General features: G+C 71.7%; 50 protein-coding genes, 1 pseudogene and 1 riboswitch (1 of these 52 cut by a window edge). Of the genes and pseudogenes, 27 read left to right on the plus strand and 24 right to left on the minus strand.

What is annotated here, in order from left to right:
* The first annotated feature begins 359 nt into the window (after positions 1-359).
* Positions 360-917, plus strand: coding sequence for a hypothetical protein (locus B7C62_03620; protein ARF71447.1), 558 nt, complete (start codon positions 360-362; stop codon positions 915-917).
* Between the two features lie 93 nt (positions 918-1,010).
* On the plus strand, positions 1,011-2,561 hold the full coding sequence (locus B7C62_03625; protein ID ARF71448.1) for a peptidase: 1,551 nt from the start codon (positions 1,011-1,013) through the stop codon (positions 2,559-2,561).
* A 56-nt stretch (positions 2,562-2,617) separates the two neighbouring features.
* Here B7C62_03625 and B7C62_03630 read toward each other — a convergent pair whose 3' ends face one another.
* Positions 2,618-3,400: a translation initiation factor IF-2 gene (locus tag B7C62_03630; protein ARF71449.1), complete on the minus strand. Its 783-nt coding sequence runs from the start codon at positions 3,398-3,400 to the stop codon at positions 2,618-2,620.
* A 73-nt stretch (positions 3,401-3,473) separates the two neighbouring features.
* Positions 3,474-6,191, minus strand: a complete 2,718-nt coding sequence (locus tag B7C62_03635) for a DEAD/DEAH box helicase (GenBank protein ARF76970.1) — start codon at positions 6,189-6,191, stop codon at positions 3,474-3,476.
* A 592-nt stretch (positions 6,192-6,783) separates the two neighbouring features.
* Between B7C62_03635 and B7C62_03640 the strand changes: the two are divergent.
* Positions 6,784-7,034: pseudogene (locus B7C62_03640) on the plus strand (IS5/IS1182 family transposase).
* A gap of 15 nt (positions 7,035-7,049) precedes the next feature.
* Here the strand turns inward: B7C62_03640 and B7C62_03645 are convergent.
* The gene (locus tag B7C62_03645) at positions 7,050-7,532 is read right to left on the minus strand and encodes a hypothetical protein (GenBank protein ARF71450.1); all 483 of its coding nucleotides are present in this window, start codon (positions 7,530-7,532) and stop codon (positions 7,050-7,052) included.
* Between the two features lie 323 nt (positions 7,533-7,855).
* On the opposite strand from B7C62_03645, the gene B7C62_03650 reads away from it, so the two are divergent.
* Positions 7,856-8,479 carry an amino acid transporter gene (locus B7C62_03650; protein ARF71451.1) on the plus strand — a complete coding sequence of 208 codons (624 nt, stop codon included), beginning with the start codon at positions 7,856-7,858 and terminating at the stop codon, positions 8,477-8,479.
* Here the strand turns inward: B7C62_03650 and B7C62_03655 are convergent.
* The 3 genes from B7C62_03655 to B7C62_03665 are packed head-to-tail and all read right to left on the minus strand — an operon-like array spanning position 8,466 to position 11,584.
* Positions 8,466-8,924 (minus strand): DUF296 domain-containing protein, encoded by a 459-nt coding sequence (locus B7C62_03655; GenBank protein ID ARF71452.1) that lies wholly within the window; start codon positions 8,922-8,924, stop codon positions 8,466-8,468. The two genes, B7C62_03650 and B7C62_03655, sit on opposite strands and share 14 nt — an antisense overlap.
* 27 nt (positions 8,925-8,951) lie before the next feature.
* The gene (locus B7C62_03660; protein ID ARF71453.1) at positions 8,952-9,953 is read right to left on the minus strand and encodes an L-asparaginase; all 1,002 of its coding nucleotides are present in this window, start codon (positions 9,951-9,953) and stop codon (positions 8,952-8,954) included.
* 59 nt (positions 9,954-10,012) lie between these two features.
* On the minus strand, positions 10,013-11,584 hold the full coding sequence (locus tag B7C62_03665; protein ARF71454.1) for a hypothetical protein: 1,572 nt from the start codon (positions 11,582-11,584) through the stop codon (positions 10,013-10,015).
* 489 nt (positions 11,585-12,073) lie between these two features.
* Here B7C62_03665 and B7C62_03670 point away from each other — a divergent pair, with 489 nt between their 5' ends.
* The 11 genes from B7C62_03670 to B7C62_03720 all read left to right on the plus strand — a co-directional run bounded on the left by B7C62_03670 (position 12,074) and on the right by B7C62_03720 (position 22,311).
* Positions 12,074-12,493, plus strand: coding sequence for a hypothetical protein (locus B7C62_03670; GenBank protein ARF76971.1), 420 nt, complete (start codon positions 12,074-12,076; stop codon positions 12,491-12,493).
* Positions 12,490-13,176: a dTMP kinase gene (locus B7C62_03675; protein ID ARF71455.1), complete on the plus strand. Its 687-nt coding sequence runs from the start codon at positions 12,490-12,492 to the stop codon at positions 13,174-13,176. The genes B7C62_03670 and B7C62_03675 overlap by 4 nt, the downstream gene beginning before the upstream one ends.
* Entirely contained in the window at positions 13,169-14,038 is an 870-nt protein-coding gene (locus tag B7C62_03680) for a phosphoenolpyruvate phosphomutase (protein ARF71456.1), read from the plus strand. The genes B7C62_03675 and B7C62_03680 overlap by 8 nt, the downstream gene beginning before the upstream one ends.
* Before the next feature lie 23 nt (positions 14,039-14,061).
* The gene (locus B7C62_03685; protein ID ARF76973.1) at positions 14,062-14,499 is read left to right on the plus strand and encodes an NUDIX hydrolase; all 438 of its coding nucleotides are present in this window, start codon (positions 14,062-14,064) and stop codon (positions 14,497-14,499) included.
* Between the two features lie 5 nt (positions 14,500-14,504).
* Positions 14,505-15,170 carry a methyltransferase gene (locus tag B7C62_03690; protein ID ARF76972.1) on the plus strand — a complete coding sequence of 222 codons (666 nt, stop codon included), beginning with the start codon at positions 14,505-14,507 and terminating at the stop codon, positions 15,168-15,170.
* Entirely contained in the window at positions 15,167-16,090 is a 924-nt protein-coding gene (locus B7C62_03695; GenBank protein ID ARF71457.1) for a hypothetical protein, read from the plus strand. Before B7C62_03690 ends, B7C62_03695 begins: the two co-directional genes overlap by 4 nt.
* Complete coding sequence (locus tag B7C62_03700; GenBank protein ARF71458.1) at positions 16,087-16,953, plus strand: hypothetical protein; 867 nt, start codon at positions 16,087-16,089, stop codon at positions 16,951-16,953. Before B7C62_03695 ends, B7C62_03700 begins: the two co-directional genes overlap by 4 nt.
* Positions 16,954-16,983: 30 nt before the next feature.
* Positions 16,984-18,867, plus strand: a complete 1,884-nt coding sequence (locus B7C62_03705) for a radical SAM/SPASM domain-containing protein (GenBank protein ARF71459.1) — start codon at positions 16,984-16,986, stop codon at positions 18,865-18,867.
* Complete coding sequence (locus tag B7C62_03710) at positions 18,864-19,583, plus strand: hypothetical protein (protein ID ARF71460.1); 720 nt, start codon at positions 18,864-18,866, stop codon at positions 19,581-19,583. The genes B7C62_03705 and B7C62_03710 overlap by 4 nt, the downstream gene beginning before the upstream one ends.
* Before the next feature lie 309 nt (positions 19,584-19,892).
* Positions 19,893-20,783 (plus strand): hypothetical protein, encoded by an 891-nt coding sequence (locus B7C62_03715; GenBank protein ARF71461.1) that lies wholly within the window; start codon positions 19,893-19,895, stop codon positions 20,781-20,783.
* A 436-nt stretch (positions 20,784-21,219) separates the two neighbouring features.
* Entirely contained in the window at positions 21,220-22,311 is a 1,092-nt protein-coding gene (locus B7C62_03720) for a hypothetical protein (protein ARF71462.1), read from the plus strand.
* 590 nt (positions 22,312-22,901) lie between these two features.
* On the opposite strand, the gene B7C62_03725 is transcribed toward B7C62_03720, so the two are convergent.
* A complete protein-coding gene (locus B7C62_03725) occupies positions 22,902-24,272 on the minus strand; it encodes a hypothetical protein (protein ID ARF71463.1) in 1,371 nt (456 codons plus the stop codon).
* A 231-nt stretch (positions 24,273-24,503) separates the two neighbouring features.
* Here B7C62_03725 and B7C62_03730 point away from each other — a divergent pair, with 231 nt between their 5' ends.
* Both B7C62_03730 and B7C62_03735 read left to right on the plus strand, forming a co-directional pair.
* Positions 24,504-25,133: a hypothetical protein gene (locus tag B7C62_03730; GenBank protein ID ARF71464.1), complete on the plus strand. Its 630-nt coding sequence runs from the start codon at positions 24,504-24,506 to the stop codon at positions 25,131-25,133.
* Positions 25,134-25,494: 361 nt separating this feature from the next.
* Positions 25,495-27,402, plus strand: a complete 1,908-nt coding sequence (locus tag B7C62_03735) for a CbxX/CfqX (protein ARF76974.1) — start codon at positions 25,495-25,497, stop codon at positions 27,400-27,402.
* 21 nt (positions 27,403-27,423) lie between these two features.
* Here B7C62_03735 and B7C62_03740 read toward each other — a convergent pair whose 3' ends face one another.
* The 8 genes from B7C62_03740 to B7C62_03775 form a co-directional block, all read right to left on the minus strand.
* Complete coding sequence (locus tag B7C62_03740; protein ID ARF71465.1) at positions 27,424-27,882, minus strand: hypothetical protein; 459 nt, start codon at positions 27,880-27,882, stop codon at positions 27,424-27,426.
* Positions 27,883-27,948: 66 nt separating this feature from the next.
* On the minus strand, positions 27,949-28,797 hold the full coding sequence (locus B7C62_03745; protein ID ARF71466.1) for an ATP phosphoribosyltransferase: 849 nt from the start codon (positions 28,795-28,797) through the stop codon (positions 27,949-27,951).
* A gap of 68 nt (positions 28,798-28,865) precedes the next feature.
* Complete coding sequence (locus B7C62_03750) at positions 28,866-29,138, minus strand: phosphoribosyl-ATP diphosphatase (GenBank protein ID ARF71467.1); 273 nt, start codon at positions 29,136-29,138, stop codon at positions 28,866-28,868.
* Between the two features lie 35 nt (positions 29,139-29,173).
* Positions 29,174-29,659, minus strand: coding sequence for a 6,7-dimethyl-8-ribityllumazine synthase (locus B7C62_03755; GenBank protein ARF71468.1), 486 nt, complete (start codon positions 29,657-29,659; stop codon positions 29,174-29,176).
* Positions 29,660-29,691: 32 nt separating this feature from the next.
* Positions 29,692-30,996 carry a bifunctional 3,4-dihydroxy-2-butanone-4-phosphate synthase/GTP cyclohydrolase II gene (locus tag B7C62_03760; protein ARF71469.1) on the minus strand — a complete coding sequence of 435 codons (1,305 nt, stop codon included), beginning with the start codon at positions 30,994-30,996 and terminating at the stop codon, positions 29,692-29,694.
* Complete coding sequence (locus tag B7C62_03765) at positions 30,993-31,637, minus strand: hypothetical protein (protein ARF71470.1); 645 nt, start codon at positions 31,635-31,637, stop codon at positions 30,993-30,995. The genes B7C62_03760 and B7C62_03765 overlap by 4 nt, the downstream gene beginning before the upstream one ends.
* Entirely contained in the window at positions 31,634-32,299 is a 666-nt protein-coding gene (locus B7C62_03770; GenBank protein ARF71471.1) for a riboflavin synthase, read from the minus strand. The genes B7C62_03765 and B7C62_03770 overlap by 4 nt, the downstream gene beginning before the upstream one ends.
* Positions 32,300-33,400, minus strand: a complete 1,101-nt coding sequence (locus B7C62_03775) for a riboflavin biosynthesis protein RibD (GenBank protein ARF71472.1) — start codon at positions 33,398-33,400, stop codon at positions 32,300-32,302.
* Between the two features lie 161 nt (positions 33,401-33,561).
* Positions 33,562-33,692: riboswitch (FMN riboswitch) on the minus strand.
* A gap of 313 nt (positions 33,693-34,005) precedes the next feature.
* On the opposite strand from B7C62_03775, the gene B7C62_03780 reads away from it, so the two are divergent.
* On the plus strand, positions 34,006-36,363 hold the full coding sequence (locus B7C62_03780; protein ARF71473.1) for a chitinase: 2,358 nt from the start codon (positions 34,006-34,008) through the stop codon (positions 36,361-36,363).
* Between the two features lie 141 nt (positions 36,364-36,504).
* Here the strand turns inward: B7C62_03780 and B7C62_03785 are convergent, their stop codons facing one another.
* Positions 36,505-37,686 (minus strand): ROK family transcriptional regulator, encoded by a 1,182-nt coding sequence (locus tag B7C62_03785; protein ARF71474.1) that lies wholly within the window; start codon positions 37,684-37,686, stop codon positions 36,505-36,507.
* Positions 37,687-37,845: 159 nt separating this feature from the next.
* On the opposite strand from B7C62_03785, the gene B7C62_03790 reads away from it, so the two are divergent.
* Both B7C62_03790 and B7C62_03795 read left to right on the plus strand, forming a co-directional pair.
* Positions 37,846-39,078, plus strand: coding sequence for an MFS transporter (locus B7C62_03790; GenBank protein ID ARF71475.1), 1,233 nt, complete (start codon positions 37,846-37,848; stop codon positions 39,076-39,078).
* Positions 39,079-39,203: 125 nt separating this feature from the next.
* Complete coding sequence (locus B7C62_03795) at positions 39,204-40,595, plus strand: nitrate reductase (GenBank protein ID ARF71476.1); 1,392 nt, start codon at positions 39,204-39,206, stop codon at positions 40,593-40,595.
* Positions 40,596-40,617: 22 nt separating this feature from the next.
* Here B7C62_03795 and B7C62_03800 read toward each other — a convergent pair whose 3' ends face one another.
* The gene (locus B7C62_03800) at positions 40,618-41,838 is read right to left on the minus strand and encodes an endoglucanase (protein ARF76975.1); all 1,221 of its coding nucleotides are present in this window, start codon (positions 41,836-41,838) and stop codon (positions 40,618-40,620) included.
* 96 nt (positions 41,839-41,934) lie between these two features.
* Here B7C62_03800 and B7C62_03805 point away from each other — a divergent pair, with 96 nt between their 5' ends.
* Positions 41,935-42,639, plus strand: coding sequence for a hypothetical protein (locus B7C62_03805; GenBank protein ARF71477.1), 705 nt, complete (start codon positions 41,935-41,937; stop codon positions 42,637-42,639).
* A gap of 44 nt (positions 42,640-42,683) precedes the next feature.
* On the opposite strand, the gene B7C62_03810 is transcribed toward B7C62_03805, so the two are convergent.
* Positions 42,684-43,385, minus strand: coding sequence for a DNA-binding response regulator (locus B7C62_03810; GenBank protein ARF71478.1), 702 nt, complete (start codon positions 43,383-43,385; stop codon positions 42,684-42,686).
* A gap of 245 nt (positions 43,386-43,630) precedes the next feature.
* Here B7C62_03810 and B7C62_03815 point away from each other — a divergent pair, with 245 nt between their 5' ends.
* From B7C62_03815 to B7C62_03825, 3 genes are all read left to right on the plus strand, one after another.
* Positions 43,631-44,647, plus strand: a complete 1,017-nt coding sequence (locus B7C62_03815; protein ID ARF71479.1) for a multidrug ABC transporter ATP-binding protein — start codon at positions 43,631-43,633, stop codon at positions 44,645-44,647.
* Positions 44,605-45,402: an ABC transporter permease gene (locus B7C62_03820; protein ID ARF76976.1), complete on the plus strand. Its 798-nt coding sequence runs from the start codon at positions 44,605-44,607 to the stop codon at positions 45,400-45,402. Before B7C62_03815 ends, B7C62_03820 begins: the two co-directional genes overlap by 43 nt.
* Before the next feature lie 162 nt (positions 45,403-45,564).
* Positions 45,565-47,346, plus strand: a complete 1,782-nt coding sequence (locus B7C62_03825) for a histidine kinase (GenBank protein ID ARF71480.1) — start codon at positions 45,565-45,567, stop codon at positions 47,344-47,346.
* 73 nt (positions 47,347-47,419) lie between these two features.
* Here the strand turns inward: B7C62_03825 and B7C62_03830 are convergent, their stop codons facing one another.
* Together B7C62_03830 and B7C62_03835 are read right to left on the minus strand one after the other, a co-directional pair.
* Positions 47,420-49,114 (minus strand): amine oxidase, encoded by a 1,695-nt coding sequence (locus tag B7C62_03830; protein ARF71481.1) that lies wholly within the window; start codon positions 49,112-49,114, stop codon positions 47,420-47,422.
* 48 nt (positions 49,115-49,162) lie between these two features.
* Positions 49,163-49,960: a carbon-nitrogen hydrolase gene (locus tag B7C62_03835; protein ID ARF71482.1), complete on the minus strand. Its 798-nt coding sequence runs from the start codon at positions 49,958-49,960 to the stop codon at positions 49,163-49,165.
* 559 nt (positions 49,961-50,519) lie between these two features.
* Here B7C62_03835 and B7C62_03840 point away from each other — a divergent pair.
* Both B7C62_03840 and B7C62_03845 read left to right on the plus strand, forming a co-directional pair.
* On the plus strand, positions 50,520-51,623 hold the full coding sequence (locus B7C62_03840) for a hypothetical protein (GenBank protein ID ARF71483.1): 1,104 nt from the start codon (positions 50,520-50,522) through the stop codon (positions 51,621-51,623).
* 276 nt (positions 51,624-51,899) lie between these two features.
* Positions 51,900-52,328 (plus strand): hypothetical protein, encoded by a 429-nt coding sequence (locus B7C62_03845; GenBank protein ARF71484.1) that lies wholly within the window; start codon positions 51,900-51,902, stop codon positions 52,326-52,328.
* 69 nt (positions 52,329-52,397) lie between these two features.
* On the opposite strand, the gene B7C62_03850 is transcribed toward B7C62_03845, so the two are convergent.
* The 3 genes from B7C62_03850 to B7C62_03860 all read right to left on the minus strand — a co-directional run bounded on the left by B7C62_03850 (position 52,398) and on the right by B7C62_03860 (position 56,128).
* Positions 52,398-52,856: an AsnC family transcriptional regulator gene (locus B7C62_03850; protein ARF71485.1), complete on the minus strand. Its 459-nt coding sequence runs from the start codon at positions 52,854-52,856 to the stop codon at positions 52,398-52,400.
* A 125-nt stretch (positions 52,857-52,981) separates the two neighbouring features.
* Positions 52,982-54,439 carry an aldehyde dehydrogenase gene (locus B7C62_03855; protein ID ARF71486.1) on the minus strand — a complete coding sequence of 486 codons (1,458 nt, stop codon included), beginning with the start codon at positions 54,437-54,439 and terminating at the stop codon, positions 52,982-52,984.
* Positions 54,440-54,661: 222 nt separating this feature from the next.
* The gene (locus tag B7C62_03860) at positions 54,662-56,128 is read right to left on the minus strand and encodes an inosine 5-monophosphate dehydrogenase (protein ID ARF71487.1); all 1,467 of its coding nucleotides are present in this window, start codon (positions 56,126-56,128) and stop codon (positions 54,662-54,664) included.
* Positions 56,129-56,448: 320 nt separating this feature from the next.
* Here B7C62_03860 and B7C62_03865 point away from each other — a divergent pair, with 320 nt between their 5' ends.
* Complete coding sequence (locus B7C62_03865; GenBank protein ID ARF71488.1) at positions 56,449-57,516, plus strand: terpene cyclase; 1,068 nt, start codon at positions 56,449-56,451, stop codon at positions 57,514-57,516.
* Positions 57,517-57,591: 75 nt separating this feature from the next.
* Here B7C62_03865 and B7C62_03870 read toward each other — a convergent pair whose 3' ends face one another.
* Positions 57,592-57,671, minus strand: the end of a protein-coding gene (locus B7C62_03870) for a transcriptional regulator (GenBank protein ARF71489.1). 970 nt of this gene lie beyond the right edge of the window; 80 of the gene's 1,050 nt are visible here — the last part of the coding sequence; its start codon lies off the right edge, out of view; its stop codon occupies positions 57,592-57,594.

Raw genomic sequence — 57,671 nt, forward strand, 5'->3', positions numbered from 1 at the left:
TGAGGGGGCAGGGTGTCTGCCGGACGTCCCGGGGACCGGTGCCGTGTCCGTGGCACCGGCCTCCGGAGCGTAGGGGAGACGCGCCTCCGGGGTGGGCGCTTCGGGGGCCCGGCAACACGGTGTTCGCGAAGCGGCAATGTTCGTCTTTTCGTACGGGGAACTTTTTCGGCCACATGGCCGACTACTGCCCCATGGGAAGAGACGGCGGCAGAGATAACGGAAGAGACCGTGACGGAGGACCCCGGGTCGGAACGCGCGGGGGCGGTGACTACCTTGTGTCCATGCGTGCACCGGGCGGCTGGCCGACACGAGCGGCCAGGGGCCTGCTCTGCGGTTCCGCATGCCTGTTCCTCGGTGCGGTGAGCCATGTCGCGGCGGGCGGAACGCTGCCCGGCGCGGGAGTGCTCGCCCTGCTGCTCCTCGCCCTGACCGTGCAGGGAGTTCTCCTGTTCGGCGGCCCGCGACGCCTCCGCTTCGACGTGGTGACGCTGGTGCTGGGCGGAACGCAGTTCGGCCTGCACGGCGCGTTCCACTTCCTCCCGGCGCCCGGGCCCGCGTCGGCGGCCCCGGCCGGACACGGGCACCACCACGGGGCGGGGCCGTCCGGCGGCCACGGTACGGACGCGGGCGCCGGGCACGTCATGGGTGCCGGTGGCGGACACGTCATGGATGCCGGGATGACCCTGGCCCATGCGGCGGCCACCCTCGGAACGGCGCTCTGCGTGATCCACGGGGAGCGGGTGCTGCGGCGCCTCGCCGCCCTGCTCCTCCCCCGCCTCGCCCTCCGGCAGGCTCCTTCCCTCCCCTGTCTCCCCCGGTCGCGCCCGGCGCCGCCGGTGGTCGTACGCATACGCTTCGGGGCGCTCCTCGCCCGGTCCCGCCACCGGCGCGGGCCACCGTCGGCGGCTGTGGCCTGACGGCCTCCGCTTCCCACCACCCGGGCCAGGACCCGGTCCCCCCATCGGCAGGTTCACGGAGTCTTCCTTCGGCCTGCCCTCCGAGGAGCACCCATGTCTCAGACATCGCAGAGACCCGAGCAAGTACCGCAGAACGACCATGATCCCGCTGAGGCCACGACGCCCGGCCCGGACACCGGCAGCACAGCCACCGACAGCACGGAGACCGGCGGCCAGGAGTCCGACAGCGCGGACAGCCCCGCGAAACCCGGCCCCGGACAGCCCCGACCGGCCCGTTCCTGGGAGGCGGTCCGGCACCTCCTGGTCCGGCTGCACTTCTACGCGGGCGTGCTCGTCGCCCCCTTCCTGCTGGTGGCGGCCCTGACCGGGCTGGCCTACACCTTCACGCCCCAGCTCGACCAGCTGCTGTACGGCGACCAGCTGCGGGTCGAGCGGGTCGGGGACGCGCCGCGCCCGCTGGCCGAGCAGATAGCCGCCGCGCGGGCGGCGCACCCGGAGGGCACCACGGCCTCGGTGATCACCCCGCCGGGCCCCGAGGACACCACCCGGGTGGTGCTCGCGGTGCCGGAGCTGGGCGACAAGCAGCGCACGGTGTTCGTCGACCCGTACACCGCCGAGGTGCGCGGTGAGCTGACGACCTGGTACGGGTCGACGCCGCTCACCACATGGCTCGACGACCTGCACCGCAACCTCAACCTCGGCGAGACCGGCCGCCTGTACTCCGAGGTCGCCGCGAGCTGGCTGTGGGTGGCCGTCGCGGGCGGCCTCGTCCTGTGGATCGGGCGCAGCCGGGGGCAGCGCGCGAAGTCGGCCCGGGGCGTCCTGCTTCCGGACCGGGGGGCGCGCGGAGTGCGCCGGACGCGCGGCTGGCACGCCGCCACCGGGGTGTGGCTGGCGCTGGGGCTGCTGTTCCTGAGCGCCACCGGCCTGACCTGGTCGAACTACGCGGGTGAGCGGTTCGGGCGGCTGCTGGACGCGGTGAACGGCAACGCCCCTGCCCTGAACACCGCGCTCCCGGGTGCGGAGGCTCCCGCCGAGGACCACTCGGAGCACGCCGGGCACGGCGGTTCCGGCGGGGCGACGGCCGACGCCGACCCGGCCGGGTTCGACACGGCCCTCGCCGCCGCGCGGGACGCGGGTCTCGGCGGCACGGTGGTGGTCACCCCCGCGGCGGACGCGGCGAGCGCGTGGACCGTGGCGCAGAACGACAACGTCTGGCCGGTGCACTACGACCGGGTCGCCGTGGACATCTCCGACGGCGAGATCACCTCGCGCACCCGCTGGGCCGACCACCCGGCCCTGAACAAGCTCAGCAAGCTCGGTGTGCAGGGGCACATGGGCGTGCTGTTCGGGGTCGTCAACCAGATCGTGCTGGCGGTGATCGCGCTGGGTCTGACGGCGGTGATCGTCTGGGGCTACCGCATGTGGTGGCAGCGGCGTCCCACCCGCGCCGACCGCACGGCACCCGTCGGCCGGGCCCCGGAGCGCGGGGCGTGGCGGCGGCTCCCGCTGCCGGTCCTGGTCCTGGGCATCCCGGCGGTGGCCGCCCTGGGCTGGGCGCTGCCGGTGCTGGGGGTGACGCTGGCCGGGTTCCTGGTGGTCGACGCGGTGGTGGGGGCGGTGCGGCGGCACCGTACAGCCTGAGTGTCCGACAGGAGGCGCCCGGCCGGGACCATCCGGCCGGGCGCCTCACCATGACGTCACTTGCGCCCGACGCCCGCGTACATCGCGACGTCCGGGGTGTCCTGCTCCGGCCGCCACGCGGAGCAGGACACCACGCCCGGCTCCAGCAGTTCCAGGCCGTCGAAGTAGCGCGCGACGGCGGCGGGGGTCCGCTGGGTGAGCTTCGGGGTGCCGTGCTCGTTCCAGAACGCCACCGCCTCGTCGACGTCCGGCATGCCGGGGTGGGTGACCGTGTGGGAGAGGACGAGATGGCTGCCGGGGGCGAGTTCGCCCATGAGCCGGCGGACGATCCCGTACGACTCCTCGTCGTCCTCGATGAAGATGACGACCCCGAGGAGCATCAGCGCGACGGGCTGCGAGAGGTCGAGCGTCTTCGCGGCGGCGGCCAGGATCGTGTCGATGTCCCGCAGGTCGGCGTCCAGGTAGTCGGTGCGCCCCTCGGGTGTGCCGACGAGCAGGGCGCGGGCGTGCGCCAGTACGAGCGGGTCGTTGTCCACGTAGACGACCCGCGCGTCGGGGGCGACGCGCTGGGCGACCTCGTGCGTGTTGTCGGCGCTCGGCAGCCCCGTACCGATGTCCAGGAACTGCCGGATGCCCTCGCGCTCGGCCAGGTGACGTACCGCCCGCCCCAGGAACAGCCGGTCAGCCTTCGCGTACTCCCCGATCCCGGGGTGCAGCGCCCGGATGCGGTCACCGGCCTCCCGGTCGACCGGGTAGTTGTCCTTGCCGCCGGTCCAGTAGTTCCATATCCGGGCGGTGTGCGGCCGGGACGTGTCGATGCGCGCTTCGATGTCGGTCACTTCGTCAACGTAGCGCACGGACCCGTCAACTCCCCGTCGTTCGCAGCGCCTTGACCCTGTCTGTCCGTCCGGGTCAGGAACCGGTCGCCGCGTACGCTCCGAGCCATTCCGCCGCCAGCCGGTCACCGCGGGTGAAGACGGCGGCGCCGCGGTTCCCGGCGGAGGGGTCGGCGGGGTCGGCGGGCGGAAGGAGCAGGGTGGTCTCCTCCCCGTCGGCGAGGTGCTCCGTGGTGACCGCCCCGTTCCAGAGCCGGATCACCGCTCCGGGCGGGGCCTGTACCCGTACCTCTCCGTCCTGGAGCGTCAGGCGCGTGCCGGTGGCGCGCTCCGCGAGCAGCGCCCGGTAGCGGTCCGGGGTGAGGGCGCAGTCGCCGGGCGGTGTCGTGCCGCGCCAGTCGGGGGCATCGATACCGCGGGCCCGGGCCGCGTTCCACATACGGGGGACGAGAGCGGGCGCGTTCGGGGGCGTGGCCATGCGCTCGCACATCCGGAGCAGCCGTCCGGACCCCCGGCCCGCGCCCAGCGTGCGCCAGCGGATGCGCAGCGCGAGGTCGTCGGCGACGACGGCCACCCAGGGGTGGACCGTGCCGAGGGGCCCCTGCGCGCCGAGCCAGGCCAGATAGCGCTGGGCCTCTTCCAGGATGCCGGTCATGGAGTCGACGGGGATGCCCATGACGTACGCGGGACGGCCCCGGAAGAGGTGCGGGCGTACCGCCGCCAGCAGCAGGACCGCGCGGGCCAGGTCTCCGGCCTGCGGGCGCTGCTCGTCGTCGTCCGGTGCCGGTTCCGCCGCCGGACCGAGCCCCCAGGGGTCGTCCGGGCCGGTGCCCTCCTGCCCGGTCTCCCGCAGGACCCGGCGCAGGGCCGCCTTCGCCCGCTCGGTGAACGGCGCCTGTTCGAGGGCGGGGAGGAGGGCGCTGAGCAGGGCCGCGATCAGCTGCTCGGCGGCGAGCGGGTCCTCGGGGACCGGGGCGAGCCGCAGCGCCGTCGCCACCTGGTCGGCGAGGGTGGCGTCGACCATGAAGCGGCTGGTCAGCCGGCCGAGCGCGGTGGGCTCCAGGCGGTCCTGGTCGGCGACGGGCCGCAGGCAGCCCACCGAGGCGAGGAACCGCGCCGCCTCGTGCAGCGGTTCGACGCTGTCGTGCCCCTGGTACGCGGCGAACGTCCCGGCCCACCAGTCCTCCGCCTCGTCGAGAGTCGACAGCCGCTCCTGCACGGCCTCGGCGAGGAGATGGTCGGCCAGGTGCTCGTCCAGCCGCGACCGTACGGTGTATCCGGCGGCCAGCCGGGCCTGCCAGTGCGGCCGTTCCGCCAGGTCGGTGAGCAGGAACGCCCAGCCCTCGCGCTCTCCCGCGCCGATACGCCCGGCGCGTCCGAACATCTGCTGGACCATCGACACCTCGACCCGGTCCATGCCGAGCGTGGTGTCGCAGACGATCACCGCGCGGGCGGGGAGGTTGACACCGGCCGCCACGGTGGAGGTGGCGACCAGGATCTCCGCCTCGCGGGCGCGGAACGCCTGCTCGGCCTCCCTCTTGTAGGGCCAGTCCCGGTAGTGCAGCCGTACGCCCGCCTCGGTGCAGAGCCGCTCGACCAGTTCGGCGTCGTCGGCGTCGACTCCGGCGGTGGGTACGCCCCGGTCGGCGGCGAGCGCGAGCGCCGTGGACCGGACCCGGCGCTTGCTGCCGCAGAAGGCGAGCACGCTGCCGCCGTCGGCGGTGACCTGCCGGGCGATGCGGACGGCGGCCTCGGTGCGGACGGCCGCCCGGGCCGCCCAGTCCGTCTCGTCGACCGGGGGCAGGAGGGGCAGTTGCCAGGTGAGCCGGGTCGGCCGCCAGGTGGTGCGGACCAGGCGGGCGCCCAGCCACCGGGCGACCTCGTCGGCGTTGGCGACCGTCGCGGACAGGCCGACGATCCGGGTGGCCGCGCTGTCCTCCCGTACCCGGGCCAGCAGCGCTTCCAGTACGGCGCCGCGCGTCGGGTCGCCGAGCAGATGGATCTCGTCCACCACCAGGCAGCCGACCTCCGCGAGCGCGTCCCGCAGCGAGCCCGCACGGCAGATCGCCTCGAACTTCTCGGTGGTGGCCACCCACACGTCGGCCGACCGGATCAGCTCCGTGTCGACCGCGGCCTCACCGGTCAGGCGCACCACCCGCAGCCCCTGTCGGCGCCACAGCTGGAGTTCGCGGTCGAGTTCGTCGGTGAGCGAGCGCTGCGGCACCAGCCAGGCCGCCTTGCGGCCCCGGGCGTGCGCCTCCAGCGCCGCGACCATCCCGATCGGGGTCTTCCCCGCCCCCGTCGGCGCGACGACGACCAGATGCCCGGTGCCCTCCAGGACCACCGGGACGGCGGCGGCCTGCACCGGGTTGAACGACGGGTGCGGCAGCAGCCCGGCCCACCCGTCCGGCACCAGCTCGCCGACGGGGACGTACGCGTCTCCGTCCGGCAGCTCCTCCAGCGCGTCCCACTGGGCGGCGAAGGCGTCCCGGGACGCCGTCGCCCAGGGCCCGGCGGCGGGAGCCGCGCCGCCCGGACCCGCGACCGTGACCAGCTCCGTACGATCGCCCGTGTCGCTGACCGTGCCGACCTCTCCGGCCTCCTCCCAGTAGCGGCTGACGCGGTACGGGACGTCCCGCTCCTTCAGCCACATCCGCAGCGCCTCGTACTCCGGCCCGTCGGGGAGGATCACCCGTACGTCCTCGGCCGCCGTGAGCGCCGCGTCGGCCGGGCGCCACGCGGGATCGGTCACCGTGCACCAGAGCAGGGCCCGCCGCTCGGTCCCCTCGGGCACCGCCAGGTCCTCCGGCCACACCGGGCCGCGCCCCGGGCCCGTCCCCGGACGCGGCCGCTCCGGAACCCGGGCGACCACGGTCACGGTGAGCCCCGGCCCGTCCGGGCAGGGGCCGAGCGGCACGGGCACCGGCCGGGCGGCCTGGCGGGGCACGGCGCCGGTCAGCTGGTCGTACCGCTTCACGCCGAGATCCGCGAGGGTGAAGGCGGCGGGGCAGGCGGGGCAGACGAGCGCCGTGTACCGGTAGGCGCGGCCCTGCGACTCGTACGGTCTGCGCAGGGCGTGCAGTCCGCCGCCGCACACCGGGCAGCGGCGGTCGACGGCCTCCTCGTGGGCCCACCCCGGCTCCGCGAACCGCGCCGGGAGCTCGCCGCCCAGCGTGACTCCCCACCGCTCCCGCACCAGGTCGGTGACCGATCCCGTCATTCCGGCTTCGTCACTGCGCATGCCCCGACTGTGGCATCCCATGATCACCGCCCGCACCCGGTTCGCGAGGTTTCCCGCCGGACGGCAGGACCCGCTGGAGCCGACAGCGGCCCAGGACCGAACCGGTGGGCCCCCATCCGCCTCACGGGCCTCCAGCGCGCCGGGGCCCCGGCGTCTCCACACGGACAAGGCGTACGACGTCCCTCACCTGCGGCGATGGCTCTGGGGCAAGCACATCGGGGTGCGCATCGCCCGCAAGGGAGTCGAGTCCAGCGAACGCTTAGGATGCCGCAGATGGGTCATCGAGCGGACCATGTCCTGGCGACCGGCTACCGCGGACTCAACCACCGCTACGAACGCCACCCCCGCAACTACCTGGCCTCTCTCGGCCTCGCAGCCGCCCTCTACGGCCGTCTCCCGTCGAAAACGCGGTCAGTCACCGTTCTTGCATGGAACTGGCGCGCCGCCAAGCCCGGCCAGCACGATCCAGGCGGCCTTGGCGCCGCGTTCCGTGACGCGGAACCCCCACTGTCCCTGTGCCAGCTCGTTCACAATGTGAAGTCCTCGTCCACGCTCGACAAGGACCCTGCCCGGCCCCTTGGCCGGTTCGGCATCCGAAGGCGTCGTGGCACCGCTGTAGAGGCCCGGGGGGAGCAGAGGGTCTCTGTCATGGATCTCGCAGATGTACCTCCCGGCGGCTAAGCAGACGTGCATCTCGTACGGGCCGCACGCGTGCTCGTGCGCGTTTGCCACGAGCTCCGAGACGGCCAGGACGCCGTCACTGACGACGTCCCCGGACAGCCCCAGGTCCTTGAGGACACGTCGCAGGACCGCGCGGGCTTCGCCCGTCGGGTTGGGAGTGCGGTCGGTCCAGCGGTACACGAGGCCGAGAGCGGCGGATGGCGCGCTGATCATCGGGCGACGGACCTCCTGCAGGTGACGACGATGGCCTACTCCCGGGGCTGCGACTTGGTCGCGGAAATGCGGCCAGTACGCCGCTGAGAGGCACATGACCGCAGGAAGCACCTGGCTTCGGGCACTCCACCCAGGAAGAATCGTGACTCGCGACCGGCCTCGTGGCCGGTCGCGAGTCACGTACTCAACGATGAGTGTCGGTGTCCCTGGTGCTCATGGGCGTTTATGAGCACCAGGGGGTGCGAGCGGGCGACAGGGTGCTCTAGCGAGACCGCCGACCCGCCGCCGACCTTCGCCACTCTGATCACTGGGAGTATGAGCAGGTGAGTGCTGACGTGTTGGGACGCTGGGTGCCGGATCGCCCCGTGGATGTGGCCGCGGTCTTCGCCAAGGCGGACTTCCCTTGGTGGATCGCCGGTGGCTACGCGATCGAACTCGCGGTCGGCCGCGAGCTGCGCGCACACGGCGATCTCGATGTCCTCGTCCTCCGGCGTGACCAGGCCCTCGTACGTGAACTGCTAGCCGACTGGGACCTGTACGTGGCGGACCCGCCCGGCCGGGGGGAGCTTCGACCATGGCGTTCCGGAGATGTCCTTCAGCCGCCGCTGCACGACATCTGGTGCCGCCGCACGCCCGAGGCACCCTGGTCGGTGCAGCTCATGCTGGACGAGGCCGAGGACACCCAGTGGGTATCGCGGCGCGACCCGGCGGTTCGCCTCCCGATCGACCAGTTCGGACGCACGACCGCGATGGGCATCCCGTATCTCGCGCCCGAGGTGCAGCTCTTCTACAAGGCCAAGGCGACCCGCGACAAGGATGAGACCGACTTCGAAGCGGTACTGCCGCTGCTGGACACTCCGGCACGTGCCTGGCTGGCGGACGCGATCAAGGTGATCGCGCCCGGCCACCACTGGCTCCGCCAGCTCCTGCCGGTCAGCCGAACGTGAGCAGCGGTACGTCGTAGAGGTCGGGGTTCCGGGGCCGGGTCATCGTGGGCGACGTGACCTCCACGATCAGCAGCTCGCTGAGGAACTGGACCTTGGCGCTGAGGAGATGGCTCGTCCTGCCGTCGGCCGACTGGGCCTTCAGACCGGCGGAGACGTGGATGTGCGGGAGTGTCCCGCCGGTGGCGGGGTCATGGGCGAGGGTGCCGGCGCCGAACGCCTCGACGTTGGTGACGTATGTCTTCGCCCAGACCGGTGCGTCCGGGTCGGCGAGCTTCTCGCAGGCACCCACGATCTCGGCCTCCGCGAAGGCTCCGATGAACGAGGGGATGTAGCCCTGCTGGACGCCGTTGTCACGGCAGAAGGCGGACAGCGCCTCGAAGAAGTCCTCCCCGTGGTCGAAGGTGACGCCGAAGGTACGGCCAACGGTCAGCTCGTGAGCACGCATGTGCGGGTGTCTCCTGAAGAGGTGGGGTCAGCGGGCGAAGGCGGCGATGAAGGTCTCTCGGACCGCCGCCCCGTCGGCGCCCTGGGCGAGCTGGGCCTGCAGCAGGAGCCGGGCCTGGTACGGGCCGAGGTCGCCGGCGCCGATGAGTCCTCGTCCGAGGAGGTCCTTCTCGGAGCCGGGGAAGCCGTACGTGTCGGACAGGACGGGGCCGTTGCCGATGCGGGAGGCAAGGACCACGGGGATGCGGGACGCGAGCTTGGTGAGCCCTTCCACGAGACGCTCCGGGACGTGGCCGACGCCGAAGGCCGCGACCACGAGCCCGTCGCAGTTGCCGTCCCACAGGTCGAGCAGTGCACCGTCGTCGCCAAGGGTGACGACGTAGAGCCCGACACGTGCCTCACGGTCGGGGGCTCCGACGAGCGGTCCGCGGGGCGGTAGGCCGCCCGCAATCCGCACCCGGTTCTCCGCGACCCGCGCGATCGGTCCGCACGACGGGGAGGTGAAGGCGGCTGGGCTGGTGGTGTGGGACTTGCGGACGGTCCGGGCCGAGTGGATCTCGTCGCCGAGGACGACGAGGCAGCCGGCGCCCCGGAGTCCAGGGTCGGCGGCGGCCAGGACAGCGGCGTAGAGGTTGGCCGGACCGTCGGCGCCGGGGAGGGTGGGGTTGCGCATCGCGCCGGTGACGACGACCGGCTGCTCGTGGCCGTGGTAGAGGTCGAGGAGGAAGGCGGTCTCCTCGATGGTGTCGGTTCCCTGGGTGATGACGACGCCGTCGACGTCTCCGGTCTCCAGCTCCGCCGCGATCGCGACCGACAGTGCGGTGAGGTCCTCGAAGGTCAGGGAGGCGCCGGGCAGACGTCGGAAGTCCCGAACCTTGAGGCCGATGCCACTCGTGGCCAGGGCGGGTACCGCGGCGAGGAGTTCGTGCGCCGAGAGCGCCGGTACGACGCCTCCGGTGGCGGGATCGGTGGTCATGGCGATCGTGCCGCCGAGGGAGAAGACCGCCACGTTCCTGACCGACTCCGTCATATCCCCTGCTCCCCTGTCCGGACGCCGCCGAGCGCGGCCTCGCAAGTGGTCCAGGCAGGCTATCGGGTCGGTGCCGTCCGGGTACGCGGAATGATCACCAGCTGTTCGGCCACGAAGCGGCAGGCGGCCTCCAGCCCTTCGAGGCCCAGCAGCCGACTGCGCGGCCGGGCCAGCCGCTCCGTGCCGGCGGCCGACAGCTGCGCGCACCGGCGTCCGAGCCAGGAAGCGTCGAGACCGAGGTACTCCGCCGTTGCCGCGAGGCGCTGTCCGGCCTGCTCGGCCGCCGTGGCCGAGTGGTGGCTGACGTGGCCGGTCACGTCGGCGAACGTCCGCAAAGCCCCCGGCCGCGCGGTGACCGCGAGGTGGGACGCCCCCTCGGTGCGTACCCATGAGGCGATGACAGCTCGGCGCCCGTGAGAGAGGACGAAACCGTCGGTGTGGGCGAAGCCTCCGTCACCGGTCACCCAGGTGCGGATACTGAAGGACTCCATGAGCGCGATGGCGAGGAACATCAGGACGCGCTCGTACGCCGGCGAGGAGGCGACCGCCGTCTCGGGGACGCAGAACCCCCGGCCGCTGGTACTGCCTGGACGCCGGGGCGCCATTCGTTCGAGGTAGCGGTACTTGTGCCGGAAGAACAGCCAGGTGGCGGCCTCCTCACCGCGCTGTTCTCTGGTCCAGAAGACGGGCGCATCGCCCAGGTGGTCACGGTGGCCCAGGATGTACCGGGCTGCGGTCTCTGAGCCGATCAGCATCGTGGAAACTTCGGTCAGGCCGTGGTCGGAGGCGAGCGGCGAGCCCGGGGAAGCGGTGAGCGAAGCCAGCAAGGTGTGCAGGGCCTGGTCGTCGCCGAGCAGGGCCGCCTCGAATCCCGACATGGCCCACAGGATGCCGTAAGTCAGGTCGTCCAGTTCGTACGCGGCGGGAATGTCGACCGGGCCGGAGGCGGTGGTGCGTACGCCGCTCGGTCGGGCGTCGGTGACGAACTGCCGGACCGCCCCGTCCACCGTGCGGTTCGCGACGACGAGAGCGCGCATCGGCATCGCGCGCCAGTCATCCAGCTCCGGGCGGGAGTCGAGTCTCAGGCTGTGCCCGAGGAAGGAGGCCGCGGGAAGGGTCAACACGGGAATCGCCGTCGTCGAGACGAACCGACCGACGGGTAACAGAAGCTGGCCCGGACCTTCAGGTAGCGCCGCGTACCCACAGCCCCTCGTGTCCGCGTATCCCGGTCTGCTCGTGGCGCCTGGGATGTGCGGATCGGCCGCGGGCAGGAGCCCGAGCAGCTCCTCCGGAACTCCCAGCGCATCGGTCCACTGAACGAACTGCCGTCGGTCGCGGATCTGTTTGAGGCCACGTTCCAGTCTGCTGACCTCGGCCTGGTCGATGTTGACCATCCGCGCCACGCCAGCCTGGGAGAGGCCCGTGTGCTTCCTGAACAGCTTGACGACGGTGCCCAGTTCCCATGCGGCCACGGCTCGCCGGACCGTCGGATCACGCCAGAAGGCCGGGTCGGCCCGTCGGGCGGCCGGCCCGTCCTGGCACGAGGCGCATCGAGTACCGGCGTTGAAGCGACTGAGAAGGGCACCGCAGCGCGTACACCGCCGCTGTCCGCTGTCGACCATGGTCGGCATTCTCCCTCGCTCTGCGACCGCCCGGACACGTTCCGCTGGTGGGGCTCATAAACACTCATGGGCGTGGGCCTTCGTGGCGTCCATCGTGGTGGGGCACCACCGACCGGAGCCGCGTGCCGCGACTCCCCGGACGTGAGGATCCGACCTGTGACCTCCTTGACCCTGCCGCCACGGCACCCCGGGTCGCCGCCGCTGGCCCACGCCTGGCAGACGCTGGCAGACGGGCTGCTGACCCAGCGGCTCCATCTCCATCTCGACGAATGGCGGGCTGCCGTCGCCGAGAAGAAGGCGCTGCCCGACGTGCCGGGCGCCGATGTCTCCGTGCTGGCCCAGCGCCCGTCTCCGCTGCCAGCAACCGACGGGTCCGCGATGGCGCTGCTGGAGGACGCCGAGCTCGGCTTCTGGTGGGAGCCGCCCCAGCGACACGGAGCGGAGTCGCGGAACCGGCACGGGGCACTTCAGCGCGCCGCCGACGCCGCTGTCCAGAGCATCCTCGCTGAGCAGTCCGGGGCGGCCTGGTCCGACGCTGTGACCGCCGCCAGCGCCGCCGCCGCGTGGTGGGTGGGCTTCTTCACGGTCATCCGCCACCGCGGGGTGCACCACATCACGCTGGAGCCACACCCGAGCCCGCTCCATGAGCAGGCCCTGGGCGCCGCAGCGGGCGTCGTGGCCCACGGCATGGCCACGCGGGTGCTGGAGGCGGCGCTGCGTGACTCCGACGCCGACCCGGACCTCCGCGCCGCGTACTGCCGGGCCATCGAGGCCGGCATCTGCGCCGAGCCCGAGCTGCCCCGCCTCATCGACGAGTTGGCGGAGCTCCGGCTCGTGGACCTGGTGTCCACCACGGTGCACTGGCGGGGCCGCTTCACCAAGTACGCAGGCGGCACGGGGGCGGGGCAGGTCGAATGAACCACCGCTATCCGTTCATCGTCATCGAGGGGCTCGACGGCACCGGCAAGACGACGCTGCGCAAGGGCCTGTTCCGGCTCTGGGAGGGGCTCTACGGCGTCACCCCGCTGTGCATGCTCACGACCAACTTCCTCGCCGCCGACCAGGCCGCCGCCATCGTCACGGGCAAGTACCAGCCGAACGCCGGGAACCGTGACGCCTATCTGTCCGCGATCGCGGCGGACAAGCGGGCCACGCTGGATCGTCTCGTGCTCCCCCAGCGGTCGGCACGGCCCGTGATCGCGGATCGCTGGCTCCTCAGCGAGCTGGCCTTCTTCGCCGTGAAGCACGGCATGAGGGTGTCGGAGGCGTACGAGGTGCTGGCCGCGCAGCTCACCGCGGCCCCGGATCTCACGCTCGTCTTGGACCTGGAGACCGACGCCTCGATGAGCCGGGCGCAGGCCCGCCAGGGTGACGCCGTCCGGGCCGACTGGGACGTGCACGACGTCCAGAGCCGGGTGCGCGAGACCTACGAGGCCGTGGTCACGAAGCCCGACGAATTCCCGCTTCTCGGCGACGTGGTCCGCCTGGACGCCCGCCGACCCCGGTCCGAAGTGCTGCTCGCCGCCTGGGACGTACTGCGCGAACGGCAGCTGGTGCCGCCGGTCGCCGCCCGCACGGAGGGAGGAGAGACCTATGGCTGACGACACGAAGGCGATGCATCTGCGCAAGGCCCTCGACGACAACGATCGGAAGCACCCACTCCTGGCGATCGGTGCGGTTAACGCACTCGCCGCGCACGTCGCGGCGGAAGCGGGCTTCGACGCCCTGTGGGTGAGCGGTCTGGAGGTGTCCGCGGCCTCCGGGCTGCCGGACGCCAACGTCCTGGGCCCCCGGGACCTGTCCGACGTGGTCGCCTCGCTCGGCCGTGTCACCGATCTGCCCGTCATCGTGGACATCGACAACGCGGGCGGTTCGGGGCGCACGGCGGAGCGGTTCGCGTACGACCTGATGCGCGCCGGAGCCGCGGCGGTGTGTGTCGAGGACAGCGCGTACCCGAAGTGCAACAGCTTTGCGGTCCACCGGGCCCAGACCCTCGCCGACCGGGACCTGCTGTGCGAGCAGGTGGGGCGCATACGGAAGGTCGTCGGCGACGGCCTCGTGGTCGTGGCCCGCACCGAGGCCCTGATCGCCGGCGAGGATATGGCCACGGCGATCGCCCGTGCCGAGGCGTACGCCGAGGCCGGCGCGGATGCCGTACTCATCCACTCCAAGGACGCGGCCGGTGAGCAGGCGCGGGCCATCGGGCGAGCGTGGAGTCACGGCGTGCCGCTGGTCAGCGTGCCCACAGCGTTCCCCGACCTGAGCGCCGCCGAACTCGGCGAGGCCGGCTTCCGCCTTTGCATCTACGCGAACCAGCTCAGTCGTGCCGCCCTCGCGGGCATGCGCGCCGCCGCCCGTCAGTTCCGGCGCGGAGGGAGTTTCCGCTCCACCGTCGCGGGGTCTCTGGCGGAGGTCGGCGACCTGATGCGCGTCGGCGAGCCGGAGGCGCTGTCGTGCCTCTGACGCCCGAGCTGCCTCGGATCAGCGTGTCCGTGAAGGCAGCGATCGTGCGCAACGGCGCCGTCCTGCTGCTGTCGTACGACGACGTGGCCGGGTTCCACTACAACCTCCCGGGCGGCAAGGCCCAGGTCGGCGAGGACCTGCGCCAGGCCGTGAACCGCAAGGTCGCGCAGGAGACCGGCCTGCAGGTCGTGGCCCGGCGTCTGCTCTGCGTTGTCGAGTACGTCCCCGAGTCGTGGAAGGGCAAGTTCGGGGACGTACAGAAGGTTCAGTTCAACTTCCTCGCGGAGCAGGTGGACGACGCAGAGCCGTGCATGCCGGAACCGCCGGACCCCATCCAGGTGGGCTTCGAGTGGGTCCCGCTGGAACGCCTGGGCGACGTGTATCTGCTACCCCGGATCAACCGCCCGCTGTCCGCGGCGTTGAGCGGGGAACTCGCCGACCCCTTCGTGGACAGGTGGTGACCTTCATGTATCCGGCGTTGAAGGATCTGCGGGAGTGGCTGCTGCGGGAGCACTCCGGAACGGTCTGTGCCGACCGGCTCCGGGTGATCGCCGACGAGCTCGCCAACCTGGCCGCCCGCGGTGTGCCGGGCGCCGTGGTGGAACTCGGCTGCTACAGGGGCGCGATGGCCCTCTGGATTCGTAGCGTGCTCGACTCGCTGGGCGACCGCGACCGCGAGATCCACGTCTACGACTCCTTCCAGGGCATGCCCGCGCCCGGCGCCGAGGACTCGGACCATCTGGCAGCGGGCGAGCTCCGGTCATCCCCGGACGACGTGCGAGCCACGCACGCGGCCTGGGGCAGGCCGGCGCCGGTCATCCACCCGGGATGGTTCGACGAGACCCTTCCCAAGGAGTTGCCTGACGAGATCGCGTTCGCCTACCTGGACGGCGACTTCTACGACTCGACCCTCACGGGACTCACGCACTGCGTCACCCGCCTGATGCCGACGGGCGTGCTGCTCGTCGACGACTACGCGGACACGGCGCTCAATCCACGGGCCTGGGACGGGCTCCCGGGGGTGAAGCGCGCCTGCGACGTGTACTTCGGCGCGCCTTTGCCCGTAACCGTCGTCGTCGGCGAGGGCGATCTCGCCTTCGGCCGGTACGAGAAGCCGGAGTTGCCCGGATGAGCGCTGTCCTGGTGCTGCGCGGTGCGGCGGACGCGAGCTCGATCCGCCGCGCCCTGCCCGATGTCCTCGTACACGAGTTGCCGGACCTGGACTCGCCTCCGCCCGCCGACACGGCCGTGCTCGTCCTGCGTTCCGGCGTTCGTCTCGGCGAGAGGGAGCTGGACGCGCTCCCTAACCTGCGGCACGTCGTACGGACCGGCTCCGGCATCGACCACATCGACGTGAGCGCCCTCCGGCACCGTGGCATCACGCTGAACCGCAACGCCGAGGTCGGCGCGGACGCCGTGGGCGAGTGGGTCCTCGCCGCTGCCCTCTCCCTGGCCCGACGGATCCCCTTGGGGCAGCACGCGCTCCTGCTCGGCCGGCACGAGAAGCAGTCGTGCATGGGAGCGTCACTCGGCACCCTGGCCGCGGGTATCTGGGGCGCAGGCCCGGTGGGGCTGGCCGCCGACTGGGCCCTGGGCCCCTTCATGGGCAGGACGGCCTTCGCCGCGTGGCCGTCGAACCCTCCCGGTCTGCGGGAGCTGTCGCCGACAGCCCTCGTGGAGCAGTCCCAGGTACACGTGATCGCTCTGCCGCTGCGTCGCACGACCGAACAGCTCATCGGCGAGGACTTCCTGGCACGCGTCGCTCCGCAGCGGCCTCTGCTCATCTGCGCAGGGCGGCTGGAGACCCTCGACGTCGCCGCCTGCCTGCGGGCGCTAGCGGATGGGAGGCTCTCGGGCCTCGCCCTCGACCCAGTCGAGCGGGAGCACCTGCCGCTCCTGACCGGCTCCACGACACCGCTCAACCTCCTGGCCTCGCCCCACATCGGCGCCCAGCGGTCCGACGTGCGCGGCGCGCTCGACATATGGGCCATAGATCTCCTCAGGGAGATCACCGCTGACGACAAGATCCTGATCGAGGGAGGCCACCGGTGAACCCATCGGCACGACTGCGCCGGGAGATCGCCGACAGAGTCGCCCAAGCGCTGGTCGCGTCCGGCCAAGCTCGTGAGGTCTGGCTGGAGGGAGCCCTCGCCTGCGGCTTCGCCCACGCGGCGAGCGACATCGACTTGCGTGGCATCGTGGACGGCGACCTTCCGACGTGGGAGTCACGCATCGTGGACGGCGTCCGCGTCGACCTCCAGGCGACAGCGCCGCAGCGGGTGGAGGAACTCCGTCACCTGCTCCGCTCCTTCGGCGTCCGCCGCGACGACCTCGGATCGTTCCGCCGGGTCCGCGCCTCGATGCACGACCTCATGTGTCTGCGTACCGCCCTCTCGTACGGCTCCGGGCGCTGGTATCCGGTGCTCGTTCCCGAGGAGCGCCAGGGCTACCGACGCTGGGCGGTCGCCGACCAGGCAGAGGTCGCGGCGAGTCTCGCGGAGGACCTGACGGGCCTCGTCGAGGACGGCCTGGCCGAATCGGTCGGCGTCGTGTGCCGGAAGCTGGAGAGCTGCCTTACCGCGCTCGGCTGCGCGGCGGCCGGCCACCCGGTCCTGGGCGACAAGTGGCTGCCGCTGCTTGCCGGCGCGCAGCCCCGCCCGTCGATCGACCCGGCTCGCGCGGAGACGTGGGAGTGGTTCCGTCCGGTTCAGCGAGCCGTGACGAGAGCGCTGCTGGACTGCTGGCCCGTCGACGACCCGCTGCAGAAGCCTCCCAGTCCAGGTGCCCCTGACGCCGGCTGGCTGCCCCAGCGGTATGCCGACGGGTGGTTCCTTCGCCGCGGCGACGTCCACATCCCCATCACCGGCGGACAGCTTCTCGGGTGGCTGTCCACGGTCTCCACCGATGGCGCGTAGACCGCGCCTTTCCCCCTCGGGAGGCTTCTGATGCCCGTCACCCCCACCGCCCCCACGGACCTGGAGAGTCTCTACGCCCCGTTGTCGAGCACCGGGCGGGACACGGCGGTCTCCGTCATCCTCAAGCTCCGGGGAGAGACCTGCGACATCGACTGCCTGTACTGCTTCGAGAAGCGCAAGGAGTCACCGGGCGGCGCCCGGATCGACGCGGCACAGGTCCACCGCCTCGGTCCGATCTTCTCCGGGCGCCCGCTCAGCATCGAACTCCACGGCGGGGAGCCCCTGACCGCCGGCCCGGAACGGATCGCGGAGATCCTGGACGCGCTCGCCGCACAGCCGAACGTCATCCGCGTGAGCCTCCAGACCAACGGCCTCCAGCTCGACGACGCGTGGCTGGATCTGTTCGAGCGGCACTGCCCGGAGCTGGAGATCGGCATCTCCCTCGACGGGGACGCGCTTGGGAACTCGTGGCGCGTCAGGTACGACGGCCGCCCCACGTACCCCCGGGTGGTCGAAGCCCTGGAACTCCTCGGCCGTCGGGAACACCGCGTCGGCGTCATCTGCGCCGTCACCCCATACATCCTCGGCCGGGCCTCCGAGGTCATGGAGCACCTCGCCTCCTTTCCCGCCGTGACGACGGTCAGCCTGGTGCCGTGCTTCGACACGTCGGTCACCCGGTCGACCACGGTGGCCGGATCCCGTACGCCGACCAGCCGGGCACTCCAGCGACGGGCCATCGGCCCCACCGGCCCGGCCTGGGCCGTCACGCCGGGTCAGTACGCCGACTTCGTGCTGGAGGCCGCCCACCACTGGGTCGCCGACGGCCTGTTCCGCCGCGTCAAGCTGGAGCCCGTCGTCTCCGTCATCCGCCGCCTGAGGGGTCTACAAACCCGTTCCTGTCACTTCTCCGACTTGAAGTGCGACCACGTCCTCACCCTTTATCCCGATGACCGACTAGGAAGCTGCGACGAGCTGCCCTGGCCGCAGGCCGGCCTGGCCGCACTCGGTGACGTACACGCTGAGGTGGACCTGGCCGGCGCCCAGGGCAGCTCTCCCCTGCTTCAGCAGGCACGCTCCCTGGTCACGAAGTGCACGACCTGCGACTACCGCGACACCTGCGGCGCGGGCTGCCCGGCGGTCCGCCTCCGCTTCGCCGCCGCGGGCGACGAAGACGCGTACTGCGACCACCGCATGCGCCTGATCGACGGGGTCGCCGCCCTGCTCGCCCAGCCGGATCTCCCGCCCGGTGCTTCCTGTTCCCGGCTGCACTGGCGTCCCGTCCGCCCCAACGACATGCACCACGTCGTGGCGTTCCTGGCCCGCTGGGACGACCCCGCCGCACCGCGCCCGCCAGCACGCCTCCAGGTAAGCGCCCACGGCAACATCAACACCGTCGGCCTCCCCGGCATTCACGAGGCAGACGATCTCGACCCGCGACACCCCCAGTGGTACGAGGGCATCGAGCCCGGCGTCCGCCCGGTCGTCGACGCGCTCACCGCGGGCTGGAACACCGTCACCTATGACAGCTGCCAGGGCCACGCCTACGCCGACCTCCCCGGAGCCGAGCCCCGGTTCCTCTCGGTCGGCGTCCTGCCGCGCGACCGCGCCGAGTACGCGCGAACAGCCGCGCGCCTGTGCCGTGCCGCCGGCCGAGCCGAGTCCTCCCTGCCCGGAGCGTGTTCGCTGGTCCTCGGCCGCAACGAGCTCACGTGCCGCACCACCGGCCGGGTGTATCCGACGCTCGACCTCCATCTCGTACCCTCTGCCGGCACCACGCCTGCCGAGTACTTCGAGGACCTCGTCGAGGCCGTGCACGTACTCACGGAGGCCCTGGCCGAAGCCGCTTCTGCCTCGCCGTCCGCCCTCTGCGCCTGCGCGACCGAAGCCCACTCCAGCGATGGAGGCGAGCAGTGATCCACATCGCCGAGACGCTGTCCATCCGGACCGTGGAGAGCTTCCTCAAACCGAACGAGATCGAGCGCCTCAACGACGTCATGGACGACGCGCTCGGCCCCCTCGGGCGCGACCGGTACGGCGCGGGCCGCCATACGACCATCCACGAGATCCCCGGCCACTCCCCCGCCGAGGCGCAGGACGTCTACGAGCCAGTCGGTCGGATCGAGATGACCGGCATCCCGTACGGGGCGACCGTCCTCCTCGACCAGGCCCTCAAGCTCCACATGGCCGCCATCACGCGCACCCTGCCGTCGGTCACCGGCCACCGGCCGTGGATCTACCTCGAATACGGCGCCGGTCAGTACATCACCCCGCATGCGGACGGCATCGCCCCCGATCCCCTCTCGCGTCCCCGGCAGATCGCCGCCGCGACGGTCACGCTCACGGACACCCAGGACACGGGCGGGGCGTTCTACGTGGAGACCACGGGCAGCGACACCGTCTGGAACGTCAACGAGGCGCCAGCCGGGTCAGGTTACGCCCCGGGGATGCGCTTCGCACACGACGGGACGGACTTGTCCTCTCCCTGGTTTCGCAACATGTCGCGCACGCGATGGAGCGTCGCCCCCTCTCCGGGAACGCTCGTTGTCTTCGGCAGCCAGCTCGTCCACGGCACCGAACCGGTCCGCGTCGGCCGCGTTCGTAAGTTCCTGACGCTCTTCGTCTCCGAGTAAGGAGCCATGCATCCGTGACCGGCCCCCGCGGCCCGCCCGCACCAGCCCTTCGCCCCAACCCACCGCCCCGACCTGAGGAGAGAGCGAGCAGTGGCAGACGACAAGACGTTCGACGAGTTCCTGGGGGCGGTCGCGTCCCTGCGTGACAGCGACCCTGTGCGCACCACCGCGCACACCTCCAACGCGGCCACCGAGACCTGGCTGGCCACCACGGTGCAGCCCAACGCCGCTGAGCCCACCACCGAGTCCTGACCCTCCACGGGGCCGGGCCCGTCCCGGTCCGGCCCCGTTCCACTCCCGGAGCCCCAGATGAGCACTCACTCCCCGGAAGCCCTGGTCGCCCTCGACGGTATCGCCGACCACCAACGCCAACGGACCAGCCGTATCGCCTCCGTACTCGGCAACCGCCTCGGCTCATCCGCCCTCGACTACGCCGTCGCCCACCACCTACTCGAAGGCGCCGAACACGCGGCGCGCGCCCGGGACGCGGATCGCCTCGCCTGGTACCGCCGTACGACGGTCCGAGACCTGACCCACCTGTCGGCCGGCCCGCACATCGTGCTCAGCCCGCGCCCCGCGGATCTGCTCCGCTCGGAAATCTCCGAAACCGCGTACTACCTCGTCGGCCCCGACACCGACCCTGCCCCACCCGAGGCCCATCGCCTCGTTGGTGCCGCCCTTGCCTCCGCGACCGAGCACGGCTTCGGCACCCTGCTCACCCAGCACGCCCCCGTCATCTGCCTGCTCAACCGCCGCCGGCTCGACGAGACCCTCCACAGCTGGGCCCTCACCCGCCTCCCGGGCACAGTCTTCACCGACTACACCACCCACCCCAAGGTCCTGGCCCGCGACCTGATCCACGAGGCCGCCCACAACTGGCTCAACGACGCCCTGGCCGCACACGACGTGCACCTCCCCGCCGACGTCACCTTCTTCTCCCCCTGGCGAGGCGCTCCGCGCCCCGTCTACGGCTTCCTCCACGCGTGCTGGGCCTTCTCCCTCACCGTGCTGTACGTGCGCAGGGTCAGGCAGTCCGCAACGGGGCCCGTGGTTTGCTTCCTTGACGACCACCTGCGCCAACAGGAGGACCAGTTCGCCTCCGTGACTGACTCGCTGACAGAGGCGCTCTCCTACGTGTCCGCCAAAGTGATCCGTGATCACGTCAACCGCGCCGCCAGCAGAGCCGTTCTACCGTCGTAGCATCGGCGGTCCATTACCGCTCGCCCTCAGTCATGCCCGACACCCGCTTCCTGGGGAACCGTCCTCACCGGCGACACCATCCACTTCGAAGATGCCCACGACCCAGTCCACGAGGCCGCTCATCAGTGGATCAACATCGCCCTGGCCACGCACGGCGTGAACCTCCCCATGGCCGGGAACTCGTCGTCCGGTCCACGGATTCCTGCACGCCAGCCGGCCCACTGCCTCAGTTTCCTGCGAGAGTGCACGTGGCCGCCTGATCCGAACCCGCCCCGAGTACTGCCGCCGACCGCCAGAACCGGACTCGGCACCATGTAGCCCATACTGTCGGAGGCTGGCCTCGGAGCTCCTCCAACCGGGCGGGCCACTCCTACCTGCCCGTAAGCCACATCAACACCCGACGCGGCAAAGGAACATGCAGCTAAGGTCTCGTGCGGTGAACAAAGATGAATCCGGACTGACCAAGGCGGTTGCCGACGCGCTGGGCACTCAGCGCACCGCTGCCCTCACGGAACTCGCTGGCCGTGTCACCGCACTGCGGCGCATGAGCGAAGATGCGGGAACCAACGAAGTGCTGCTGACCCCCTTGACAGGCCGCGCCGCAGAGAGATGGGAGCGCCTCGCCCGGCGCGAGGCCGAGGACTGGGTCTATGTCCGTTCGGACGACGGTGCAACCGTCCTGGCAGTGGACCAGGCATCCGAAGCCGGAGTCCGCGATCCGGCGGCAGCTGTCATCTACCCTGAGCTGCACACACGACTGGTCAGCTGGTGGCTCGTCCACGCCTGGCGCAGCGCCGACCTCCTCGCTGACACCCTGGACAACCTGACCCGGTGGCGTATCACCTCCGGCGCCGTCGCAGCCCGGGCCGTGATTGAAGAGGCAGGATCGCTGGTCGACGAGCAGAACGCCATCGCCCAGGCATGGCAGACCGGCAAGGCTGCTGCCGAAGACTCCGTGAAACGGCCCACCCTGGTCCGCGCGGCGCTCGCTCCCGTCCTGCTGAAAGCCGGGTTCGGCTCCAGGATGAACGGCAGCCACGAAGGTCTTCAGGCCACCAACGTCCTCACCCTCGTGAAAAAGCTGACCAAAGCAACAGGCGAAGGCGAGTTCCCGAAGTGGTACGACCTGCTCTCCGACGCCGCGCACCCCGCCTTCGGAGCCAGGATCGCCTTCGCCACACCACCGCTCGTGCACACTTCGAAAGCTGTCACGGTGCGCAGCTACGCCCGATCGCCCATGTCACTCACCGACGGAGAATCTCTCCAAACTCTGGAACCGACCGTCGCCTTCGCAGTCGCCGACTCCCTGATCGCCGCCGGGACGCACATGTTGAACCTTCTCGAAGACGGCCTGGCCATCGTGGACGACTTCGGCCTGACGACATCAGCGGCCACGCTCACCCGCCGTACGTACTGGCGCGCCTTCCACCCCACACGCGGCGGCCGCGCCTGCCCCTGCGGCCGTGGTAAGTGGTCTGCCTGCGGTCACCACTGGGGAAGTCAGATCCCTACGTCCCGCGCCCGTTGACGACCACAGCGGCACGGAAACGCAAGACCACCGGCCGGTGAGTCTGCCCCTCACCGGCCCGCCGCCTCCAGCCGCCCCTGGTCGCCACCGACAGGCCACGGCAACCGATCAGAGAACCTGTGCCAAACCCGCCCCGCAGCCGATCAGGTCGATCCGTGACCGGGTTCCGGGTTGTACCCTCGCGTGCCAACAGAGCTGTGGCCAGGCACACCACCGTCCCTGAGTCTGCTCACGGCGCCGCTGGACCCCGTTCCATTGAATGGGCACCATCTCGCTCTCGCAGACGATTCATCACTCTCGGGCGGTCTTCGAGCGTCGACAGCCTCGAGTCGTACGAGCACATCGTCCACCTCCACGTGGTCCCCCGCCTGGGGAACAAGATGCTTCTGCAGGTCACCGCAGCGGACATCAAGGGTCTGTACGCACGTTGGCGTCAGGATGGGACGGCCCTCAACATCATCGAGTCCCGGCACGTAGCCCTCTCGGCACTGTTCTCCCACGCTGTGCGCCACAGGCGGATTCCCGTGAGTCCCAGGAAGGTCAGGAGCGCTGCCGTCAGGCCGTCGAGACGGCCGTCGGGCCGCACATGCTCAAACCAGCCCGAACGAGCGCAGGACCCGGCGCTGCCCCCGTGTCGGCCCCTCGGGCCAGTACACGTAACAGACCCCGCCCGTACCGCTCCTGACCCGGCCGTTCGCGTCGTACCGCTTGGTGCGGAGCCAGATGTTCTCCCACTCGCGCCGCCGGTAGACACGGCGTACCGCCTCGTTGTCCGGGGAGGCGGGGTCGTTGGCGATCACATCGCCCTCCGGGGTGAAGCCGACCACCGTCATCAGATGGCCCGCCGTCCCGTAGCCCGCCCCCGTCAGCTCCTTCTCCAGGAAGGACTGCGAGGTGATGACGGGGATTCCGGCGTGGACCAGCCGTTCCAGGTCGGTGAGGGAGCCGAGGCGGGTGACGGCCGCGTTCAGGTCCCGGTAGGTGGCGGCGTAGGCGGCGTTGAAGGGCCAGTTGCCGCAGCCGCCGTACTCGTAGTCGTACGTGTACCGGGCGGCGTGGCAGACCTGAGGGTCGGGCAGGCCGGGCCTGACCCAGGCGAGGTCCTCGGCGGTGGGGCGGCGGCCCCAGTACTCGACGATCATCTGCGAGGAGGTGGGGCTGCACCATGCCTCGCCGCCATTGTCGTACTCGGGGTACTGGCCGATGTGGACGTTCTGCGAGTAGCGCGGGACCCGCAGTTCGCGGGCGTGGGCCGGGGTGCTCGCCGGGACCTCGAAGCGGTCGGGGACGGCGGAGGCCATCGCGCCGACGCGCCACACGGTGGGGGTGAGGCGGCTGCCGGGGGTGCGGTACAGGGTGAGGCGGAGGCGGTACGCGGTGAACCGTACGCCGGTCGCCGCGTCGTCCACGGAGAGCGTGTCGGTCCAGACCGAGCTGTGCGGGTCCCCCTGGCCGTCCACCGAGGTGCGCCGGATGTCGCCGTCGCCCGAGGCCCAGCGGCCCATCACGAACCAGGGGGTGGCCGTGCCGTCCGCGTAGGCGGCGCTCAGCTCGACGGCGATCCAGGTGCCCGCGGGCGTCCGGGCGTTCCAGGAGGCGATCAGTTCGGTGGCGGGGACGGCGGAGCGGTGGAGCGGCGAGGTCCAGGTGGCGTACTCCCAGGCGGCGGTCTCCCCCGTGTGGGGGTCGGTGTGGTCGGTGCGGCCCACGGGGGTGGCGATGGCCAGGCCGGGGCGGGGGCCGGTGAGGACCCGGGTGCCGTCGCCGGAGCCCCGGCGCCAGTCGGTGTACGTGTGCCAGAAGCGGTTGTCCACGAGGGGTGCGGCTGCCTGGGGTGCGGAGGGACGGGCGGGAGATGCCGGTGCGGCCGACGCGGGCCCGGCGGACGCGGTGATGCCCGCGCCGGCCGCTGCCGCGAGCGCGGCGGTCAGGAGGGTCCTGCGTGAGGTCGGACTGGTCATGGGCGAGACCCCCGGTCATGGGTGGGAGTGGGGCCAGGGCCTGCCGTCGCCCGGCGGACGGCGGTTCGGCGACAGATCCTGCGGATGCCGATCGGTGCGTCAACTATCCCGGTTCCAAGGGGCGGCGGGCCAGCGATCCGGCCCGCGCCACGCCACCAATATGGGTCTGGACCACTGGCATGACCTGCGGCGGGCCGGGGGCGGCCGGGGCCGGGCCCGTACCCTGGCACCATGACCGACCTGTCCCGCCACGCCGACGCCCTGCGCGCGCTCCCGCCGTCCTGCGGGCCGGTCCGGCTCGTCGCGGTGGACGGGCACGCGGGGTCGGGCAAGAGCACGTTCGCCGGGCGGCTGGCGGCGGCGCTCGGGGGTGCGCCGGTGCTCCATCTGGACGATCTCGCCACCCACGAGGAGCTGTTCGGCTGGGTGGGGCGGCTGCGGGAGCAGGTGCTCCTGCCCCTCTCGCGCGGGGAGCCCGCCCGGTATGCGCCGTACGACTGGACCGGGCGGCGCTTCGGACCGGCGCGGACCCTGGAACCGGCCCCGGTGGTGCTGGTCGAGGGCGTCGGGGCGGGCCGCCGGGAGGTGCGGCCGTGGCTGGCGGCGCTGTGCTGGATGGAGCTGGAGCGGGAGGTCTCCTGGGGGCGGGGCAGGGCGCGGGACGGCGCCGGGCTCACGGAGTTCTGGAACGGCTGGACGCTCGCCGAGGAGCGGCATTTCGCCGATGACCCGTCCCGTCCTTACGCGGATCTGCTGGTACGTCAGATGCCCGAGGGGTACGCGTGGCAGGAGGGACCCGGCGCGACAGCGGGAGCGAACCGTTTCGTCACCGACGGTAGGGGGAGCACCCCTCCGTACTGAGCAGTCGGAAATCGGCCCGGAAGTGCCTCAACTCGGCTTGACCGGGGGGCCTTACTGGTCTTACGTTCTCATTGTGCGGCTTTTCGGAGCCCCCGCAGACGCGAAGCCCCCGGTTGTTCCCCCGTGATCGGGGGCTTCGTCCTGTGCGCGCACCGCCGCCCGGCGACCACACAGAGCGATCTGTTCACCCTCGGTGACCGCTCCCCCGGGGTCCCCCGTTGACCGGCCCCCTCCGTCCTGCGCAGGTACGATGCACCTCGGTGTGGTCAATTCCCTTCCTCCGCGCAGTGATTCGGCACGCTCCGGTGGGCATGCTGTGCGGGCGGGACATCCTGGGGGAACGGTTGGCGTGGGGGACCTGATGGACATCGGCACACAGGGCGCGCAGGCTCCCGCCGACCTCGCCTGGCTGCGTGGCATGGACGCCTACACGATGGGCGCCTACCCGCAGGCCGAGGAGGAGTTCAGGGCTGCGGTACGGATCGATCCCGGCATGGCGGACGGCTGGCTCGGCCTCCACGCGCTGCGCATCGACACCGCCACCGCCCTGTTACGCATGTACCGGCACCGCGACCGCTTCGGCGAACAGCGGGCCCGCCACCGTCGGCCGCTCAACTCCTGGTACTGGCTGGGCTGGTGGGTGCAGCCGCTGCTGGAGAGCCCGCGCGATCTGCTGCTCGCCCACGCCTCGCACTGGCTGGACGGGCGCCATGTGCCGGAGCTGGACCGGGCGCTCGCGGGGCTGCCGCCGGTGGACACGGACCCGCAGGTGCGGTTCCTGCACGCCTGCCGCTCGTATCTGGTCAAGGACTGGGAGCAGCTCGTCCGGTACACCGAGCAGCTGGTGGACGATCCGATGCTGGGCATCGAGGCGGGGCTCTTCGGCGGGATGGCCCGGGTCCGGCTGGAGATGTACGGGCAGGCCGAACCGCTGCTCTCGGCGGCCCTGATGCGCTGCCGCAGCGAGCAGCCGCAGCGCAAGGAGCTGCGCTACTGGCTGGCCCGGGCCCACGAGGGCACCGGGCGCAGTGCGGCGGCGCTGCCGCTCTACCGGGCGGTGCACCGGATCGACCCGGCGTTCATGGACACCTCGGCCCGTCTCGCCGCGCTCGTAGAGGGCGACGGGTACGACGAGTCCGCCGATCTGGCCGCCGTGATGCTGACCGGTTTCGGCTCGGGCGGGGCGGAGGGCCCGGGGGCGCAGCCGGAGGGCGACGGGGTGCTCGGGACGGATCTGGTGGACGGCCGCGAACCGTGGCCGGTCGGCGAGGCCGGGCTGCTCGACGACGATCCGGGGCCCCTGCCGCCCCCGCCCGTCGGGGGCGTACGCCGGGAGAAGCTCCGGAACCCGTCGGTCTTCCCGGCCGGGCCGAGCGACCCCGTCCTGCTGGCCGAGGCGCTGGCCCAGCTGGAGCGCATGGTGGGCCTGGAACCGGTGAAGCGGCAGGTGAAGGCGGTCTCCGCGCAGCTGAACATGGCCCGGCTCCGGTCCGAGCAGGGGCTCCCGGTCCAGCCGCCGAAGCGGCACTTCGTCTTCTCCGGCCCCTCCGGCACCGGCAAGACGACGGTGGCGCGCATCCTGGGCCGGGTCTTCTACGCCCTGGGGCTGCTCGGCGGCGACCATCTGATCGAGGCCCAACGCGCGGATCTGGTGGGCGAGTTCCTGGGCCAGACGGCGGTGAAGGCCAATGAGCTGATCGACTCGGCGCTGGGCGGGGTGCTCTTCGTGGACGAGGCGTACAGCCTGGCCAACTCCGGTTACAGCAAGGGCGACGCGTACGGGGACGAGGCCCTCCAGGTCCTGCTGAAGCGGGCCGAGGACAACCGGGACCATCTCGTCGTCATCCTCGCGGGTTACCCCGAGGGGATGGACCGGCTGCTGGCCACCAACCCCGGGCTCTCCTCCCGCTTCACCAGCCGGGTCGACTTCCCGAGCTACCGCCCGCTCGAACTCACCGCGATCGGCACGGTGCTGGCCGCCGAGAACGACGACGTGTGGGACGAGGAGGCGGTCGACGAGCTGCGCTCCATCAGCGGCCATGTGGTGGACCAGGGCTGGATCGACGAGCTGGGCAACGGCCGCTTCCTGCGCACGCTGTACGAGAAGAGCTGCGCCTACCGCGATCTGCGGCTCTCCGGGTACACCGGGGAGCTGAGCCGGGAGGACCTGTCCACGCTGCGGCTGCCGGATCTGATGCAGGCGTACGGCGAGGTGCTGTCGGGGCGCGGTCCGGTGGGCCGGGGAAAGCCGGAGCCGGGCGGGGGGTGACCGCCGCCGGTGATCCGCCGGTCAGCCGGTGGTGTCGCCCGCGGACCGGGCCTCGGTGAGGGCCCGCAGGGCGCGGGCGTCGCGGATGGCCTGCTGCTTGGCCATGCCGGGCTGGATGCCGAGGACGGGCAGGCTGGTGCCGTCGCTGAGGTCGAGGAAGACCCAGGGGTCGCCGGAGCGCAGGTTGACGCGGAGGATCTCCTCCCAGGCCAGTTTGCGGGTCCGGGTGAGGTTGACGACGGTGACCCCGGCCTCGTCGGCCTCCACCTTGGGCCTGCTGAGCAGGGCCAGGACGCCGAAGAAGAGCGCGGCGACGAAGACGAAGCTGATCCGCTCCGCCACGTTGAGCCGCTCCAGCATCAGCGCGACAACGGTGATGACGAGGAACATCGCCAGCCCCACACTCAGCAGGACCACCCGGGTGAGGGTGGGCCGGAAGGTGACCGGGAGGGCGGGGGCTTCGGGCCGGGGCGCGGACATCGGGGTCTTCTCTCGCGGGGGTGTGCGGTGGCGCGGAGGGCGCCCCGGGCGGGGCGCCCGGGGCGCTCAGAGGCGGCAGGCGTGAATGGCCGTGGTGAGGATGGCGCGGGCGCCGAGCTCGTACAGGTCGTCCATGATCCGCTGGGCCTCCTTGGCGGCGACCATGGAGCGGACGGCGACCCAGCCCTCGTGGTGCAGCGGGGAGATGGTCGGCGACTCCAGGCCCGGGGTGAGGGCGACGGCGCGCTCCAGGTGCTCGACGCGGCAGTCGTAGTCCATCATCACGTAGGACCGGGCGACCAGGACGCCCTGGAGGCGGCGGAGGAACTGCTGCACCTTGGGGTCGTCGGCGGGGGCGCCATTGCGGCGGATGACGACGGCCTCGGAGGTCATGATCGGGTCGCCGATCACTACGAGTCCGGCGTTGCGCATGCTGGTGCCGGTCTCGACGACGTCCGCGATGATCTGGGCGACGCCGAGCTCGATCGCGGTCTCGACCGCGCCGTCGAGGTGGACGATGGACGCCTTGACGCCGGACTCCTTGAGGTGGGCGTCGACGATGCCCTCGTAGGAGGTGGCGATCGTCATGCCGTCGAAGTCCTGCGGGCCCGTGGCGGTGCCGGGCTTGGTGGCGTAGCGGAAGGTGGAGCGGGCGAAGCCGAGCTGGAGGATCTCCTCGGCGTCGGCGCCGGAGTCCAGGAGCAGATCGCGGCCGGTGATGCCGATGTCGAGCTTGCCGGAGCTGACGTAGATGGCGATGTCCCGGGGGCGGAGGTAGAAGAACTCCACCTCGTTCTCCGGGTCGACCAGGACCAGTTCCTTGGACTCCTTGCGCTGCTGGTACCCGGCCTCATGGAGCATGGCCATCGCAGAGCCGGAGAGTGCACCCTTGTTGGGGACGGCGATGCGCAGCATGAGGTCAGGTTCCTTTGTGCGGAGGGGGAAGGAGGGAAGGGCTGTGACGTGCGGTGCTCGGGGTGTGCTCAGAGATGGGCGTAGACGTCGTCGAGCGAGATCCCGCGGGCGACCATCATCACCTGGATGTGGTACAGCAGCTGGGAGATCTCCTCGGCGGCGGCTTCCTTGCCCTCGTACTCGGCGGCCATCCAGACCTCGGCGGCCTCCTCGACGACCTTCTTGCCGATGGCATGCACGCCCTTGTCCACCAGTTCGGCGGTGCGCGAGGTGGAGGGGTCGCCTTCGGCGGCCTTGAGCTGGAGCTCGGCGAAGAGCTCTTCGAAGGTTTTGTTCGCCATGATGGTCCTCAGAATACGGGGTCGCCGGAGGGCACTCAGCGCCAGGGTTCGCTGACGGTCCGCAGCGTGGCCGCCGTGGCCACGGCGGCGGTGACCGCTTCGTGCCCCTTGTCCTCGTTGGACCCCTCGATGCCCGCGCGGTCGAGCGCCTGCTCCTCGGTGTCGCACGTCAGCACGCCGAAGCCGACGGGAACGCCGGTGTCGACGGTGACCTGGGTGAGGCCGACGGTGACGCCCTGGGACACGTACTCGAAGTGGGGGGTGCCGCCCCGGATGATCACGCCGAGGGCGACGATCGCGTCGTAGCCCCGGCCGGCGAGCACCTTGGCGACGACGGGCAGCTCGAAGGAGCCGGGGACGCGGAGCAGGGTCGGCTCGTCGATGCCCAGCTCGTGCAGGGCGCGCAGGGCGCCGTCGACGAGACCGTCCATGACCTTCTCGTGCCACTGCGCCGCGATGACGGCCACCCGCAGGTCGGAGCAGTTGCGTACGGACAGTTCGGGTGCACCCTTGCCGCTCATGGTTCTCCTGATCGCTGGTTGAGAGGTGTTCGTTACTGGTTGGCGCAGGGCGACGCGGGGGCGCCGTCGAGCCAGGGCAGGTCGTGGCCCATGCGGTCGCGCTTGGTGCGCAGATACCGCAGATTGTGCTCACCGGCCTGCACGGGCATGGGCTCGCGGCCGGTGACGGCGAGTCCGTGGCGCAGGACGGCCTCGGTCTTGTCGGGGTTGTTGGTCATCAGCCGCAGGCTGCGTACGCCGAGGTCGGCGAGGATCTGGGCGCCCGCCGCGTAGTCGCGGGCGTCGGCGGGCAGGCCGAGCTCCAGGTTGGCGTCCAGGGTGTCCACGCCGCGCTCCTGGAGCTCGTACGCGCGGAGCTTGGAGAGCAGGCCGATGCCGCGCCCCTCGTGGCCCCGGAGGTAGACGACGACGCCCCGGCCCTCCTCGGTGATCCGGCGCATGGAGGCGTGCAGCTGGGGGCCGCAGTCGCAGCGAGCGGACTGGAAGATGTCGCCGGTCAGGCACTCGGAGTGGATGCGGACGAGGACGTCCTCGCCGCCGTTCCCGGTGACATCGCCGTGGACGAGGGCGACGTGTTCGACGCCGTCGACGGTGGAGCGGTAGCCGTACGCGGTGAAGTCGCCGAACGCGGTGGGCAGGCGGGTGGCGGCCTCGCGGCGGACGGTGGGCTCGGCGCTGCGGCGGTAGGCGATCAGGTCCTCGATGGAGATGATCGTCAGGCCGTGCTTGCGGGCGAAGGGGATCAGCTCGGGCAGCCGCAGCATGGTGCCGTCCTCCCCCGCGATCTCCACGATGGCCCCGGCGGGGCGCAGTCCGGCGAGCCGGGCGAGGTCGACGGCGGCCTCGGTGTGGCCGTTGCGGACGAGGACGCCGCCGGAGCGGGCGCGCAGCGGGAAGATATGGCCGGGGCGGACGAAGTCGGCGGGGCCCGCGACGCCGCCCGCGAGCATCCGGAGGGTGGTGGCGCGGTCGGCGGCGGAGATGCCGGTGGTGACGCCGTGGGCGGCGGAGGCGTCGACGGAGACGGTGAAGGCGGTCTGCATCGACTCGGTGTTGTCGGCGACCATCTGCGGGAGTTCGAGCCGCTCCAGCTCGTCGCTCTCCATGGGCGCGCAGATCAGGCCCCGGCACTCGCTCATCATGAAGGCGACGATCTCCGGGGTCGCCATCTCGGCGGCGATGACGAGGTCGCCCTCGTTCTCGCGGTCCTCGTCGTCCACGACGACGACGGGGCGGCCCGCGGCGATGTCACGGATGGCCTGCTCGACCGGGTCCAGGGAGAGGTCCTCGGCGAGCGGGTCGTGGCCGGGGTGCAGCCAGGTGGGCTGGGCAGTCATGCCGGGGCTCCTTCCAGAGCGGGTGTCCGCGTACGCAGCCACCAGTCGCGCATGCCCCACAGGACGAGGGCGCCGTAGATGATGTAGACGAAGCCGGAGAAGGCGAAGCCGTTGGCGAAGTTCAGCGGGACGCCGACGAGGTCGACCAGGAGCCAGGCGAACCAGAACTCGACCATGCCCTTGGCCTGGGCGTACATCGCCACGATCGTGCCGACGAAGATGTACGCGTCCGGCCACGGGTCCCAGGAGAGCGAGGGGAAGGCGGTGAACAGGCCGCCGACGGCGAGGGTGCCGAGGGCCGCCCCGCCGATCAGCACCCCGCGCTCGCGCCAGGTGGCGAAGCGGACGGCGATGGAGCCGTCCTGGGCCTGCTGCTTGCCCCGGTTCCAGGACTGCCAGCCCCACAGGGCCACGGCGATGACGACGAGCTGCTTGCCCGCGCTGCCGGAGAGGTGCGCGGAGGCGAAGGCGATGAAGAGGATGGCACCGGCGAGGAGCTGGGCGGGCCAGGTCCAGATGGAGCGCCGCCAGCCGAGGGCGAGGGCGGTGAGGCCGATGAGGTTGCCGATCATGTCGGCCCACTTGATGTGCTGGCCGAACACGGTGAAGGCTTCGGAGTTGAGCCAGGAGACGGCGTTCATCGCGGGTCCTGCCCGGGGGCCTGCTCTCCGAGGGGCAGGTGCTGCCCGGCGAGCGGGCCCTGTGCGGACCCGGACCGGTCGCCGAGGAGCCGCTCGACGTACTTGGCGATGACGTCCACCTCCAGGTTGACCGGGTCGCCGGGCTGCTTGTGGCCGAGCGTGGTCAGGGCGAGGGTGGTGGGGATGAGGCTGATGGTGAAGTAATCGGCCGCCGCCTCGACGACGGTGAGGCTGACGCCGTCGACGGTGATGGAGCCCTTCTCCACGACGTACCGGGTCAGCTCGGGCGGCAGGGAGACCTTGACGATCTCCCAGTGCTCGGAGGGGGTGCGCTCCACGATGGTGCCGGTGCCGTCCACATGCCCCTGGACGATGTGTCCGCCGAGCCGCCCGCCGAGCGCCATCGGTCGCTCCAGGTTGACCCGGGAGCCCGTGGTGAGGGCGCCGAGACCGGAACGTTTGAGGGTCTCGGCCATCACGTCGGCGGTGAACTCGCCGTCACCGGTCTCCACGACGGTGAGGCAGACGCCGTTCACCGCGATGGAGTCGCCGTGCTTCGCGCCCTCGGTGACGAGGGGGCCGCGCAGCCGGAAGCGGGAGGCGTCGGCGAGCTGCTCGACGGCGGTGACCTCACCCAGTTCTTCGACAATTCCGGTGAACACTCAGTTTCCCTTCCGAGCAGGGGCGGGGGCGGCGGTGATGCGCAGATCGGGGCCGAGGCGGACGGTCTCGGTCACTTCGAGGCGCAACGCCTGCGCGATCGTGGTGATTCCGGCGTCGCCGAGGGCGGCCGGGCCCGCGCCGAGCAGGACCGGGGCGAGATAGCCGACGACCTTGTCGACCTTTCCCGCGGCGACGAAGGCGCCGGCCAGGGTCGGCCCGCCTTCGAGGAGTACGGAGCGGACGCCCCGGGTGTGCAGGGCGCCGAGGAGGGCGTCGAGGTCCAGGCCGGGGCCGGTGGCGGCGCGGGGCAGCCGCAGGACGACATCCTGCGGGAGGTGGTCGGCGGGTGCGTCGCCGGCGACCGCGATGAGCGTGGGCGCGGTGGCGTCCAGGACCCTGGCGCCGGGCTTGACGGCCGTGGCGTTCGTGTCGACGACGACGCGCAGGGGCTGGGTGGCGCCGTCGATGCCGCGTACGCCCAGCTGGGGGTCGTCGGCGCGGGCGGTGCCGGAGCCCACGAGCACCGCGTCGGCCTCGGCACGGAGCCGGTGGACGTCGGCGCGGGCCTCGGGGGAGGTGATCCAGCGGCTGGTGGCGTCGGCGGCGGCGATGCGGCCGTCGAGGGTGGCGGCGTACTTCCACAGGACGTACGGGCGGCCGAGGCGCACCGAGGTGAGCCAGGCGGCGTTGCCCGCCCCGGCCTCCTCGGCGAGGAGCCCCTGCTCGACCTGGAGCCCGGCCGCGCGCAGGGTCTCGGCACCGCCGGTGGCCCGCGGGTCCGGGTCGCCGACCGCGTACACGACCCGGCTGATCCCGGCGGCCAGGAGTGCCTGGGCGCAGGGGCCGGTGCGGCCGGTGTGGTTACAGGGTTCGAGGGTGACGTAGGCGGTGCCGCCCCGGGCCCGCTCACCGGCCGCGCGCAGGGCGTGGACCTCGGCGTGCGGCCCTCCGGCGCGCTGGTGGAAGCCTTCACCGGCCACGGCTCCGGAGGCGTCGGTGATCACGCATCCGACGACCGGATTGGGGCTGGTGGAGCCGAGACCGTGCGCCGCGAGCGTGATCGCTCGGCGCATGGCGGTGATGTCGGCTGCGGTGGCCACCGGGTCCTCCTGCCTCTTCGGGCACGGACTCCGGGGCCTGTCGATGACGACAGAATGAAACGGATCGCCGGGGCAGACGCCGAGAACCGAAGAAGGGACGCAGGGGTCCGGCGAAACCCGGCCATGCGTCCGCCTACGGCGGCGTACCCGATGACGAACCGCCGCGCACTGCCTCCCATCCGGACTTTAACCGTCGGTCCAGGAATCCCACCTGGTCAACCGGCCGCTGGCTGCGGACGGGTCGCGGACTATAACCGCCGGTTCGGAATTGCACCGACCCCGGAGTGCGCTGCTACTGGTACGGAACCAGTCTGCCACGGACGCTCCTCGGCCATGCGGGTGAGCACTGTGTCCTGGGTCACAGATGCATGGCTCATTCCCATCGTTTCAGTCGACTAGAAACCGACTAGCGGGCTCGACAACGTAGTCATTCAGAAAGTTGAGCGATGAAGGTCCAGACCTATTGACGCACTGGTCTAGTCCTCTTAATCTCTGCGTCACCTCCGAGGTTCGGTCCCAACGGTGATGCGCACACCGGGACCCCGACACGACCCACCCCCTTTAGCCAGTTGTGTTCTGCCGACCTCCACAGGAGGAACGACCACATGCTGTCCCCCACCCGAGCGAGAGCCACGCTCCTCGCCGCAGGCGCCGCGATCGCCGGCCTGCTCATGACCTCCCTCGCGGCCACCCCGTCGGCCGCCGCCACCGACCACGAGTCCTGTCGCCCGGACGGGCTGTACAAGACGCCCGGGGTCAACACCCCGTACTGCACCGTCTACGACACCGACGGCCGCGAGAAGATGGGCGACGACCACCAGCGCCGCGTCATCGGCTACTTCACCAACTGGCGTACCGGCAAGGACGGCAAGGACGCCTACCTGGTCCCCAACATCCCCTGGACCAAGGTCACCCACCTCAACTACGCCTTCGCGCACGTCGACAGCTCCAACAAGCTGTCGGTCGGCCCCGACAGCCCGGACAACGCCTCCACCGGCATGACGTGGCCCGGTGTCGCGGGCGCCGAGATGGACCCGGCGCTCCCCTACAAGGGGCACTTCAACCTGCTGACGAAGTACAAGAAGCAGTACCCGGACGTGAAGACCCTGGTCTCCGTGGGCGGCTGGGCCGAGACCGGCGGCTACTTCGCCCCGGACGGCACGCGCGTCAACTCCGGCGGCTTCTACTCGATGGCCACCAACGCCGACGGCTCGGTCAACACGGCGGGCATCAACACCTTCGCCGACTCGGCCGTCGCCTTCATCAAGAAGTACGGCTTCAACGGCGTCGACATCGACTACGAGTACGCGACGTCCATGAAGGACGCGGGCAACCCCATGGACCACGCGCTGGCCAACGGGCGCCGCGCGGGCCTGGTCAAGGGCTACGACGTCCTCATGAAGACGCTGCGCGAGAAGCTCGACCGCGCGGGCGAGGCCGACGGCAAGCACTACCTGCTGACCGTCGCCGCCCCTTCCTCCGGCTACCTGCTGCGGGGCATGGAGACGTACCAGATGCAGAAGTACCTGGACTACGTCAACATCATGTCCTACGACCTGCACGGCGCCTGGAACGAGTACGTCGGCCCGAACGCCACCCTGTTCGACGACGGCAAGGACAACGAGCTGGCGCAGGCGGGCGTGTACACCACCTCGCAGTACGGCGGTGTCGGCTACCTCAACACCGACTGGGCCTACCACTACTTCCGCGGCTCCATGCCGGCCGGCCGCATCAACATCGGCCTGCCGTACTACACCCGCGGCTTCAAGAACGTCCAGGGCGGCACCAACGGTCTGTGGGGCAAGGCCGCCGCGACCAACTGCCCGGCCGGTTCCGGTCTGACCAAGTGCGGTGACGGCGCGGTCGGCATCGACAACCTGTGGCACGACAAGGACGACAACGGCCAGGAAGCCCCGGCCGGTTCCAACCCGATGTGGCACGCGAAGAACCTGGAGAAGGGGATCGTCGGCGACTACCTCACCGACTACGGCTTCCCCGCGAACACCCAGCTGACCGGCTCCTACGTCCGCAACTACGACTCGACGCTCACCGCCCCGTGGCTGTGGAACGCCCAGAAGAAGGTCTTCCTCTCCACCGAGGACGAGCAGTCGGTGAAGGCCAAGGCCGACTACGTGGTCGACAAGGGCATCGGCGGCACGATGATCTGGGAGCTGGCGGGCGACTACCAGTGGAACGCGGCCAAGGGCCAGTACGAGAACGGCAACACGCTGACCACCGCGATGTACGACGCCTTCAAGTCGGCGACCCCGTACGGCGCGAAGCGCTCCACGATCGACCTGCCCACCGAGGCCGTCGACATCGACGTCTCCTTCGGACAGTTCGCGCTCGGTGACTCCAACTACCCGATCAGCCCCAAGCTGAAGATCACCAACAAGACCCAGGCCACGCTGCCCGGCGGCACGGAGTTCCAGTTCGACTACGCCACCTCGGCCCCGGCCAACGCCAAGGACCAGTCCGGCTTCGGTACGTCGATCATCCGCAGCGACCACACCGCGGCCAACAACATCGGCGGCCTCAAGGGCCTGTACAACCGGGTCTCCCTGAAGCTCCCGGCCTGGCAGACCCTGGCCCCCGGCGCCTCGGTGGAGCTGGACTTCGTCTACTACCTGCCCACCTCCACCCCGTCCAACTGGACCGTGACCTTCGGCGGGAAGACCTACTCCCTCGCCGGTGACCTGGCCCGCGGCACCACCCTGGTCGAGCCCGGCACCGGCACCAACCCGACGCCGACCCCGACCCCGACCGGCCCCACCCCCACCCCGACCCCGACGGCCCCGGGCGGTGAGTGCACGGCCCCGCCGTGGAACGCAGACACCGCGTACAACGGCGGCGCCGTCGTCAGCCAGGACGGCCGCCAGTGGAAGGCGTCGTGGTGGACGAAGGGCGAGAAGCCCGGCACCACGGGCGAGTGGGGCGTCTGGAAGGACCAGGGCGCCTGCTAGATCCCGTACGGGGGTGAGCACATCGCCCCCGTGACCTCCCCGCACCACAGGTGAAGCCCCGGCAGCCGCTGCCGGGGCTTCCCGCGCTCCCGCCGCGGTGCCGCGCCGCCGGGCCCCGACACCGCGCGGCCCTACGGCGGCTCAGCCCCCCGGCGCGAACAGCGCGTCCTGGGCCGCGTCCCGGGCGGCGAGCAGCGCCCCGCGCAGTACGGCCCCGTCCCCCAGCGAACCGGCCCTGACCTCGGTACGCAGCGGTGACATCCGGGCGAGCCGCTCCTCCACCCGGGCGGCAAGCGCGGGCCCGCCCGCCTGGCCGACCGCGCCCGCCAGGAGGACGCAGCCGGGGTCCAGGACCGAGACCACGGCGGCGGCCCCGAGGGCGAGACGGTCGGCCAGTTCGCCGAGGAAGGGCTCCCCCCGCTCCCCCGCCTCCAGCGCGGTGCGTACGGCGGCCGCGGCGGAGGCGTCCGGCGGGGCCTGTCCGGACAGGCCGATGCCGTGCCGGGCGGCCAGCGCGCAGATGGCCGCCGAACCGGCCAGGGAGAAGAACCCGCCCGCGCAGTCGACGGCCGAGGGCAGCCCGCCCGCCCCCGGCACCGGCAGGAAGCCGATCTCCCCCGCGCCCCCTGAGGCGCCCTGCCGCAGCCTGCCGTCCAGCATGACGGCGGCCCCGATGCCCTGGCCCAGCCAGATCAGGACGAAGGTCTCCCGGTCGGCGGCGGCCCCCGCCCGGTGTTCCGCGACGGCGGCGAGATTGGTCTCGTTCTCGACCAGTACGGTCGCGGGCAGCCGCTCCTGGAGCACCCGGACCAGATCCCGGTGCCAGGCGGGCAGCCCGGAGCTGTCCCGCAGCTCGCCGGTGGCCGGGTCGATCAGCCCCGGGGCCCCGATGCCGACGCTGTGCAGGGGGACGGACCCCGCCTCGCGGGCGGTGCGCTCCAGCAGGGCGACGGACTGCTCGACGGCGGCCCCGGTCCCGGTGCCGTCCGCGATCGGCAGGGCCGCCTCGGCGAGCGTGGCCCCCAGCAGATCGGCGACGACCACGGAGACGCTTCCGGTGCGTACGTCGAGGGCGGCGAGGTGGGCCCGGTCGGCGACGATCCCGTACAGCTTCGCGTTGGGGCCCCGGCGGACGGCCCCGGACTCGCCGACGACATGGATCAGCCCGGCGTCCCCGAGCCGTTCGACCAGATCGGCGACCGTGGGGCGGGAGAGCCCGGTCAGGGTCTTGAGCTGCGCGGCCGTCAACGGGCCGTCCTGCTGGAGCAGTCGCAGGGCGAGCCGGTCGTTGATGGCCCGAGCCGTGCTCGGTGATGCGGGCATACCGCGATCCTTCCAGATCACTGCGAGCCTCTTCCCCGGGTCGACGGCGAGGGCTGCCCGAAAGAACTATTTATCAGGCAGGGTTCCTGATAGTTTACGCGACGCAGTCCGGCTGCCTCGCGACGCAGGCCGGCACTCTCAGGGGAGGGCACAGCCCGTATGACGAAGGAACCGGCCGTCACGGCCTACGGCAGGGAGCGGGTGAGGCGGGCCCGGTACGCCGTCGCCGCCGTCTTCACGGTGCACGGGGCGGTGACCGGCAGCTTCGCGACCCGGGTGCCCTGGATTCAGGACCACGCGGGGGTGAGCGCGGGGCAGTTGGGGCTCGCGCTGGCCTTCCCGGCGATCGGCGCCTCGATCGCGATGCCGCTGGCGGGCCGGATCAGCCACCGCTTCGGCGCCCGGACCGCCCTGCGCGGACTGCTCACCCTGTGGACGCTGGCGCTGATCCTGCCCGCGCTGGCGCCAAACCTGCTGACGCTGTGCGCCGCCCTGTTCGTCTACGGGGCGACGGCGGGCATGTCCGACGTGGCGATGAACGCCCTGGGCGTGGAGGTGGAGAACCGGCTCGAAAAGTCGATCATGTCCGGGCTGCACGGGATGTGGAGCGTGGGCGCGCTGATCGGTTCGGCGGCGGGCACGGTCGCCGCGCACATCGGCGCCGACGCCCGGCTCCACCACACGATCGCCGCCCTGGTGCTGACGGCGCTGGGGCTGCTCGCCTGCCGGGGCGTGCTGGACCTGCGCGGCGAGCCGGACGAGGAGCCGCCGCCGCGTTTCACGCTGCCGCCGAAGTCGGCGCTGATCATCGGGGCCGTCGGCTTCTGCGCGGTGTTCGCGGAGGGGGCCAGCCTGGACTGGTCGGCGGTCTACCTGCGGGACGTCCTGGGCAGCTCGGACGGGGTCGCGGCGGCCTCCACCACGGCCTTCGCCCTGACGATGGCGGTGGCGCGGCTCGCCGGGGACCGGATCGTCGACCGGTTCGGCGCGGTGCGGACCGTACGGGTGGGAGGGGCGCTGGCCACCGCGGGCGGGCTGCTCGTGGTGTTCTCGCCGTCCCCGGCGGCGGCGCTGGGCGGGTTCGGGCTGCTGGGGCTCGGTGTGGCGGTCGTGGTGCCGCTGGCCTTCGCGGCGGCCGGGCGCAGCGGGCCCAACCCGAGCCAGGCCATCGCGGGCGTCGCCACCATCACGTACACCTCCGGTCTGATCGCCCCCTCGGCGATCGGGGCGCTGGCGGAGACGACCTCGCTGGTGGTCTCCTTCGGCGTGGTGACCGCGCTGGCGTTCGGCCTGGTGCTGGGGGCCGGGGTGCTGCGGGCGGGCGACCGGAAGGTCACCGGTTCCGGCTCGGCGGTGGGCGGTACGGCGGCGAAGAGCCCGTCCGGGAGCTGAGCCCGCCCCGGCGGCGGGGCGGGCCGCCGCACCATTACCATGGCGCTGATCTTTTCCGCAGGTGAACACCGCACACCGGATCGCAGACCGGTCGGCACACCGAGCAGACCTTCAGGGAGCAGACCATGAGCCTCGGCGTGCGCTGGACCTTGCACGGCGACGGGAAGACCCCCGCGCCCGGGGCGGTGGTCCGTCCCGACGAACGGCTCTCCTGGCCCCGTACGTTCGGACTCGGCGCCCAGCATGTGGTGGCGATGTTCGGGGCCTCGTTCGTCGCCCCGGTTCTGATGGGGCTCGACCCGAACCTCGCGATCATGATGTCCGGGGTGGCGACCGCGATCTTCCTGCTGGCCACCAAGGGCCGGGTGCCGAGCTACCTCGGCTGCTCGCTCTCCTTCGTCGGGGTCGCGGCCACGATCCGGGCGAGCGGCGGTGACAGCGCGACCATCACGGGTGCGGTGCTGGTGGTCGCCGCCGTCCTGTTCCTGGTGGGCCTCGCGGTGCAGCGGTTCGGCGCGCGGATCATCCACGCGGCGATGCCTCCGGTGGTGACGGGCGCGGTGGTGATGCTGATCGGCTTCAACCTGGCGCCGGTGACCGCGTCGACGTACTGGCCGCAGGACCAGTGGACGGCGCTGGCGGTGATGCTGGTCACCGGCCTCGCCGTGGTGTGCCTGCGCGGCTTCCTCTCCCGGATCGCGATCTTCCTCGGGCTGGTCTTCGGCTATCTGCTCTCCTGGGTGCTGGACCTGGTCTTCGGCAAGATCCACTCCCCGGCGGGCGGCGCGGAGGCCGTCGACCACTGGCGCCTGGACCTCTCCGCCGTCGGCCAGGCCGACTGGATCGGCCTCCCCTCCTTCCACGCCCCGGCCTTCGAGTGGTCCGCGATCCTGGTGGCCCTGCCCGTGGTGATCGCGCTGGTCGCGGAGAACGCGGGCCATGTGAAGGCCGTGGGCGAGATGACCGGCGACCCGCTGGACGACAAGCTCGGCACCGCCATCGCGGCGGACGGCGCGGCGTCGATGCTCTCCACCGCCGTGGGCGGCCCGCCCAACACCACGTACTCCGAGAACATCGGTGTGATGGCCGCGACCCGCGTCTACTCCACGGCCGCCTACTGGGCGGCGGCCTGCTTCGCGCTGCTCTTCGGCCTCTGCCCCAAGTTCGGCGCGGTCGTAGCCGCGATCCCGGGCGGGGTGCTCGGCGGCATCACCGTGATCCTGTACGGGATGATCGGCCTGCTCGGCGCCCAGATCTGGCTCAACGGCCGGGTGGACCTGCGCAATCCGCTCAACCTGGTCCCGGCCGCGGCGGGCATCATCATCGGCGTCGGCGGGGTCAGCCTGAAGATCACCGACAACTTCGAGTTGGGCGGCATCGCGCTCGGCACCCTCGTCGTGATCACCGGCTACCACGTGCTGCGCGCCTTCGCCCCGGCCCACCTGAAGGGCGGGGAACCGCTGCTGGACGCCGGGACGTCGGCGTACGACGAGGGCTCCGGGCGCGAGAAGCACTGACCGTACGGGCGCGGCCCGGGATTCAGCCGGTGGCCAGGGCGTACGCGTACTCCGGGGTGAAGGAGCCCGCCGCGCCCGAGCAGCCGTCGGACTCCCCCGGCAGCTTCACCCACAGATACGCGTCGATCCCGCTCTCACCGGTCCGGGTCGTCGGGGGCTGCCCCAGCGCCCGGCCCGCCGGGTCGCACCACTGGCCCGCCGCCGGGGCGCCGTTGCCGTTGCGGCTGGTGTCGATGACAGCGCCGAGACCGGGCGGGCCGCCGAGCGCCGCCAGGACCCGGCGGGCGTAGGCGGTCTCGTCGGCGGTGCGGTGGAAGTTGGCCACATTGGTGAAGATGCCGTCGCCGCTGGTGGCCGCCCCGGCCGCCCGGAGCGCCGCCGCCTGTTTCGCGGGGGCGTGCCAGCCGGAGTGGCCGCCGTCGAAGTAGACCCTGGCCTGCGGGTTGGCGGCGCGCAGGGTGTCCCCGGCGCGGGCCAGCGCGGCGAAGCGGGCCGCGCGTTCCGGTGCGGTGAGGCAGTCGGAGAGGGCGATGGCGTCCGGCTCCAGGATGATGATCGCCGGGCCCGCGCCGAGCCCCTGGGCGAACTCCCCTATCCAGGTGCCGTACGCCGCGAGATCCGGCGCCCCGCCCTGCGAGGCCCCGCCGCAGTCCCGGTCGGGGATGGCGTACGGCACGAGCACCGGGGTCCGTCCGGCGGCGGCCGCGCCCCGGGTGACGGCGCGGACCTGTCCGGCGATCTCCCCCGGGTTGTGGGCCGCGAACCAGACCGCCGCCGGCTGCGCCGCGATCCGGGACTCGATCAGCGGGCGGCGCGGGTCGTCGGGGTGGGCCCGTACCCAGTCCAGGACCTGGGAGCGCGGGTGGCGGAAGAGGCGGTTCCGCGGGGCCGGGGCGGGTGCGGGCGCGGGAGTCACCGCCGTGGGCGCGGCGCTCGTACGGGAAGCGGCGGGCGACGGGGGCGGTGACGGCGGCCGGGTCGGCGCGGGGGCGGTGGAGGGGGACGGGGGCGCGGTGGGCGGCGCGGTCGTGGGGGTCGGCACGGCGGGCAGCGGCTGGAGGACCGGCGGAGGCGTCGGTTCCGGGACGGCCGTGGTCCGCCGCTCGTCGTGCCCGGCGTCGATCAGCCCGGCCGTGGCCCCGATCGCCACGACGGCCGACGCGACGGCCAGCAGTCCGTGCCGACGGGCGGCCCGTCGGCGTTCCCGGTGTGCGATGCGGTGTTGCGCGCGTATGCCCGGCACTCCTCGATCCCCTTTTCCGGCACCGCCGTTCGCCCGTTCCGATGAACCTGCGGCCGGTCGGTGCCAGGGCGAGCCTATGACTGGGACGCTCCGCACATGGCGCAGATCGAACAGTTCACGGAACCGGCCGGACCCGGCACCCTGGGGGCGGGCGCACCGCCGGTGATCGAACGGATGCGGGCGTTCCGCTCGCGGTGGCCGTCCGGGGACGGGGTCGCGGTCTTCAACCGGGTCTATCTGACGGCCGTCGGGACCACCGCCCCGGAACGCGGCTGCGACGGCCCCGGAGCCGCCACCGCGCTGGGTGCGCACCTCACCGGGCGCTATCTGTCGGCCCTGGACACGGTGGCGGCGGGAGGCCGCCCGCCGGAGTGCTGGCGTCCGCTCGTCCAGTACCGGCACCATCCCGGCGTACGCCCGGTGCAGTTCGCCCTGAGCGGCCTCCAGGCGCACGTCGGTCACGACCTCGTGCTCGCGGTGGTGGACACCTGTCGTACGCTCGGCTGCGCTCCGCCGGACCTGGAAGGGGAGTTCGAGCGCGTGGGCGATCTCCTCGTGTTGCTGGAGGAGCGCATCCGCGACGATCTGATGCCCGGCCCCGACCTCCTGCGGATCGCGGACCCGCTGACCCATGTGGTGAGCGCCTGGAGCCTGGACCGGGCCCGCGAGGCCGCCTGGACGGCGGCCCTGGCCCTCTGGCGGCTGCGCGGATTCCCCGCGCTGGCCGAGGAGTTCAGGCAGCGTACAGACGCGGGGGCCGGTCTGGTGGGGCGGTTCCTGCTCACTCCGTGCGGCGGCTGAGGGGGCGGTTCCCGAAGGCCCCGTAGTCCCATATCGCTTATCGCTTATCGCTGCCCGGCGCCGGGTCGGCGGGGGCGGGGCGGGACCAGCCCGGCTCCGTACGCGGCGATGGCCGCCTCCACCCGGTTGCGTACGCCCAGCTTGGCGAGCACCGCGCTCACGTGCGCCTTCACCGTGCCCTCGACCAGATGCAACAGGCCCGCGATCTCCGCGTTGGACAGCCCCGCCCCGACTCCGGCCAGCACCTCGCGCTCCCGTTCCGTGAGCCGGTCCAGCGAGCGGTGCGGATGGGCCGCCCGGTGCGCGCGCAGCCCCGCGATGACCCGGCCCGCGACCCGGGGGGACAGATAGGCGCCGCCTGCCCCCACCGCCCGTACCCCGTTGAGCAGTTCCCTCGGGTCGTCCGCCTTCAGCAGGAACCCGTCGGCGCCCTCCTCCAGGGCGCGTGTGACGTACTCGTCCTGGCCGAAGGTCGTCAGCATGATCACACCGACCGCCCTCGGCTCCCGGTGAAGCCGCGCCGCCACCGTCAGCCCGTCCAGGCCGGGCATCTGGATGTCCAGCAGGACCACGTCCGGCCGGTGGCGGCCGGTGAGCAGGACCGCCTCGTGGCCGTCCCCCGCCTCGGCGACCACCTCGATCTGCGGGTCCCTGGCGAGGATGGCCCGCACCCCCGCCCTGACCATCGCCTCGTCGTCGGCCACCAGGACCCGGACCGGTCGGCTGCTCGGTGTCGTCTCTGCCACCCGGCGAGCCTACGGCGGGCGCGGCACCGGACGGACGGCGAGGCGCCGGATCTCGTCCCCCGGGCCGGGCCGCACCCCGACGAAAGGCAGGGTGCCGCTGCCGTTCGTCCGATGGGCGCCGGGGCCACGGACTCCTAGCGTCGCTTCCGTACGGGAAACGAGCCCGTACGGGAACCGGGCCCGCCGCCGCTCCCGGACCGGTCCCGGCCGTATCGCGCGACCCGCGACCGACACGAAGGAACTCCGTGATCACCCTCAGAGGACTGACCAAACGCTATGGCCGCACCCTCGCCGTGGACGGGCTGACACTGGACGTCGAGGCCGGTCGTGTGACCGGCTTCCTCGGCCCCAACGGGTCCGGCAAGTCCACCACGATGCGCATGATCCTGGGCCTGGACCACCCCACCGGGGGCCGGGCCCTGATCGCGGGCCGCCCCTACGCGGATCTGCGCCGCCCGCTCCGCGCGGTCGGCGCCATGCTGGACGCCCGGGCGGTCCACCCCGCCCGTTCCGGCCGCACGCACCTCGTCGCCCAGGCACGGGCCAACGGCATCCCCGTACGCCGGGTGGACGAGGTGCTGGAGACCGTGGGCCTGACGAAGGCGGCCCGTCGCCCGGCGGGCACGTACTCGCTCGGCATGAGCGGGCGGCTCGGGGTGGCGGGCGCCCTGCTCGGCGATCCGCCGGTGCTCGTCCTGGACGAGCCGGTCAACGGCCTCGACCCGGACGGCGTGCGGTGGATTCGCCGACTTGTCCGGGACCGGGCGGCGGAGGGCCGCACCGTGTTCCTCTCCAGCCATCTGATGAGCGAGATGGAGCTGACGGCCGACCACCTCGTCGTCATCGGACGCGGGCGGCTGCTGAGCGACACCTCCATGGCGGAGTTCCTCGCCGCCGCCTCTCCCCCGTCGGCACGCGCGATGGTGCCCGACCCCGAGGAACGGGCGACGCTGGTACGGCGCCTGAGGACGGCCGACGGGGTGCGTGTCGGGACGGGGGCGACCGGCGAACTCACCGTCGAGGGGCGCACCGCGGCCGAGATCGGCGATCTGGCCCACCACTGCCGGGTCCGGCTGCACCGGCTGGACGACGTCCGGGTCTCGCTGGAGCAGGCGTACATGGACCTGACCGCGCGCAGCGTCGAGTACGCGACGGCAGGCGGCGGCCGGGACACGGCGGACAGCACCGGCACAGCAGAAATGGCAGGCGTGGCCGACAGATCCGACGAGGCACCGGCACCGGACCGAGGGGGACAGCTGTGACCACGACGGCACCCGGTGGCTTCGCCGGAGCGGTCGCCTGCGAGAGGACCAAACTGTGGTCCGTCCGGGCCCCCTACCTCTGCCTCGCGGCCGGGCTCGCGGCCACCTGCGTCTTCACCTTCTACTACGCGTCGATCGCCCGTATCAACGAGCATCCCGTCCAGCCCGTCGGGAACGCGGCGGCCTCCTCCGTAATACTCGTCCAGTTCGCCATCGTCGTCCTGGCCACGGTCGCGGTGACCTCCGAGTACGCGACGGGGAGCGTGCGGGCGTCCCTGCTCTGGGTGCCCCGGCGGCACCGGGTCCAGGCGGCGAAGGCACTGGTGGCGGCGGTGGTCGCGTTCGTCGCCGGGGTCTCGTTCGCCGTCGTCGGTACGGCGGTGGCCTGGGCCGCGTTCGGCGGCCGGGCCTCCTTCGAGGCAGGCCCGGCCCTCCGCCAGATCCTCGCGATCGGTGTCTACCAGGCGCTGGTCGCCGTGCTGACCACCGGGGTGGCGTTCGCCGCGCGCCATCCTGCCGGGGCCCTGTCGATCCTCGCCACCCTCCTGTGGGCCCTGCCGAGCGTGCTCCTGGGGCTCGGGGGCCCGGCGCTCGCGAAGCTCAATGGCCTGCTGCCGCACGGTGCCGGGGACCACTTCATGCGGATCGGCGGCGACGCCGCGTACGCTCCGGCGACGGCGGTTCTGATCGTGACGGTGTGGGCCGGGGCCGCGCATCTGACCGGCCTGTACGTGCTGCGCCGCCGGGACGCCTGACGAGGCGGGGGGTCCGGCGGCGGGACGGGCCCGGGCGCCCTGACCCCGTACCGCCCCCGCCCCCCCCTCGCCGGGCCGCCCCGCCCGTCCCCCAGAATCGCCCTGGGGCGGATGGGGGGGGCACCCACCGGAGAGTCCACCTGAGGGGACGGTCGACGCACGATGCTGCTGCACACGCGCATACTCGCGGCCAGGTCGGGGTACGGCGACGCGGCCCTGTGGGGCGTACTCGCGGCGGCCACCGCCTACGGGTTCCGGGAGACGGACTCGGCCTCGCCCGTCCGGGACCTGCTCCTCCCGCTGGCCGTCCTGGCGGTGGCCGTGCCGCTGTCCCGCCGTCGGCCCGGGGGCGCGGTCGCTCTCGTCAACGGGCTGTGCGCGCTGGGCCTGACCGGCTCCTCGACCCCGGCCAACGCCCAGGTCGTCTCCCTGGCCGCCCTGAGCTGTCTGCTGGGCGCCCGGGTGGCCGCCGCACGGGGACCGGCCATGGTGCTCGCCGGGTGCCTCGCGGCCGATCTCGCGCTGTGCGCGGTGCTGGGGGTGCGGGCCGTCTGGTGGTTCTACGCGCTGACCGTGCTGCCCGCCGCCCTGCTGCTGCCCTGGCTGGCCGGACGGCACTGGCGCGGGCGGCGCGAACTCGTACGGGAGGGCTGGCGGTTGGCCCGGACCCTGGAGGAACGGCAGCACCTGGTCGCGGAGCGGGCCCGGCTGACCGAGCGCGCGGACATCGCGGCCGACATGCACGACTCCCTCGGCCACGCCCTGAGCCTGGTCGCCCTGCGCGCCGGGGCCCTGGAGCTCTCCCCCGACCTCACGGACCGCGATCGGGCCGACCTCGCCGAGCTGCGCGGGACGATCGCGGACGCCGTGGAGCAGCTGCGGGAGACCGTCGCCGTCCTGCACGATCCGCCCGGGACGGCGACGGACGCGGGCCCGCCGGGCGGCGACACCGTCGAGGACCTCCTCGTACGGGCGCACGCCTCCGGGGTGCCGGTGCGCTGGGAGCGGCACGGTGCGGTGCCCGCCCTGTCCTCGCTGGTCGAGCACGGTATCCACCGTGTGGTGCGGGAGGCCCTCACCAATGCCGTGAAGCACGCGCCGGGCGGGGCGATCCGGGTACGGATCACGCACGAGGCCGACCGGACCCGTGTGAGCGTAGTGAACACCGCCGCCCCACCGGGCCGTGCGGCAGAGGCCCCGGCCCCCGGCGTCGGCGGCGGCCGGGGGCTGGCAGGGCTCCGTGAACGGGTGACGGTCCTCGGCGGCTCCTTGCGGACCGGACCGTACGAAGGCGGATTCCGCGTCACCGCGGTCCTCCCGCACCGGCCCCCGGCCCGCCCCACGACGTCGGCCCCTGCCCCGGCCCCCGGAAGACCGGCCGGGCCCCGGGGCCGGCACGCCGGTTCCGTATCAGAACCCGGAAAGGCACTCCTGCCGGGCTCGGGACCGGGCTCGGGGTCGCGGCAGGGCGGGGACCCGGACCTGCCTCCGACCCAGGCTCCAACACCCCACGCCCCCGACTCGGGCCCGGCCCGAACCCCAGCCTCCGCCCCGCCCCCGGAGTCCGCCCGGCGGTTCGGCCGTGTGCGGAGGGCCGCCCGGCGCCGCTCCGCCGCCGCCTTCGTGGCGCCTGTCGTGGCGGCGGCCTTCTTCATACCCGCCGCCGTCCATCTGGCCTGGCAGCTGACGACGAGCGTGCTGCCGCCGTCGCGGTTCGAGGAGCTGACGGTCGGCCGGTCGCGCGCCGACCTCACGCCCCTGCTGCCGGCCCGCGCCTACCCCTACCCGCCCGACCACGCCCGTTCCACGCCCCGGCCGCCCGGTACCGCGTGCGACTTCTACCGGTCCGGGCGCGACGTGCTGGCCGAGGTCGACCTCTACCGGCTCTGCTGGTCCGGCGGAACACTGGTGGCGAAGGACATCGTGCCGGCCGCCCGGCCCTGACCCGCGCCGGGCCGCACCGGCAACGCCCGCCACGCCGACCGCACCGAGCCCCGCAGGCCCGGGCGCTCCCGGCTCAGTCCTCCGGAAGCTCCACCGGCGCGATCTCGTCGTAGAGGTCGCCGGGACCGGGGTTGGTCGGGTCGGTGGCCCCGCCGAACTGGTGCATGACGCCCCACACCGCGTTGAGCGCGGTCTGCACGGCGCCCTCGGCCCAGCCGGCCGTCCAGGAGATGTCGTCCCCGGCGAGGAAGATCCCGCGCTTGTCCTCGGGCAGCCGGTCCTGCATGAAGTGGGTGAACAGCCGCCGCTGGTAGCGGTAGTGGCCGGGCAGGTTGGCCTTGAACGCGCCCATGAACCAGGGCTCGTTCTCCCAGGAGACGGTGACCGGGTTGCCGATGATGTGGCTGCGGATGTCGACGTTCGGGTAGATCTCGCCGAGCGACTTGAGCATGACCTCCATGCGCTCCTTCGGGGAGAGCGGCAGCCACTTCAGGCTGTCGTCGCACCACGTGTAGGAGAGGCAGATGACGGCGGGCTTGTCCGGGCCGTCGTCCAGGAGGTACGTCCCCCGGGTCATCCGGTCGGTGAGCGTCATCGACATGGTGTCGCGGCCGGTGAGCTCGTCCTTGTCGAGCCAGAACGGCCGGTCGACCGGGACGAACAGCTTGGACGACTCCATGTAGTGGGTGCGCTCCATCGCCGTCCAGTGGTCGATCGGGAAGAGCGCGTCATCGCAGTCGATCTTGGAGAGCAGCAGCCAGGACTGGCCGGTGAAGACGGCGGCCCGGAAGGTGCGGATGTCCCCGGTGGCGTCGGTGACCGTGATGCGGTTGCCCGCCGTACGGGTCAGCCGGGTGACCGCGCCGCGCGGCTCGCCGCCGTGCAGGGAGGCCAGCGAGGTGCCCAGCGGCCAGTGGACGATCTTCTGCGGCTCGCGGTCCCACAGGCGCAGCGGGAGCTGCTGGCTGCCGCCGACGATGCCCCGGTGGTGGTCGTCGGCCTCGGTGTAGACGACCCGCAGGATCTCCAGGATGGAGTTGGGGAAGTCGGTGTCCCAGCCGCCGGTGCCGAAGCCGACCTGGCCGAAGATCTCACGGTGGCGGAAGGACCTGAACGCCTCGGACTCGCAGAGGAAGCCGTAGAAGGTCTGGTTGTCGAGCCGCTCGACGAGCCGCGACCAGATCTCCCGGATGCGCGGGACATCGCGCTCGCGCAGCGCCCGGTTCATGTCGGAGAAGTCGGCGCCCTCCTCCAGGCAGGCGTTCCAGGCGTTCGCCACATCCCGGTAGACCTGGGGCAGGTCGTCGATGGTCTCGGCGTAGTGCGACTCGCCCTTGAGGTCCACGACGGTGGAGGGGGTGGCCGGGGAGAGCGGGTTGGGGAAGGCCCGGGTCTCCAGGCCGACGAGGTCGATGTAGTGCTGGAGCGCCGTGGAGGACGGCGGGAAGCGCATGGCGCCCATCTCGGCGGTGAGCGAGGGGTCGCAGCCGTCGAAGCCGACGGTGCGCAGCCGGCCACCGATCTGGTCCGCCTCGTAGACGACGGGCTTGAGGCCCATCTTCATCAGCTCGTACGCGGCGATGATGCCCGACAGCCCGCCGCCGATGACGGCGACCTCCTGGCCGTGCTCGGTCGCCGGTATCTGGCCGAGCCCGGCCGGGTGGGCGAGGAAGTCGTCGTACGCGTACGGGAAGTCCGGCCCGAACATGGTGATCGGCGGGGCGGTGGCGTCGGTGTGCTGGACGGCGTTGGGCACCGTGGACGTCATGGGGTACGGACTCCTTGCGCTGTACGGAAGTTCGGGGAGGGGGCGGGCTCAGGCGAGGGAGCCGTAGAGGCCGGGGCGGCGGTCGTGCAGATACGGGTTGGCGGTACGCGACGCGGCCAGGAACTCCGGGTCCACCTCGCCGGTCACGAGCTCCTCGCCGCGGCCCGCGCGGGTGCGGACGGTGCCGTCGGGCCCGGCCAGGCAGCTCAGCCCGACGAACTCGAACTCGCCTTCCGGGCCGGTCCGGTTGACGTACGCCACGTACATCTGGCTCTCGAAGGCCCGTACGGGGATGACGGATTCGGCGACGAACTGGAAGGGGTGCATCTGCGCGGTGGGCACCAGCAGCAGATCGGTCCCGGCGAGGGCGTGCGCCCGTACGTTCTCCGGGAACTCGACGTCGTAGCAGATCAGCAGGCCGATGCGGATGCCGTCCAGCTCCGCCTGGACGACGGTCTCCTCGCCCGGGGTGAACCACTCCTGCTCGAAGCAGCCGAAGAGGTGGGTCTTGCGGTAGTTCGCCAGGCGCGTGCCGTCGGGGCCGATCAGCTGGGAGGAGTTGAAGATCCGCTCGCCGTCGCGCTCCGGGTAGCCGTAGTGGACCGCGAGGCCGTGGCGTACGGCGATCTCCGCGACGGCCTGGGCGCCGGGGCCGTCGACGGGCTCGGCCAGCCCGGGGACGGCGTCCCCGATCGCGTACCCGGTCAGGAACAGCTCGGGGGCGACCAGCAGCCGGGCCCCGGCCGCGGCGGCGCGTGCGGCGGCCTCGTCCAGCGCCTTCAGGTTCTCGGCGACGGCACCGGGCCGTCCGGAGCTCTGGAGCAGGGCGGTGCGCAACGGCGGCATGGCTGACCTCGGGAGGTGCGGGCGGGGCGGGGAGACGTATCGAAGGTACGTGTCCCCGCTCGGCCCGGACAAGGCGCGAGTGTTGCGCACCGACCGTCGATCCGTTGCGTGCGGGGGGCCTGTGGCGGCGAAACGTTGCACAGGGCATCACCGCAGGTCAGCGGGGTGATGTGGGCCACTCTTCCCGATCACACACGTTCAGGCTTAAAAATCCGGCCACCAACAGCTTTGCGTCAACCTTGCACCCTCTTTGCCTATTCATGATTGAACGGCTTTCTCAGTGGGGGGTTTGACGTCGCCGTGGACAACCCACGCACCGCACCCACCACGTGAATCAGTCGGAGGACATGTGAACTCCCATGCAAAACTCCTCGCCGTCACGGCCGTATCTGTTCTTGCACTTGCGCCGATTACCATGTCGATGTCGCCCACAAGTACACCTGCCGTGCCGCGCGGAGCAATCACTGTCGGCGCAGTCGGGCAGCACGTTCCCGGCCCGAGCCTGAGAGCGGGCGAAAAACGCACAGATGGTGCCGCAGTCGCACTGTCCGATCCTCGTATGGCCAACCAGCAGAAAGCTCAGGAGATCGCGGACGCCCTCGACACCGTGGTGAACAAGGAGCGCCTGAAGGGATTCACTGGCCTGACGGTCGCCCCCGATGCCGTGACACTGCACTGGAAGGGCAAGGTCCCTGCCCGCATCACCTCGGTCATCGGCACAGCGACGGTTCCTGTGAACGTCAAGGCAGCACCGTTCTCCCTGGCTGAGCTCGATGCAGCTGCCCGCGCTGTCGGCGCCACGCCTCCGGCGTCGCTGGCAGGAAAAGTTACCCGGGTCGGACCCACGAGCGACTTCGCGGCCATCGAGGTCGCCACGGACACCGCTGTACCGGGCACCGGCCATAAGGCCGCCCCCGCCGAATCTGTGAATGGCATCCCCATCCGCTATGTGGTCGAAGCCCGCTCCGTCGGCGCCAGCCGGTGGGACGACACCGCACCGTTCTGGGGCGGCAACGCGATCGACCGGCTCGTGGACCCTATATTTCGGACCTACGCGTACTGCACAACAGCTTTCCCGGTCCGTAGGAGCAACGGCAGCGAGGCTCTGCTCACCGCGGAGCATTGCGGGGCGAACAAGAAGTGGAACACACCTTATGGAGACCGCCTCGTCGGCAACAGCAACGGGGGCAGCAAGCCGCTCGACGCGATGCTCCTCACCGGCTCGACCTACGGAAACGCCATCTTCGTGGGTGATCACAACTCCAACCAGGGCGTCTTGGTAGGCGGGGCCGCCAACCCGGCAGTCAGTTCCTACATCTTTGCTTCGGGTTCCTTCTCCGGCGCCTCGGTGTTGCGGGTCCAGAGCGTCAACCAGTACCTGGCCAATAGCGAAGGCGTCCTGGTCGGTCCAGGCTTCTGGGCCATCAATGAGGAGGGCGACGCCAGCGTGGGTGAGGGAGACAGCGGCGGCCCGGTCGCCGGCACTCACAGCAACCCGCAACGAGTCACAGCACGCGGGCTGATATCCCACATCTCCACCGGGAGCTACCTGGGTAGCTGTGTGGGCGTCGTGCATGACGGCAGGCTCTGCTCCACGCGTTCGTTTCACGTGAACATCGGCGCGATCACCAGTGGGCTGAGCGTCACCGTCAAGACCAGCTGACACGGAGAGCGGCGGTGCACGTCCGGCGCGCAGCATGTTCCCCGGGCAGTCCATCATTTCAGGAAGCAGCACCGCTGCTTCAAGGAACAGCACCGCGATCGACTGTCCACGCCGTGGTTCGCTGACTATGGTCGACTCATGACCTCCATGTCATCAGCACATTCAACTCCCCTCCGCGTTGCCGGAGTTGCCCTGTTCCTGGTGCTTACGGTCTGTAGCTGCACAGCCGATGGGGCGGGTGCCGAACGCTCGAGCAACGAGCGCTCGGCACCCGCGGTGGACACGCAGGGTTCCGGCGCTGCGACCGCATCCGAAGAGATCGGGCAGTTCGCCGGCGAACGGTTCCCCAAGCTCTTCGCCCAGGTGTCCGTCGAGGGGGAGAACGTCGTCGTCCATCGGGTCCGTACCGATGGCAGCCCTCTGGACACCGCGGTACGCAAGCAGTTCCCCGCCCATCCCGTACGGTTCGCGGATGCCCCGCGCAGCGCGACCGAACTCGATGCCCTGACCAGACGTGTCGTGGATGACCACCGAACCCTGGAGGCCGAGGGTATTCGGGTCGGTGCCGTGGGCCCCGACTATGTGCGGGGCATCGTGATCGTCAACGTCGAGAACCCCGCGTCGGCCCGCACCGCCCTGACCGAGCGGTACGGCAAGGCTCTGCGGGTGTCGGCTCCTGGACCTGATGTGATCCCGGCGGGCTGACAGCTGTGGCCGGGTGCGCCGTGCGGGCGGCGCGGGTGTCGTATCCGGTCCCCGCCGGACCGGATCGCCTCAGGCGGGCGGGGCCTCCGCCGAGTAGCGGCGCAGCAGGGGCGAGAGCACGAGTACGGACTTGGTGCGCTCGACGTACGGCTCCCCCGCGATCCGCTCCAGCACCTGTTCGAAGTGGCGCATGTCGGCGGCGAAGACCTGGACCACCGCGTCGGCGTCTCCGGTGACGGTGGAGGCCGAGGCGATCTCCGGGTAGCGGGCGAGGCCCTGCTTGATCGCGTCCGGGGAGGTGTTGCGGCTGCAGTAGATCTCGATGAAGCCCTCGGTCTCCCAGCCCAGCGCGGCCGGGTCGACGCGTACGGTGAAGCCGGTGATCGCGCCCTCGGCGCGGAGCCGGTCGACGCGGCGTTTGACGGCGGGGGCGGAGAGGCCGACGATCGCGCCGATGTCGGCGTAGGAGCGCCGGGCGTCTTCGGCGAGGGCGTGGACGATGCGTTCGTCGAGGTCGTTCAGGCGCACGTCGGGCGGTTCACTTCTCTGCGGTGGGGCCGGTTGCGGGAGGCGGACGGGTGCCGCCTCCCGCAGTAGACCATGAGCGGGCCGCGCGGGCGTGCTCGGCGCAGGGGCAGTGGGTGGCCCGAGGGTCAGAACGGGAACCGCGAGCGGCCGTGCTGGATGGAGATCCACTTCTGGGTGGTGAACGCCTCGACCATCGACTCGCCGTTCAGCCGGCCGAGGCCCGAGCTCTTCTCGCCGCCGAAGGGGACGATCGGCTCGTCGTGGACGGTGCCGTCGTTGATGTGGATCATGCCGGTGTGGATGCGCTGCCCGACCCGCACACCGCGCTCGATGTTCGCGGTGTGGACGGCGCCGCTGAGCCCGTACGGGGTGTCGTTGGCGATACGGACGGCCTCGTCCTCGCCGTCGAAGGGGATGAGCAGGGCGACGGGGCCGAAGATCTCCTGCTGGAGGACCGGCGAGTCGGCGGCGAGGCCGGTCAGCACGGAGGGGCTGACCAGGTTGCCGTCGGCGCGGCCGTGCAGGAGGGCGGTGGCACCGGCCTCGACGGTCTGGTCGACGATCCGGGAGACGGACTCGGCCTGCGAGGAGTTGATCAGCGGGCCGATCTGGGTGGCCGGGTCGGCCGGGTCGCCGACGGTGAGGGAGGCGACCTTGGCGACGAACTTCTCGGTGAACTCCGCCTCGACGGCCCGGTCGACCAGGATGCGGTTGGCGGCCATGCAGACCTGGCCCTGGTGGACGTAACGGCTGAAGACCGCGGCGTCGACCGCGTAGTCCACATCGGCGTCGTCGAGAACGATCAGGGCGCTGTTGCCGCCGAGTTCGAGCACGACGCGCTTGAGGTTGGCGGCGCAGACGGTGGCGACGTGCCGGCCGACCTTGTCCGAGCCGGTGAAGGAGATGACCTGCGGTACGGGGTGCTCCAGCAGGGTGTCGCCGATCTCCGCGATGTCGGTGACGACGACGTTGAGCAGTCCGGCGGGCAGCCCGGCGTCCTCGAAGACCTTGGCGAGCAGGGTGCCGCCGCAGATCGGGGTGTTCTGGTGCGGCTTGAGGACGACGGCGTTGCCGAGAGCGAGGGCGGGCGCGACCGACTTGAGGGAGAGCAGGAAGGGGAAGTTGAAGGGGCTGATGACCCCGACGACCCCGACCGGCACCCGGTAGACGCGGTTCTCCTTGCCCTCGGTCGGCGAGGGGAGGATCTGGCCGGCCGGGCGCAGGGCGAGCTGGATGGCCTCGCGCAGGAACTCCTTGGCCAGGTGGAGTTCGAAGCCCGCCTTCAGCCGGGTGCCGCCCAGCTCGGCGACGATCGCCTCGCTGATCTCCGCCTCGCGCTCCTCGACGATGCGCAGCGCCTTCTCCAGGACCGTGCGCCGGGCGTACGGGTTGGTGTCGGCCCACGCCTGCTGGGCCTGCTCGGCGGCGCGGTACGCCTGGTCGACCTCCTCGGCGGTGGCGACGGGGATCGAGGCGAGCTTCTCCCCGTTGAACGGGTTGAAGTCGATGATGTCCCAGGACCCCTTCCCCGGCCTCCACTCGCCGTCGATGTACTGATGGGCCAGGTCAGTGAAGAAGGACATGAGATCCCTTACCGCAGAGAGGCAGGCAGCTGATAGCGCTTCATATTACTTATTTCTCAACAGAGTTGAAGCAGGGTCCCGGCCACCTCGGAAGGCCCGTGGACGGGGGCCGGAAGACGCGCGAACAAAGGCGCCGCAAGGCCCGTGAACGGACCTTGCCCCTCCCGGCGTGAAGCACCGGAAGGGGCAAGGTCATCGGTCGGACGCGACGGAGGCAGCGGGTCAGCTCCAGCTGGCGTGCAGCGGCTTGCCCTCGGCGTATCCGGCGGCGCTCTGGACGCCGACGACCGCCTTCTCGGCGAACTCCTCCAGGGAGGCGGCGCCCGCGTAGGTGCAGGAGGAGCGGACGCCCGCGATGATCGAGTCGATCAGGTCCTCGACGCCCGGACGGGCCGGGTCGAGGAACATCCGCGAGGTGGAGATGCCCTCCTCGAAGAGCGCCTTGCGGGCCCGGTCGTACGCGGACTCGTCCGACGTGCGGTTCTTCACGGCGCGCGCCGAGGCCATCCCGAAGGACTCCTTGTAGAAGCGGCCGTCGGCGGACTGCTGGAGGTCGCCGGGCGACTCGTACGTCCCCGCGAACCAGGAGCCGATCATCACGTTGGACGCGCCCGCGGCGAGCGCCATGGCCACATCGCGCGGGTGGCGGACGCCGCCGTCCGCCCAGACGTGCTTGCCGTGCTTCTTCGCCTCGGCGGCGCACTCCAGGACGGCGGAGAACTGCGGCCGGCCGACGCCGGTCATCATCCGGGTGGTGCACATGGCGCCGGGGCCGACGCCGACCTTGATGATGTCGGCGCCCGCCTCGATCAGGTCGCGCACGCCCTCGGCGGCGACGATGTTGCCCGCGACGATCGGGACCCGCGGGTCCAGGGCCCGTACCGCCTTCACCGCGGCGATCATGGATTCCTGGTGGCCGTGGGCGGTGTCCACGACGAGCGTGTCGACGCCCGCGTCCAGGAGCTGCTTGGCCTTGCCCGCCACATCGCCGTTGATGCCGACGGCGGCGGCGATGCGCAGGCGGCCCTGTGCGTCGGTGGCGGGGGTGTAGAGGGTGGCGCGCAGGGCGGCCTTGCGGGTGAGGATGCCGACGAGGCGGCCGTCCCGGTCCACGGCGGGGGCGAGCTTGCGGTTGGCGCCGTCGAGCTTGTTGAACGCGTCGCGCGGGTCGATGTCCGCGTCCAGGAGCACCAGGTCCTTGGACATGACCTCGGAGAGCTGGGTGAAGCGGTCGACGCCGGTCAGGTCGTGGTCGGTGACGACACCGACGGGACGGCGGTCCTCGTCCACGACGACGCCCGCGCCGTGCGCCCGCTTGGGCAGCAGGGAGAGCGCGTCGGCGACGGTCTGGCCGGGGGCCAGCTCGATCGGGGTGTCCAGGACGAGGTGGCGCGTCTTGACCCAGGTGATGACGTCGGTGACGACCTCGATCGGGATGTCCTGGGGTATGACGACGAGCCCGCCGCGCCGGGCGACGGTTTCGGCCATCCGGCGGCCCGCGATGGCGGTCATGTTGGCGACCACGAGCGGGATGGTGGTACCGGTCCCGTCCGGCGAGGAGAGGTCCACGGCCTGGCGGGAGCCGACGGAGGAGCGGCCCGGGACCATGAAGACGTCGTCGTACGTGAGGTCGTACGGAACCACGGAGGAGTCTGTGTAGCGACCGGTGCCCGGCTCAAGAAAGCGCATAACACTCATTTTTTCATACGAAACGGTGCAGGTCGTTTCCACGAAGACACAGCAAAAGACCCCCGCGTTCGTCTGTTCCTCCAAAAGCTTCTCGGAGGCCACCAGGGAGGCGGTCCGGGGGGTCCCGGGCAAGTGGAACCTGCCTTACCCACGGACTGTACCCGAACGGGATTCGATTCATTCGTGATCACCATCCCTGGACCCGGTGACAAGGGGTCAGGTAGCTTCAAAGCCGCAGGTCTCGGGGGTGTCCGAGGTGCCGCCCCGGCACATCGGCAGCCTCGGCACACCGTTTGACCGGAGAGGATCCAGATCCGCCTGTGGACAGCGAACTGCCGGACATCTACTGCCCGTTCCCCCAGCGGACCAACCCGCACGTCGGGCACACACGCGGTCACCTGGCCACCTGGATCAGACAGACGGGTCTGGTGCACCGCGAGTCCGCGATGCACCGCTTCGAACAAGCCGATTTCGGCGCCTTCGTCGGCATGGTCTACCCGACGGCCGGACCGGAACACCTCGATCTGGTGGCCGACTGGTTCGTCTGGCTCTTCCTCGTCGACGACCAGCTCGACGACGGCCATCTCGGCCGCTCCCCCGAGCTGGTGCGCGCCGTGGTCGAGCGGATGCGCGCCGTCGTGGACGGCTCCGCCCCCGCGCCCCTGCCGGGCGAGGAGCTGCCCGCCGCCGTCATCGCCCTGATGGACCTGTGGGAACGTACGACACCGAACGCGGCCCCCCACTGGCGGACCCGGTTCGCCTGGCACCTGGTCACCTACCTCACGACGGCCACCACCTGGGAGGCGGGCAACCGCGCGGACGACGTGGTGCCGTCCGAGGAGACGTATATCGCCAAGCGGCGGCACACCGGGGCCATCCACGTCTGTATGGACCTCATAGAGATCGTCACCGGCATCGAGGCCCCGGAGTCGCTCCACAACGACCCCCGGTTCATCACCGCCCTGGAAGCCGCCTGCAACCATGTGTGCTGGGCGAACGACGTGTACTCCTTCGAGAAGGAGCAGGTGCTCGGCGAGATCCACAACCTCGTCCATCTGGTCCGCCACCACCGGGGCCTCGGCGAGCAGCAGGCGCTGGACCATGTCGCGGAGCGGCTGGCCCTGGAGACGGAGCGCTTCCTGACCGCCGAGGACGAGCTGCTGGAGCTGTATCCGGAGCTGACCGGTCTGCTGGTGCCCTACCTGGAGGGGATGCGCAGCTGGATGCGCGGGAACCTGGACTGGTCGCGCCAGACCCCGCGCTACAACCCGGCGGACGTGGGCCAGTACGAGGAGCCCCAGCAGTATCTGGAGGAGACCGTGCTGGGCATCGCGCCCGACCACGCGGAGGCGGCGCCGTGCGCGGCGGAGGCCCCGCGCCAGGGGTGAGGCGTTACGCGCTACGGGAGGAGGCCGGGCCCCGCGAAGGGTGCCCGGCCTCCTTCCGTACGTTTCCGCTCCCGGTCACTCCCCGTCCGGGTCCGCCCGCTCCAGCGCCGGGCGCACCCCGGCCGTCGACTCGGTGAGCAGATAGTCGGCCGCGG

The sequence above is a fragment of the Kitasatospora albolonga genome, from assembly GCA_002082585.1.
Lineage (GTDB): Bacteria > Actinomycetota > Actinomycetes > Streptomycetales > Streptomycetaceae > Streptomyces > Streptomyces stephensoniae.

What these genes read in the sequence shown, in the direction of transcription:
- B7C62_03675 (ARF71455.1), top strand. Translation starts at nt 12,490, where the DNA reads ATGAACCACCGCTATCCGTTCATCGTCATCGAGGGGCTCGACGGCACC.
- B7C62_03855 (ARF71486.1), bottom strand. Translation starts at nt 54,439, where the DNA reads ATGTCCTTCTTCACTGACCTGGCCCATCAGTACATCGACGGCGAGTGG.
- B7C62_03725 (ARF71463.1), bottom strand. Translation starts at nt 24,272, where the DNA reads ATGACCAGTCCGACCTCACGCAGGACCCTCCTGACCGCCGCGCTCGCG.
- B7C62_03755 (ARF71468.1), bottom strand. Translation starts at nt 29,659, where the DNA reads ATGAGCGGCAAGGGTGCACCCGAACTGTCCGTACGCAACTGCTCCGAC.
- B7C62_03805 (ARF71477.1), top strand. Translation starts at nt 41,935, where the DNA reads ATGGCGCAGATCGAACAGTTCACGGAACCGGCCGGACCCGGCACCCTG.
- B7C62_03860 (ARF71487.1), bottom strand. Translation starts at nt 56,128, where the DNA reads ATGCGCTTTCTTGAGCCGGGCACCGGTCGCTACACAGACTCCTCCGTG.
- B7C62_03835 (ARF71482.1), bottom strand. Translation starts at nt 49,960, where the DNA reads ATGCCGCCGTTGCGCACCGCCCTGCTCCAGAGCTCCGGACGGCCCGGT.
- B7C62_03785 (ARF71474.1), bottom strand. Translation starts at nt 37,686, where the DNA reads ATGCCCGCATCACCGAGCACGGCTCGGGCCATCAACGACCGGCTCGCC.
- B7C62_03715 (ARF71461.1), top strand. Translation starts at nt 19,893, where the DNA reads ATGAGCACTCACTCCCCGGAAGCCCTGGTCGCCCTCGACGGTATCGCC.
- B7C62_03795 (ARF71476.1), top strand. Translation starts at nt 39,204, where the DNA reads ATGAGCCTCGGCGTGCGCTGGACCTTGCACGGCGACGGGAAGACCCCC.
- B7C62_03830 (ARF71481.1), bottom strand. Translation starts at nt 49,114, where the DNA reads ATGACGTCCACGGTGCCCAACGCCGTCCAGCACACCGACGCCACCGCC.
- B7C62_03705 (ARF71459.1), top strand. Translation starts at nt 16,984, where the DNA reads ATGCCCGTCACCCCCACCGCCCCCACGGACCTGGAGAGTCTCTACGCC.
- B7C62_03740 (ARF71465.1), bottom strand. Translation starts at nt 27,882, where the DNA reads ATGTCCGCGCCCCGGCCCGAAGCCCCCGCCCTCCCGGTCACCTTCCGG.
- B7C62_03760 (ARF71469.1), bottom strand. Translation starts at nt 30,996, where the DNA reads ATGACTGCCCAGCCCACCTGGCTGCACCCCGGCCACGACCCGCTCGCC.
- B7C62_03695 (ARF71457.1), top strand. Translation starts at nt 15,167, where the DNA reads ATGAGCGCTGTCCTGGTGCTGCGCGGTGCGGCGGACGCGAGCTCGATC.
- B7C62_03690 (ARF76972.1), top strand. Translation starts at nt 14,505, where the DNA reads ATGTATCCGGCGTTGAAGGATCTGCGGGAGTGGCTGCTGCGGGAGCAC.
- B7C62_03780 (ARF71473.1), top strand. Translation starts at nt 34,006, where the DNA reads ATGCTGTCCCCCACCCGAGCGAGAGCCACGCTCCTCGCCGCAGGCGCC.
- B7C62_03765 (ARF71470.1), bottom strand. Translation starts at nt 31,637, where the DNA reads ATGAACGCCGTCTCCTGGCTCAACTCCGAAGCCTTCACCGTGTTCGGC.
- B7C62_03735 (ARF76974.1), top strand. Translation starts at nt 25,495, where the DNA reads ATGGACATCGGCACACAGGGCGCGCAGGCTCCCGCCGACCTCGCCTGG.
- B7C62_03730 (ARF71464.1), top strand. Translation starts at nt 24,504, where the DNA reads ATGACCGACCTGTCCCGCCACGCCGACGCCCTGCGCGCGCTCCCGCCG.
- B7C62_03660 (ARF71453.1), bottom strand. Translation starts at nt 9,953, where the DNA reads ATGACGGAGTCGGTCAGGAACGTGGCGGTCTTCTCCCTCGGCGGCACG.
- B7C62_03625 (ARF71448.1), top strand. Translation starts at nt 1,011, where the DNA reads ATGTCTCAGACATCGCAGAGACCCGAGCAAGTACCGCAGAACGACCAT.
- B7C62_03655 (ARF71452.1), bottom strand. Translation starts at nt 8,924, where the DNA reads ATGCGTGCTCACGAGCTGACCGTTGGCCGTACCTTCGGCGTCACCTTC.
- B7C62_03750 (ARF71467.1), bottom strand. Translation starts at nt 29,138, where the DNA reads ATGGCGAACAAAACCTTCGAAGAGCTCTTCGCCGAGCTCCAGCTCAAG.
- B7C62_03665 (ARF71454.1), bottom strand. Translation starts at nt 11,584, where the DNA reads ATGCCGACCATGGTCGACAGCGGACAGCGGCGGTGTACGCGCTGCGGT.
- B7C62_03790 (ARF71475.1), top strand. Translation starts at nt 37,846, where the DNA reads ATGACGAAGGAACCGGCCGTCACGGCCTACGGCAGGGAGCGGGTGAGG.
- B7C62_03745 (ARF71466.1), bottom strand. Translation starts at nt 28,797, where the DNA reads ATGCTGCGCATCGCCGTCCCCAACAAGGGTGCACTCTCCGGCTCTGCG.
- B7C62_03825 (ARF71480.1), top strand. Translation starts at nt 45,565, where the DNA reads ATGCTGCTGCACACGCGCATACTCGCGGCCAGGTCGGGGTACGGCGAC.
- B7C62_03680 (ARF71456.1), top strand. Translation starts at nt 13,169, where the DNA reads ATGGCTGACGACACGAAGGCGATGCATCTGCGCAAGGCCCTCGACGAC.
- B7C62_03645 (ARF71450.1), bottom strand. Translation starts at nt 7,532, where the DNA reads ATGATCAGCGCGCCATCCGCCGCTCTCGGCCTCGTGTACCGCTGGACC.
- B7C62_03840 (ARF71483.1), top strand. Translation starts at nt 50,520, where the DNA reads ATGGCCAACCAGCAGAAAGCTCAGGAGATCGCGGACGCCCTCGACACC.